Annotated in this window: 57 protein-coding genes (2 of these 57 running past the window's edge); 28 read left to right on the top strand and 29 right to left on the bottom strand. The window is 71.3% G+C overall.

Annotated elements, in window-relative coordinates:
• The 3 genes in view from CRP56_RS03595 to CRP56_RS03585 are tightly spaced (at most 59 nt apart) and all read left to right on the top strand, a layout consistent with a single transcriptional unit that may run on beyond the window.
• Nucleotides 1-952, top strand: partial view of an SfnB family sulfur acquisition oxidoreductase gene (locus CRP56_RS03595; protein ID WP_097260109.1) — the 3' portion only. 233 nt of this gene lie to the left of the window's left edge; the window shows 952 of its 1,185 coding nt (coding positions 234-1,185); its start codon lies off the left edge, out of view; it ends in the stop codon at nt 950-952.
• A gap of 59 nt (nt 953-1,011) precedes the next feature.
• Nucleotides 1,012-2,157 carry an LLM class flavin-dependent oxidoreductase gene (locus tag CRP56_RS03590; protein ID WP_097260106.1) on the top strand — a complete coding sequence of 382 codons (1,146 nt, stop codon included), beginning with the start codon at nt 1,012-1,014 and terminating at the stop codon, nt 2,155-2,157.
• A 31-nt stretch (nt 2,158-2,188) separates the two neighbouring features.
• On the top strand, nt 2,189-3,013 hold the full coding sequence (locus CRP56_RS03585) for an alpha/beta fold hydrolase (RefSeq protein ID WP_097260104.1): 825 nt from the start codon (nt 2,189-2,191) through the stop codon (nt 3,011-3,013).
• On the opposite strand, the gene CRP56_RS03580 is transcribed toward CRP56_RS03585, so the two are convergent.
• The gene (locus tag CRP56_RS03580) at nt 3,010-4,050 is read right to left on the bottom strand and encodes an acyl-CoA dehydrogenase family protein (protein WP_097260102.1); all 1,041 of its coding nucleotides are present in this window, start codon (nt 4,048-4,050) and stop codon (nt 3,010-3,012) included. The genes CRP56_RS03585 and CRP56_RS03580 overlap by 4 nt on opposite strands.
• 98 nt (nt 4,051-4,148) lie before the next feature.
• Between CRP56_RS03580 and CRP56_RS03575 the strand changes: the two genes are divergently transcribed.
• A complete protein-coding gene (locus CRP56_RS03575; protein ID WP_059197049.1) occupies nt 4,149-4,505 on the top strand; it encodes a YciI family protein in 357 nt (118 codons plus the stop codon).
• Nucleotides 4,502-5,668, top strand: coding sequence for an RNA polymerase sigma factor (locus CRP56_RS03570; protein WP_097260099.1), 1,167 nt, complete (start codon nt 4,502-4,504; stop codon nt 5,666-5,668). The genes CRP56_RS03575 and CRP56_RS03570 overlap by 4 nt, the downstream gene beginning before the upstream one ends.
• Nucleotides 5,669-5,748: 80 nt before the next feature.
• On the opposite strand, the gene urtE is transcribed toward CRP56_RS03570, so the two are convergent.
• From urtE to CRP56_RS03540, 6 genes are all read right to left on the bottom strand, one after another.
• Nucleotides 5,749-6,441, bottom strand: coding sequence for an urea ABC transporter ATP-binding subunit UrtE (gene urtE / locus CRP56_RS03565; protein ID WP_097260097.1), 693 nt, complete (start codon nt 6,439-6,441; stop codon nt 5,749-5,751).
• Nucleotides 6,441-7,193: an urea ABC transporter ATP-binding protein UrtD gene (urtD, locus tag CRP56_RS03560; protein ID WP_097260095.1), complete on the bottom strand. Its 753-nt coding sequence runs from the start codon at nt 7,191-7,193 to the stop codon at nt 6,441-6,443. The genes urtE and urtD overlap by 1 nt, the downstream gene beginning before the upstream one ends.
• A complete protein-coding gene (gene urtC, locus CRP56_RS03555) occupies nt 7,190-8,278 on the bottom strand; it encodes an urea ABC transporter permease subunit UrtC (protein ID WP_097260093.1) in 1,089 nt (362 codons plus the stop codon). The genes urtD and urtC overlap by 4 nt, the downstream gene beginning before the upstream one ends.
• The gene (gene urtB, locus CRP56_RS03550; RefSeq protein WP_097260091.1) at nt 8,275-9,171 is read right to left on the bottom strand and encodes an urea ABC transporter permease subunit UrtB; all 897 of its coding nucleotides are present in this window, start codon (nt 9,169-9,171) and stop codon (nt 8,275-8,277) included. Before urtB ends, urtC begins: the two co-directional genes overlap by 4 nt.
• Nucleotides 9,172-9,234: 63 nt before the next feature.
• Nucleotides 9,235-10,503, bottom strand: coding sequence for an urea ABC transporter substrate-binding protein (urtA, locus tag CRP56_RS03545; RefSeq protein ID WP_097260089.1), 1,269 nt, complete (start codon nt 10,501-10,503; stop codon nt 9,235-9,237).
• Between the two features lie 207 nt (nt 10,504-10,710).
• Complete coding sequence (locus CRP56_RS03540) at nt 10,711-11,823, bottom strand: substrate-binding domain-containing protein (protein WP_097260087.1); 1,113 nt, start codon at nt 11,821-11,823, stop codon at nt 10,711-10,713.
• A 78-nt stretch (nt 11,824-11,901) separates the two neighbouring features.
• Between CRP56_RS03540 and CRP56_RS03535 the strand changes: the two genes are divergently transcribed.
• Both CRP56_RS03535 and CRP56_RS03530 read left to right on the top strand, forming a co-directional pair.
• Nucleotides 11,902-12,339 carry a MarR family winged helix-turn-helix transcriptional regulator gene (locus CRP56_RS03535; protein ID WP_097260084.1) on the top strand — a complete coding sequence of 146 codons (438 nt, stop codon included), beginning with the start codon at nt 11,902-11,904 and terminating at the stop codon, nt 12,337-12,339.
• Nucleotides 12,340-12,461: 122 nt separating this feature from the next.
• Entirely contained in the window at nt 12,462-13,787 is a 1,326-nt protein-coding gene (locus tag CRP56_RS03530) for an aldehyde dehydrogenase family protein (RefSeq protein WP_097260082.1), read from the top strand.
• Between the two features lie 143 nt (nt 13,788-13,930).
• Here the strand turns inward: CRP56_RS03530 and CRP56_RS03525 are convergent, their stop codons facing one another.
• On the bottom strand, nt 13,931-14,290 hold the full coding sequence (locus CRP56_RS03525; protein WP_218877954.1) for a hypothetical protein: 360 nt from the start codon (nt 14,288-14,290) through the stop codon (nt 13,931-13,933).
• Between the two features lie 563 nt (nt 14,291-14,853).
• Here CRP56_RS03525 and CRP56_RS03520 point away from each other — a divergent pair.
• The 3 genes from CRP56_RS03520 to CRP56_RS03510 all read left to right on the top strand — a co-directional run bounded on the left by CRP56_RS03520 (nt 14,854) and on the right by CRP56_RS03510 (nt 18,843).
• Nucleotides 14,854-17,238: a phosphoketolase family protein gene (locus CRP56_RS03520; RefSeq protein ID WP_097260080.1), complete on the top strand. Its 2,385-nt coding sequence runs from the start codon at nt 14,854-14,856 to the stop codon at nt 17,236-17,238.
• Nucleotides 17,239-17,310: 72 nt separating this feature from the next.
• Complete coding sequence (locus CRP56_RS03515; RefSeq protein WP_179850940.1) at nt 17,311-18,204, top strand: aldo/keto reductase; 894 nt, start codon at nt 17,311-17,313, stop codon at nt 18,202-18,204.
• A 129-nt stretch (nt 18,205-18,333) separates the two neighbouring features.
• Complete coding sequence (locus CRP56_RS03510; RefSeq protein WP_097260076.1) at nt 18,334-18,843, top strand: hypothetical protein; 510 nt, start codon at nt 18,334-18,336, stop codon at nt 18,841-18,843.
• A gap of 89 nt (nt 18,844-18,932) precedes the next feature.
• On the opposite strand, the gene CRP56_RS03505 is transcribed toward CRP56_RS03510, so the two are convergent.
• A complete protein-coding gene (locus CRP56_RS03505; protein WP_097260073.1) occupies nt 18,933-19,391 on the bottom strand; it encodes a pyridoxamine 5'-phosphate oxidase family protein in 459 nt (152 codons plus the stop codon).
• 130 nt (nt 19,392-19,521) lie between these two features.
• Here CRP56_RS03505 and CRP56_RS03500 point away from each other — a divergent pair, with 130 nt between their 5' ends.
• Both CRP56_RS03500 and CRP56_RS03495 read left to right on the top strand, forming a co-directional pair.
• Nucleotides 19,522-19,914 (top strand): VOC family protein, encoded by a 393-nt coding sequence (locus tag CRP56_RS03500; protein ID WP_097260071.1) that lies wholly within the window; start codon nt 19,522-19,524, stop codon nt 19,912-19,914.
• Nucleotides 19,915-19,971: 57 nt separating this feature from the next.
• The gene (locus tag CRP56_RS03495) at nt 19,972-21,036 is read left to right on the top strand and encodes an adenosine deaminase (RefSeq protein ID WP_097260069.1); all 1,065 of its coding nucleotides are present in this window, start codon (nt 19,972-19,974) and stop codon (nt 21,034-21,036) included.
• Here the strand turns inward: CRP56_RS03495 and CRP56_RS03490 are convergent.
• The 3 genes from CRP56_RS03490 to CRP56_RS03480 form a co-directional block, all read right to left on the bottom strand.
• Complete coding sequence (locus CRP56_RS03490; RefSeq protein ID WP_143664890.1) at nt 21,024-21,533, bottom strand: mycothiol transferase; 510 nt, start codon at nt 21,531-21,533, stop codon at nt 21,024-21,026. The two genes, CRP56_RS03495 and CRP56_RS03490, sit on opposite strands and share 13 nt — an antisense overlap.
• Before the next feature lie 28 nt (nt 21,534-21,561).
• Complete coding sequence (locus tag CRP56_RS03485; protein WP_097260065.1) at nt 21,562-23,049, bottom strand: carotenoid oxygenase family protein; 1,488 nt, start codon at nt 23,047-23,049, stop codon at nt 21,562-21,564.
• Nucleotides 23,050-23,117: 68 nt separating this feature from the next.
• Nucleotides 23,118-24,035 carry a LysR family transcriptional regulator gene (locus CRP56_RS03480; protein ID WP_097260062.1) on the bottom strand — a complete coding sequence of 306 codons (918 nt, stop codon included), beginning with the start codon at nt 24,033-24,035 and terminating at the stop codon, nt 23,118-23,120.
• Between the two features lie 153 nt (nt 24,036-24,188).
• On the opposite strand from CRP56_RS03480, the gene mgrA reads away from it, so the two are divergent.
• Entirely contained in the window at nt 24,189-25,184 is a 996-nt protein-coding gene (gene mgrA / locus CRP56_RS03475; protein WP_097260060.1) for an L-glyceraldehyde 3-phosphate reductase, read from the top strand.
• Nucleotides 25,185-25,190: 6 nt separating this feature from the next.
• On the opposite strand, the gene CRP56_RS03470 is transcribed toward mgrA, so the two are convergent.
• Both CRP56_RS03470 and CRP56_RS03465 read right to left on the bottom strand, forming a co-directional pair.
• Nucleotides 25,191-25,472 (bottom strand): DUF1905 domain-containing protein, encoded by a 282-nt coding sequence (locus CRP56_RS03470; RefSeq protein WP_097260058.1) that lies wholly within the window; start codon nt 25,470-25,472, stop codon nt 25,191-25,193.
• A gap of 63 nt (nt 25,473-25,535) precedes the next feature.
• Entirely contained in the window at nt 25,536-25,919 is a 384-nt protein-coding gene (locus tag CRP56_RS03465; RefSeq protein WP_097260056.1) for a nuclear transport factor 2 family protein, read from the bottom strand.
• A gap of 345 nt (nt 25,920-26,264) precedes the next feature.
• Here CRP56_RS03465 and CRP56_RS03460 point away from each other — a divergent pair, with 345 nt between their 5' ends.
• From CRP56_RS03460 to CRP56_RS03445, 4 genes are read left to right on the top strand one after another with little or no spacing between them, the layout of a single operon-like run.
• Entirely contained in the window at nt 26,265-26,675 is a 411-nt protein-coding gene (locus CRP56_RS03460; protein ID WP_097260054.1) for a hypothetical protein, read from the top strand.
• A 50-nt stretch (nt 26,676-26,725) separates the two neighbouring features.
• Entirely contained in the window at nt 26,726-29,062 is a 2,337-nt protein-coding gene (locus CRP56_RS03455) for an ABC transporter ATP-binding protein/permease (RefSeq protein WP_097260052.1), read from the top strand.
• A complete protein-coding gene (locus CRP56_RS03450; protein WP_097260049.1) occupies nt 29,062-29,607 on the top strand; it encodes a hypothetical protein in 546 nt (181 codons plus the stop codon). The genes CRP56_RS03455 and CRP56_RS03450 overlap by 1 nt, the downstream gene beginning before the upstream one ends.
• A complete protein-coding gene (locus CRP56_RS03445; RefSeq protein WP_097260047.1) occupies nt 29,597-30,586 on the top strand; it encodes a serine/threonine-protein kinase in 990 nt (329 codons plus the stop codon). Before CRP56_RS03450 ends, CRP56_RS03445 begins: the two co-directional genes overlap by 11 nt.
• Before the next feature lie 48 nt (nt 30,587-30,634).
• On the opposite strand, the gene CRP56_RS03440 is transcribed toward CRP56_RS03445, so the two are convergent.
• Nucleotides 30,635-30,952, bottom strand: a complete 318-nt coding sequence (locus tag CRP56_RS03440) for a hypothetical protein (protein WP_097260045.1) — start codon at nt 30,950-30,952, stop codon at nt 30,635-30,637.
• 38 nt (nt 30,953-30,990) lie between these two features.
• Nucleotides 30,991-32,268, bottom strand: a complete 1,278-nt coding sequence (locus CRP56_RS03435; protein WP_097260043.1) for a streptophobe family protein — start codon at nt 32,266-32,268, stop codon at nt 30,991-30,993.
• Between the two features lie 160 nt (nt 32,269-32,428).
• Here CRP56_RS03435 and CRP56_RS03430 point away from each other — a divergent pair, with 160 nt between their 5' ends.
• A complete protein-coding gene (locus CRP56_RS03430) occupies nt 32,429-33,673 on the top strand; it encodes a DUF6777 domain-containing protein (protein ID WP_097260040.1) in 1,245 nt (414 codons plus the stop codon).
• A gap of 96 nt (nt 33,674-33,769) precedes the next feature.
• On the top strand, nt 33,770-34,225 hold the full coding sequence (locus CRP56_RS03425) for an ATP-binding protein (RefSeq protein ID WP_097260038.1): 456 nt from the start codon (nt 33,770-33,772) through the stop codon (nt 34,223-34,225).
• 40 nt (nt 34,226-34,265) lie between these two features.
• Here the strand turns inward: CRP56_RS03425 and CRP56_RS03420 are convergent, their stop codons facing one another.
• Together CRP56_RS03420 and CRP56_RS03415 are read right to left on the bottom strand one after the other, a co-directional pair.
• Entirely contained in the window at nt 34,266-35,153 is an 888-nt protein-coding gene (locus CRP56_RS03420; RefSeq protein ID WP_097273679.1) for an RNA polymerase sigma factor SigF, read from the bottom strand.
• Nucleotides 35,154-35,321: 168 nt separating this feature from the next.
• Entirely contained in the window at nt 35,322-36,119 is a 798-nt protein-coding gene (locus CRP56_RS03415) for a class I SAM-dependent methyltransferase (protein ID WP_097260036.1), read from the bottom strand.
• A gap of 86 nt (nt 36,120-36,205) precedes the next feature.
• Here CRP56_RS03415 and CRP56_RS49035 point away from each other — a divergent pair, with 86 nt between their 5' ends.
• Nucleotides 36,206-36,667 (top strand): helix-turn-helix domain-containing protein, encoded by a 462-nt coding sequence (locus CRP56_RS49035; RefSeq protein WP_097260034.1) that lies wholly within the window; start codon nt 36,206-36,208, stop codon nt 36,665-36,667.
• 15 nt (nt 36,668-36,682) lie between these two features.
• Here CRP56_RS49035 and CRP56_RS03405 read toward each other — a convergent pair whose 3' ends face one another.
• The 3 genes from CRP56_RS03405 to CRP56_RS03395 form a co-directional block, all read right to left on the bottom strand.
• The gene (locus CRP56_RS03405) at nt 36,683-37,285 is read right to left on the bottom strand and encodes a ClpP family protease (protein WP_097260032.1); all 603 of its coding nucleotides are present in this window, start codon (nt 37,283-37,285) and stop codon (nt 36,683-36,685) included.
• A 1-nt stretch (nt 37,286) separates the two neighbouring features.
• Nucleotides 37,287-37,925, bottom strand: coding sequence for a ClpP family protease (locus CRP56_RS03400; protein WP_097260029.1), 639 nt, complete (start codon nt 37,923-37,925; stop codon nt 37,287-37,289).
• 132 nt (nt 37,926-38,057) lie between these two features.
• Nucleotides 38,058-39,272, bottom strand: coding sequence for an epoxide hydrolase family protein (locus tag CRP56_RS03395; protein WP_097260027.1), 1,215 nt, complete (start codon nt 39,270-39,272; stop codon nt 38,058-38,060).
• A 107-nt stretch (nt 39,273-39,379) separates the two neighbouring features.
• On the opposite strand from CRP56_RS03395, the gene CRP56_RS03390 reads away from it, so the two are divergent.
• A complete protein-coding gene (locus CRP56_RS03390) occupies nt 39,380-39,862 on the top strand; it encodes a VOC family protein (protein ID WP_097260025.1) in 483 nt (160 codons plus the stop codon).
• A gap of 3 nt (nt 39,863-39,865) precedes the next feature.
• On the opposite strand, the gene CRP56_RS03385 is transcribed toward CRP56_RS03390, so the two are convergent.
• The 3 genes from CRP56_RS03385 to CRP56_RS03375 form a co-directional block, all read right to left on the bottom strand.
• A complete protein-coding gene (locus CRP56_RS03385; protein ID WP_097260023.1) occupies nt 39,866-40,759 on the bottom strand; it encodes a hypothetical protein in 894 nt (297 codons plus the stop codon).
• A 90-nt stretch (nt 40,760-40,849) separates the two neighbouring features.
• Nucleotides 40,850-42,511 carry a hybrid sensor histidine kinase/response regulator gene (locus tag CRP56_RS03380; protein ID WP_097260021.1) on the bottom strand — a complete coding sequence of 554 codons (1,662 nt, stop codon included), beginning with the start codon at nt 42,509-42,511 and terminating at the stop codon, nt 40,850-40,852.
• Nucleotides 42,512-42,532: 21 nt separating this feature from the next.
• Complete coding sequence (locus CRP56_RS03375; RefSeq protein WP_097260019.1) at nt 42,533-43,207, bottom strand: response regulator transcription factor; 675 nt, start codon at nt 43,205-43,207, stop codon at nt 42,533-42,535.
• A gap of 235 nt (nt 43,208-43,442) precedes the next feature.
• On the opposite strand from CRP56_RS03375, the gene CRP56_RS03370 reads away from it, so the two are divergent.
• On the top strand, nt 43,443-43,883 hold the full coding sequence (locus CRP56_RS03370) for an STAS domain-containing protein (RefSeq protein ID WP_097260017.1): 441 nt from the start codon (nt 43,443-43,445) through the stop codon (nt 43,881-43,883).
• Here the strand turns inward: CRP56_RS03370 and CRP56_RS03365 are convergent.
• Together CRP56_RS03365 and CRP56_RS03360 are read right to left on the bottom strand one after the other, a co-directional pair.
• A complete protein-coding gene (locus tag CRP56_RS03365; RefSeq protein ID WP_097260015.1) occupies nt 43,834-44,847 on the bottom strand; it encodes a LacI family DNA-binding transcriptional regulator in 1,014 nt (337 codons plus the stop codon). The genes CRP56_RS03370 and CRP56_RS03365 overlap by 50 nt on opposite strands.
• Nucleotides 44,848-44,935: 88 nt before the next feature.
• Nucleotides 44,936-46,432, bottom strand: a complete 1,497-nt coding sequence (locus CRP56_RS03360; protein ID WP_097260013.1) for an alpha-N-arabinofuranosidase — start codon at nt 46,430-46,432, stop codon at nt 44,936-44,938.
• A gap of 185 nt (nt 46,433-46,617) precedes the next feature.
• On the opposite strand from CRP56_RS03360, the gene CRP56_RS03355 reads away from it, so the two are divergent.
• Nucleotides 46,618-47,412: a VOC family protein gene (locus CRP56_RS03355; RefSeq protein WP_097260010.1), complete on the top strand. Its 795-nt coding sequence runs from the start codon at nt 46,618-46,620 to the stop codon at nt 47,410-47,412.
• A gap of 25 nt (nt 47,413-47,437) precedes the next feature.
• Nucleotides 47,438-48,136, top strand: coding sequence for a ribonuclease H family protein (locus tag CRP56_RS03350; protein ID WP_097260008.1), 699 nt, complete (start codon nt 47,438-47,440; stop codon nt 48,134-48,136).
• Nucleotides 48,137-48,146: 10 nt separating this feature from the next.
• Here the strand turns inward: CRP56_RS03350 and melC2 are convergent, their stop codons facing one another.
• Together melC2 and melC1 are read right to left on the bottom strand one after the other, a co-directional pair.
• A complete protein-coding gene (gene melC2 / locus CRP56_RS03345; protein ID WP_097260006.1) occupies nt 48,147-48,971 on the bottom strand; it encodes a tyrosinase MelC2 in 825 nt (274 codons plus the stop codon).
• Nucleotides 48,972-49,002: 31 nt separating this feature from the next.
• Nucleotides 49,003-49,353 carry an apotyrosinase chaperone MelC1 gene (gene melC1 / locus CRP56_RS03340; protein ID WP_097260004.1) on the bottom strand — a complete coding sequence of 117 codons (351 nt, stop codon included), beginning with the start codon at nt 49,351-49,353 and terminating at the stop codon, nt 49,003-49,005.
• Nucleotides 49,354-49,666: 313 nt separating this feature from the next.
• Between melC1 and CRP56_RS03335 the strand changes: the two genes are divergently transcribed.
• From CRP56_RS03335 to CRP56_RS03325, 3 genes are all read left to right on the top strand, one after another.
• Nucleotides 49,667-50,881 carry an FAD-dependent monooxygenase gene (locus CRP56_RS03335; RefSeq protein WP_097260002.1) on the top strand — a complete coding sequence of 405 codons (1,215 nt, stop codon included), beginning with the start codon at nt 49,667-49,669 and terminating at the stop codon, nt 50,879-50,881.
• A gap of 90 nt (nt 50,882-50,971) precedes the next feature.
• Complete coding sequence (locus CRP56_RS03330) at nt 50,972-52,426, top strand: MFS transporter (protein WP_097260001.1); 1,455 nt, start codon at nt 50,972-50,974, stop codon at nt 52,424-52,426.
• Nucleotides 52,423-53,022, top strand: coding sequence for a TetR/AcrR family transcriptional regulator (locus CRP56_RS03325; RefSeq protein WP_097259999.1), 600 nt, complete (start codon nt 52,423-52,425; stop codon nt 53,020-53,022). Before CRP56_RS03330 ends, CRP56_RS03325 begins: the two co-directional genes overlap by 4 nt.
• On the opposite strand, the gene CRP56_RS03320 is transcribed toward CRP56_RS03325, so the two are convergent.
• Nucleotides 53,019-54,698: a cholesterol oxidase substrate-binding domain-containing protein gene (locus CRP56_RS03320; protein ID WP_097259996.1), complete on the bottom strand. Its 1,680-nt coding sequence runs from the start codon at nt 54,696-54,698 to the stop codon at nt 53,019-53,021. The genes CRP56_RS03325 and CRP56_RS03320 overlap by 4 nt on opposite strands.
• Before the next feature lie 137 nt (nt 54,699-54,835).
• Between CRP56_RS03320 and CRP56_RS03315 the strand changes: the two genes are divergently transcribed.
• Nucleotides 54,836-55,118, top strand: the start of a protein-coding gene (locus tag CRP56_RS03315) for an aldo/keto reductase (RefSeq protein WP_097259994.1). Its footprint extends 701 nt past the window's final position; 283 of the gene's 984 nt are visible here — the first part of the coding sequence; the start codon lies at nt 54,836-54,838; the stop codon falls past the right edge of the window.

The following is a 55,118-nucleotide window of genomic DNA, read 5'->3' as shown; positions in this document are numbered from 1 at the left end:
CGACGGAAGCCTCGCGCAGATCCCGCAGAGCCACTTCGCCTACGTCAATGTGATCCGCCGACAGGGAACCGAGGAGCAGCGGAAGTTCTTCTTCGCCGAACTCCTCGCCGGGCGGCGCTTCGGCAACGCCCAGTCCGAGGCGGGCACCAAGCACGTCCAGGACATCCGCACCCGCCTGACGCTGCAGCCGGACGGCTCGTACGTCCTCGACGGCGTCAAGCACTACTCCACCGGCGCCCTGTTCGCCGACTGGATCCCGGTGCTGGCCCGCGCGGAGGAGGACAAGCTCCACGTGGCGTACGTGCCGTCCGACGCGCCGGGCGTCACGGTGGTCGACGACTGGGACGGCCTCGGCCAGCGGACGACCGCCAGCGGCACCGTCCGCCTGGCGGGCGTGCCGGTCCCGGCCGACCGGGTCCTGCCGCACCACCTCACCTTCGAGGGCCCGCAACTCCACGGCGCCGTAGCGCAGTTGCTGCACGCCGCCATCGACGCCGGGATAGCCGGGGGAGCGCTGACGGAGGCGGCGGAGTTCGTCCGGACGAAGAGCAGGCCGTGGTTCGAGAGCGGCGCCGAGACGGCCGCCGAGGACCCGCTGCTGATCCAGCGGTTCGGCGAACTCTCCCTCCAAGTGCGCGCGGCCGAAGCGCTGTTGCGGGAAGCGGGACGCGTCGTGCAGGCGGCGCAGGCCGAGCTCACCGACGACTCGGCGGCCGAGGCGTCCATCGCCGTGGCCGCCGCCAAGGTGCAGGCAGCGCAGGCCGCCGTGGAGGTCGGGAGCGCGCTGTTCGAGGTGGCCGGCACCCGCTCCGCCCTCAACTCCCTCAACCTCCACCGGCATTGGCGCGACGCCCGCACCCACACCCTGCACGACCCGACCCGCTGGAAGATCCAGCACATCGGCCGGTACGTACTCAACGGCACCCGGCCACCCCGGCACGGACTGCTCTAGGCCTGTCCGGTGACCTGATCCGCCCGACAGGCATCAGCCCCACGAACGGAGACCCCCACGTGTCCCTCACCTTCCACTGGTTCCTGCCCACCAACGGCGACAGCCGGCATGTCGTCGGCGGCGGCCACGGCACCCCGGCCACCGTCTCCGGACGGGACCGGCCGCCGACGGTGGCCTACCTGAGCCAGATCGCCCGGGCCGCCGAGGACCTCGGCTTCGTCGGCGCGCTCACGCCGACCGGCGCCTGGTGCGAGGACGCGTGGCTGACGACCGCGATGGTCAGCCAGAACACCGAGCGCCTGAAGTTCCTGGTCGCTTTCCGACCCGGCTTCGTCTCGCCCACGCTGGCCGCGCAGATGGCGTCCACCTTCCAGCGCCAGTCCGGCGGACGGCTCCTGCTCAACGTCGTCACCGGCGGCGAGAGCCATGAGCAGCGGGCCTACGGCGACTTCCTCGACAAGGACGGCCGCTATCGCCGTACCGACGAATTCCTGGAAGTCGTACGGGGGTTGTGGGACGGCAAGACGGTCGACCTGAAGGGCGAGCACCTGCGGGTCGAGGACGCGAAGCTGGCCCGGTTGCCCGACCCGGTCCCCGAGGTGTACTTCGGCGGCTCGTCGCCCATCGCCGGCGAGGTCGCGGCCAAGCACGTGGACGTGTACCTCACCTGGGGCGAGCCGCCCGCCCAGGTCGCGGAGAAGATCGCGTGGGTGCGCGGGCTGGCGGCGCGGCAGGGCCGCACCCTGCGCTTCGGCATCCGGCTGCACGTCATCACCCGCGACACCTCGGAACAGGCGTGGGCCGAGGCGAACCGGCTCCTCGACGGCTTCGACCCGGAGACCGTGAAGTCCGTGCAGGCCGGGCTCGCCCGCAGCGAGTCCGAGGGACAGCGGCGCATGCTCGCCCTGCACGGCGGCGGCAACCGGGACGGCCTGGAGATCCACCCCAACCTCTGGGCCGGCATCGGCCTGGTGCGCGGCGGCGCGGGCACCGCCCTGGTCGGCAGCCACGACGAGGTCGCCGAGCGGATCAAGGAGTACCACGCCCTCGGCATCGACGAGTTCGTCCTCTCCGGCTACCCGCACCTGGAGGAGGCCTACTGGTTCGGTGAGGGAGTGCTCCCGCGGCTGGCCGCGCAGGGTTTGTGGCAGCACCCGGCCGGGAAGGCGATCACCTCTTCGGCACAGGTGCCGTTCGCGAGTTGAAGCCGTCAGGCTGACGGAGAGGAGCGAGTCCGTGGGTGAGTGGCAGCTGACCAGGAGCTACCGCAGCACGTCCGGGGAGGTCCGCTGGGACCGCCTCGGTGAACCCGGTCGCCCGCCGGTCGTCCTCAACCACGGCACGCCGTTCTCCTCGTACGTGTGGCGTGCCGTGGCCCGCGCGCTCGCCCGCCGCCACCAGGTGTTCGTGTGGGACATGCCCGGCTACGGGACCTCGCGGATGTCCGCGGGCCAGGACGTCTCCCTGGCCGCCCAGGGGAGGGTCTTCACCGAACTCCTGGCGCACTGGGAACTGGACCAACCCCGGGTGGTGGCCCACGACTTCGGCGGCGCGGTGGCGCTGCGCGCCCATCTGCTGCACGGCGCCCGCTACCACGCGCTCGCGTTGGTCGACCCGGTGGCGCTGGCCCCCTGGGGCTCGCCCTTCTTTCGCCTCGTCGGCAAGTCCTCGGACGTCTTCGAGCAACTCCCGCCCGCCCTGCACCGGGCCCTGGTCCGCGAGTACGTCACCTCGGCCAGCAGCCCCGGCCTGCACCCCGCGGTCCTCGACCGGCTCGTCCAGCCCTGGCTCGGCGACGAGGGACAGGCCGCCTTCTACCGTCAGATCGCCCAGGCGGACCAGGCCTACACCGACGAGATCGAGGACCGGTACGGAGAGATCGCGATCCCGACCCTGATCTGCTGGGGCGAGGACGACACCTGGATCCCCGTCACCAAGGGCCACGAACTCGCCGCCCGCATCCCCGGCGCCCGTCTCGAACTCATCCCCGGCGCCGGCCACCTCGTACAGGAAGACGCACCGGCACAACTGACCGCCGCCCTGCTCGATTTCCTGAATTAGGGCCTGCCCAGCGCGTCCAGATGCGCCCGCCGCACGACCGACGTCTGGCCCTGGATCAGCAGGAACATCCCCTCGCGGGCCAGCCGTTGGGCCGGGTTGCGCAGGTCCATGGTGCGGCCGCCGCCGGACACGACCGCCGCTGTCGTGGCCGCCCGCATCAGGTCGTACGCGCGTGTCCGCAGGGCGAGCCGCTCCTCGACGTGCTCGTGCGCGACGGGGTGGTCGGCCAGCGCGTAGGCCTCCCGGCGGACCTCGTCGACGCCCCCGCGCAGCGCCTCGGCCGTCTCCGGCTCGCCGCTCTCCGCCACGATCCGCAGCGCGGCGTACGCCAGCCCGAAGACGGCCGGGGAGGCGTTGGTGCTGCGCGGGATGTCGAGGAGGGCGAACTTCTCCTGCGGGGTGCGCAGCAGCACGGACGACTCCGGCAGCCACAGCCCGTCCAGCTCCAGGGAGACCGTACGGGCAGCCGTCAGCGCGGCCAGCCGCATCGGCGCCGAGGGCCGCAGCCCCGGCTGCTCGCGGGCGTCGGCGAACGCGAACACGATCTCGTCCGCGTCGGTGATCCCCGCCAGCAGCATGACATCGTTCAGCCCCCAGCCCGTGTACCAGGGCACGGTCCCGTCGAACCGCCAGCCGTCGCGCTCCGCCGTGGCCCGTACGACGACGCGCGGGAAGGCCCGGACATGGGCGTACGCGATCCCGGCCAGCAGCTCGCCGGTCGCGAGCGGCCGCAACAGGCTTTCGCGCAGCGGGAGTTCGGACTTCGCCAGCATCCGAACCGGCGTGTGGTGCTGGGTCTGCACGAACCAGGTCGAGCAGCACGCCCCGGCCAGGATCTCCTGGACCTCCCGCGCCACGGAGTCGGGGGCGCCGGCCCCGCCGTACGCCTCCGGCGCGCTCACCCCGAGCAGGCCCGAGCGCCGGATCGCGTCGAGGTGGCTCGCGGGCACCTCCGCCTGATCGACTCGCTCCGCGTTCGGGACGAGGAGGGTGTCGGCGAGCTGCCGGGCGCGGGCGATCAGTGGCGAGGTGGTCATGGGAAGGATTCTCCCGATCTCGTCGTGCGCGGTGTCGATCCGGGGGTGTGCCGTTCGTGTAGGAGGTGAGAGAAGGACACGACGCCAAGGAGGACGTCATGCAGTACTACCTGCTCAGTGTGATCACCCCGACCGACGGGACGCCGCCCGGGCCCGAGGCCATGGCGGAGATCGTCCGCAACCTCGACACCTTCCACGACGAGCTGCGCGCGGCGGACGCCTGGGTCTTCGCGGGCGGGCTGCACGGCCCCGAGACGGCCACCGTGCTGCGCCCGAGCGACGGCGACGTCCTGATCACCGACGGGCCGTACGCCGAGGGCAAGGAGTACCTCGGCGGCATCTGCCTGATCAAGGCCCCCGACCTGGACGCGGCCCTGGAGTGGGGCAGGAAGGCGACCTGGGCCACCACGCTGCCCATCGAGGTGCGCCCGTTCATGCACCAGGCGGAGGAGTGACAGGGCAGCCCGTCGACGTCGAGGCCGTCTTCCGCGCGGAGTACGGCCGCGCCGTCGCCGTCCTCGTCCGCTTCCTCGGCGACATCGACCTCGCCGAGGAAGCGGTCCAGGACGCCTTCACCACGGCCGTACGGCGCTGGCCGGAGACCGGCGTACCGCCGAGCCCGGCCGGCTGGATCATCACCACCGCCCGCAACCGGGCGATCGACCGGCTGCGCCGCGAGTCCTCACGCGAGGCCCGGCACGCCGAGGCCGCTCTGCTGCACACCCCCGACGCACCGGCCGAGGAGGGCCCCGTGCGCGACGACCGGCTCCGTCTGATCTTCACCTGCTGCCACCCCGCGCTCGCCCCTCAGGCCCAGGTCGCCCTGACCCTGCGCCTCCTCGGCGGACTCACCACACCCCAGATCGCCCGCGCCTTCCTGGTGCCCGAGCCGACCATGGCCCAGCGCCTGGTCCGCGCCAAGGCGAAGATCCGCGACGCCCGCATCCCGTACCGGGTGCCCCGTGACGCCGACCTCCCGGACCGGCTCAAAGGGGTCCTCGCGGTCATCTACCTGATCTTCAACGAGGGCTCGGCCGACCTGTGCGCGGAGGCGATCCGCCTCGGCCGGCTGCTGACCGAGCTGATGCCGGACGAGCCCGAGGCCACGGGCCTGCTCGCGCTGATGCTGCTGGTCGAGTCCCGCAGGGCGGCCCGGGAGGACGCCGACGGGGTCCTCGTCCCGCTGCCCGAGCAGGACCGCGACCGCTGGGACCGCGCGCTCGTGGCCGAGGGGCATGCTCTCGTACGACGGTGTCTGCGCCGCAACCAGCCGGGGCCGTACCAGATCCAGGCCGCCATCCAGGCCGTCCACAGCGACGCGCCGCCCACCGACTGGGGGCAGATCCTCCAGCTGTACGACCAGCTGATGGCGCTGGCCCCCAGCCCGGTCGTGGCGTTGAACCGGGCGGTCGCCGTGGCCGAGGTCGAGGGCCCGGAACCGGCCCTCGACCTCGTCGACGCCCTCGACCTCGACCGCTACCACGTCCTGCACGCCGTCCGTGCGGACCTGCTGCGCCGGCTGGGCCGGGACGTGGAGGCCCGACAGGAGTACGAGGCTGCCGTCGCCTTGAGCGGCAGTCCGGCCGAGCGCGCCTATCTGGAGCGCTTCACACGCTGAGCCCGCCTGCATGGAGTGCTCACACGCTGAGCCGCCTACATGGAGTGCGCCACACGCCTAGCGCGCCTGCATGGAGTGCCTCACACGCTGAGCGCCTCCCGCACCGCCCCCTCCGACTCCTTGCCGCCCTCGCCGGAGGAGGTCACCCGGCCCGCCTCCAGGACGTAGTAGCGCTCGGCGGCCCGCATCGCGAAGCCGACGTGCTGCTCGACCAGCAGCACCGACAGCCCGCCCCGGGCCGCGAGGGCGAGGATCGTCTCCTCGATCTCGGCGACCACCGACGGCTGGATGCCCTCGGTCGGCTCGTCGAGGAGCAGGATCCGAGGCTCCGTCACCAGGGCGCGGGCGATGGCGAGTTGCTGCCGCTGGCCGCCCGAGAGCAGCCCGGCGCGACGGTTCGACAGCGTCCTGAGGGCGGGGAAGAGGTCCAGCGCCTCCGCCACCGCCGCCCTGCCGCGTTTGCGGCCGTCGGCGACGAGTTGGAGGTTCTCGGCGGTGGTGAGGTGCGGGAACGACTGCTGGCCCTGCGGGACGTACGCCATCCCGCGCGCGACCCGCTCGTGCGGCTTGCGGCGGGTGATGTCCTCGCCGTCCAGCCGGATCGTCCCGCCGACCGGCGTGAGCAGGCCCACGGCCGCACGCAGCAGCGTGCTCTTGCCCGCGCCGTTGTGGCCCAGCACGGCCGCCACGCCGTCCTTCGGGACGGTCACGGACACTCCGTGCAGGACCGTGCTGCGGTGGTAGCCGACCCGGACGTCGTCGATCTCGAGCATCACGCCTCCTGAACCACGGCGGTGTCCTCCACGTGCCCGAGGTACACCTCCTGCACCTTCGGGTCCGCCTGCACCTGCGCCACCGTCCCCTCGCTGAGCACCTTGCCGGCGTGCAGCACGCTGACGCTGCGCGCGAAGGACCGCATGAAGTCCATGTCGTGCTCGATGACGACGACCGTGCGCTCCTCGCTGATGCGCTGCAACAGCTCGCCGGTCGCCTGCCGTTCGTCGTGGCTCATGCCGGCCACCGGCTCGTCGAGCAGCAGCAGCTTCACGTCCTGCACCAGCAGCATGCCGATCTCCAGCCACTGCTTCTGCCCGTGGGCGAGGGTGCCGGCGGGGGAGTCGGCGAGCTCGGTGAGGCCGACCGTCTCCATGGCCCGCGCGACCGCTTCCGGGACGTCCTTGCGGCGTCGCAGCATGGTCCACATGCTCCGGCCCGCGCCCGCCGCGATGTCCAGGTTCTGAAGGACCGTCAACTCCTCGAAGACGGTGGCGGTCTGGAAGGTCCGACCGATGCCGGACCGGGCGATCCGGTGCACGGGCCGCCCGAGCAGTTCCGCGCCGCCGAACTTGGCCGAGCCCTCCGCCTTCACCAGCCCGGTGACCGCGTCGACGAGGGTCGTCTTGCCCGCGCCGTTGGGCCCGATCAGGAACCGCAGATCGCCCGGGGCGACGTCGAGGTCCACCCCGTCGACGGCGGTGAACCCGTCGAAGGTCACCCGCAGCCCGCGTATCTCCAACTCGCTCATGCTGCTTCTCCCAACGGGACGGCCGCCGTCTTCTTCGCCGGGGATGCCTTGCGCCGGCGTACGAGCACCGCCAGCGAGGCCAGCCCGCCCGGCAGGAAGGCCAGCGCCACGATGAACAGCAGCCCCTGGAAGTACGTCCAGGCGGCGGGGAACTCCTCCGACAGCGCGGTCTTGGCCCAGGCGACCGCGACCGCGCCGAGCACCGCGCCGACCAGGCTGGCCCGGCCGCCCACCGCGGCGCCGATGACGAACTCGATGGACGGGACGATGCCGATCAGCGCGGGCGAGATGATGCCGACCGCCGGCACGAACAGCGCGCCCGCCAGCCCCGCCATGCCGGCGGCGACGACGTACGCGACGAGCTTGACGTTCGCCGGGTCGTACCCGAGGAAGCGCACCCGCTCCTCCGAGTCCCGTACGGCCACCAGGAGTTCGCCGTACCGGCTGTTGATCAGCTGCCGGGCGATCGCCATGAGCAGCAGCAGGGCGGCGGCGATGACGAAGTACACCAACCGCTGGTTGACCGGGTCGTCGAGGGAGTACCCGAAGAAGCCCTGGATGTCGGTGAGTCCGTTGGTGCCGCCGGTCGTGGCCTGCTGGCCGACCAGCCAGATGGCCAGCGCGGCGGCGAGGGCCTGGCTGAGGATCGCGAAGTACGCGCCCTTGACCCGGCGCCGGAAGATGAACAGCCCGAGCAGCGCGGCCACCGCCATCGGCAGCAGCACGGTCGCCGCCAGCGCGAAGGCCGGGTTCTCGAACGGCTTCCACCACCAAGGGAGTTCGGTGGCGGTGCCGTACAGCTGCATGAAGTCGGGCAGGTTGCCTGGCCCGGCGTCGGCGATCTTCAGATGCATCGCCATGGCGTAGCCGCCGAGCCCGAAGAACACGCCCTGACCCAGCGTCAGCAGTCCGCCGCGGCCCCAGGCCAGACAGATGCCGACGGCGACCATGGCCGTGCACAGGTACTTGGCGAGCAGTCCGAGCCGGAAGTCCGACAGGGCGAGCGGGGCGATCGCGAAGAGGACGACCGCGGCACCGGCGAACCCCGCCCACGCACGTGCCGAGCGGCCTGTGAGGACGTTCATACGAGACTCCTCGTGCGCAGCGTGTACAGCCCCTGGGGCCGCCACTGGAGGAACGCGACGATCGCGACGAGCACCAGCACCTTGGCGACGCTGACGGTCGTGGAGTACTCCAGGACCGACTGGAGCACGCCCAGCACGAACGCCACGATGACCGTGCCCTTGAGCTGTCCGATGCCGCCGACCACGATCACCAGGAAGGCGTCGATGATGACGTTGGTGCCCATCGTCGGCCCGATCGGCCCGACCAGCGTCAGCGCGACCCCGGCGACGCCCGCGAGCCCGGAGCCGAGGAAGAACGCCGTCCGGTCCACGGTGGAGGTCGAGATGCCGGACACCTCGGCGAGGTCCCGGTTCTGCACCACGGCCCGGATGCGCCTGCCCAGCGGCGTGAGCCGCAGGGTCAGCGACAGCGCGACGACCGCCGCGACCGCCAGCCCCAGGATGAACAGCCGGCTGTTGGCGAAGGTGAGCGGGTCGTCGCCGCCGATGACCGTGATGTTGCCGGTCAGCCAGTCGGGCGCGCGGGTCTGCACATTCGGGGCGCCGAAAATGTCCCGGGCGAGTTGCTGGAGCATCAATGAGACGCCCCAGGTGACGAGAAGGGTGTCGAGTGGCCGCAGATACAGGCGGCGAATCAGCAGCCATTCCAGCAACGCGCCGAGCGCGCCCGAGACGAGAAATGCGACGGGCAGAGCGACCAGCAGCGAAATTCCCGCACTCGAAATGGACTTCTGCAGGACGTACGTCGTGTAGGCGCCCGCCATGATGAACTCGCCGTGGGCCATGTTGATGACGTTCATCTGGCCGAAGGTGAGCGAGAGGCCGAGCGCGATGAGCAGCAGGACGGCACCGATGCTGATGCCGGTGAAGGTCTGACCGAGGATCACGGTCATGAGGCGGCTCCGGGGGACGGCCGCCGCGGGGCCCCTGAGGACCCCGCGGGGGATGACGGTCGGTCAGGACAGGCCGGAGGCCCAGGAGTAGCCCTTGAGGAACGGGTCCGGCTTGACGGGCTTGCCGGAGTTCCAGACCTCCTTGATCTGGCCGTCGGTCCCGATCTCGCCGATGCGGGCGGTCTTGTAGACGTGCTGCGTGGCGCCGTCGACGGTGACCTTGCCCTCGGGGGCGTCGAAGGTGATGCCGTCGGAGGCGGCCTTCACCTTCTCCGGGTCGAAGGACTTCGCCTTCTCGACCATGGCCTTCCACAGGTAGACCGAGGTGTAGGCGGCCTCCATCGGGTCACTGGTCGGCTTGTCCTGGCCGTACTTGGCCTTGTACGCCTTCACGAACTTCGCGTTCGCCGCGCCCGTGGTGGTCTGGTAGTAGTTCCAGGCCGTCAACTGGCCCGCCAGGTACTGCGTGCCGATCGACTTGACCTCCTCCTCGGCGATCGACACCGAGACGACCGGCATCGACTTGGCGGTCAGACCGGCCGACTTGTACTCCTTGAAGAAGGCCACGTTGGAGTCGCCGTTGAGGGTGTTGAAGACGGCGTCCGCCTTCGACGCCTTCACCTTGTTGGCGATCGTGGAGAACTCCGTGGACCCCAGCGGCGCGTAGTCCTCGCCGAGGATCGTCATGCCGTTGGCCTTCGCGTACGCCTTGATCTCCTTGTTGGCGGTGCGCGGGAAGACGTAGTCGCTGCCGACCAGGTACAGCTTCTTGAGGCCCTTGCTCTTGAGGTAGTCGAGGGCCGGGACGATCTGCTGGTTGGTGGTGGCGCCGGTGTAGAAGATGTACGGCGACTGCTCCAACCCCTCGTACTGCACCGGGTAGAACAGCAGCGACTTGTTCTTCTCGAAGACGGGCTTGACGGCCTTGCGGCTGGCGGAGGTCCAGCAGCCGAAGGTGGCCGCGACCCCGTCCTCCTTGATGAGCTTCTGCGCCTTCTCGGCGAAGGTCGGCCAGTCGGAGGCGCCGTCCTCGCTGATCGGCTTGATCTTCTTGCCCAGCACGCCGCCGGAGGCGTTGATCTCGTCGATGGCGAGCTTCAGCGAGTCGCGGACGGTCACCTCGCTGATCGCCATCGTGCCGGACAGCGAGTTGAGCAGACCGACCTTGACGGTGTCACCGCTGACGTCGATCTTCGCCGCCTTGTCGGACGACGAGCCGGCCGCGTCGGTCTTGGCGCCACACGCGGACAGCGTCACGACCGCCGTGAGGGCGGCGCCGACGGCGAGGAAGCCACGGCGAGGAACACGGGAACTGCGGGAACCGCTGGACAAACCAACCCCCTAGGGTGAACGGCCTGCTGAAGTGCGGTCCACAGACTCAAGTCCCCCTGTTTCCAGGGTGTTTCGCTCGACTTTCCCGGAGGCAACAAAAAACGCCCCGGACAGCGTGTGATCTGCATTCGGAAACAGAAATCACAATTCGCCCGAGGCATTCTAATTACTTTCTGTGGGAAGTATCTTGGCGGCGCCGGGCGCCTGTCAAGGGCGGGTGCTGTGCAGATCGAGCTCCGTCAGGACATCGAAGTCCAGCCCGTCCGCGCGCGCCAGATAGATCCGCTGCCGCACATGCCGGTCCCGCAGATGCATCAGGCCGCGCGGACCCTCGTACGACACCGTCCCGGCCGCCGCCCCGATCGCCGTCACGTCGAGCGTCCCGGCCCGCTTGAGCAGCGCGGCGAGCAACAGCACGCCCTCGTAACAGGATTCGCCGAGACTGCCGAGCGCGGGCGCCTCGATGCCGTACCGGTCGGCGTACTGGCCGTGGAGGTCGAGGGTGTCCTGGTTGGCGAGCGAGGCGAAGAAGCCTGCGGTGCTGTAGAGGTCCTCGGTGGCCGAAGGGCCGCTCGCCATCAGCATGTTCTCGTCCATGAGCGTGCTGAGCCGCAGACAGCGCGCGGGCAACCCGTAGGCGGCGAACGCCCGGTTGAAGCGCACGGCGTCACTGCCGACCAGCAGCATCAGCACCCCGTCCGCGTCCGAGCGCTCGATGCGCCGCAGGACGGGCTCGAAGTCATGGGTGCCGAGCGGGAGATAGACCTCGCCGCCGATCACCCCGCCGGACTCGCGGGCGTACGCGTGCGCCGCCCGTGCCGTGCGCCGCGGCCACACATAGTCGTTGCCGACGACGAACCAGCGCCGCACCCCGCGCTCATGTGCCAACAGTCCCATCGCGGGACGCAGTTGGTCGCGCGGTGTCTCGCTCGTCAGGAACACCCCGGCGGTGTGCTCGCCGCCCTCGTACAGCGCGGTGTAGACGTACGGCACCCGATGGGCGATCCTCGGCGCCAGCGCCTGCCGCACCGAGGAGATGTGCCAGCCCGTGACCCCCTGCACGACCCCCAGGTCCACCAGCGCCTCGACATGGTCGGCGATCTCCCGCGGCGGGGCGCCCCCGTCGACGGGCAGCAGCTTCACCTCCCGCCCGAGGACCCCGCCCGCCCGGTTGACCTCCTCGGCCGCGAGCTGCGCGCACAACTCGCAGGTCGGCCCGAAGATCCCGGCGGGCCCCTGCAACGGGAAGACCAGGGCCACGCCGAGCACGGAGGCGTCGGCGGTGAACCAGTCGGGGGCGGGTGGACGAGGCCGGAACATGCCGTCATGATTTCGGGTCCGCCCGGTGAACTCCAGCCTGTCTCATACGATGTACGCACCCCGTGACCTAGGAGCGCGATGCCCCCCTCATCACCGCGTCAGCCACGCGACCTGGTGCAGCTTCTGACCCGGGCCGAGCGGCTGGCGGCGCGACGCCTCCAGGCGGTGCTGGACGAGGAGGGCTGCTCGCTCGACGCCTGGCGGGTGCTCGGGCTGCTCTCCGACGGGCAGGGGCACCACATGACGGCGATCGCCGAGGCCGCCTTCCTGCCGCCGCCGACGCTGACCAAGCTCGTGGACCACCTCGTCGACCAGAACCTCGTCCACCGCCGGGTGGACCCGCTGGACCGGCGGCGCATCCTCGCCCACCTCACCCCGCGCGGCCAGGAGTACTGGCGGCGCGTCGACCGCGCGGTCCGCGCCGACTGGCCCGCGCTGAGCGACGGGGACGAGGAGCTGCTGCGGGGGCTGCTGGAGCGGTTGGCGGGCACGCTCGACGCGACCAGCAGAGTGTGATCAACCCGTAGCGCAAAGTTATGTACGTGGTGAGGGAATGTATTTCGGTGTAGAAAAGGTTGGCATTTGCATCTAACCGTCGAGGCCGTGCCCAGCGGCCCGTGCAGCACCAGTGAGGCACCGTGAACCAGCAGCCGACCCCCGAGCAGCCCGCCGACGTCGTGGCCCGACTGCGCGCCGCCTTCCGCACCGGCCGCACCAAGCCCCTCGCCTGGCGCACCACGCAGCTGCGCCGGCTCCGCGAACTGCTCACGGAACGCGGCGCGGAGCTCGCCGCCGCCCTCCACGCCGACCTGGGCAAGAGCTCCACCGAGGCCTACCGCACCGAGATCGACTTCACGATCCGCGAGATCGACCACACCCTCGACCACCTCGAGGAGTGGCTGCGCCCCGAGTCCGCGCCGGTCCCCGCGCACCTCGGCACCGACGCGACCGCCTGGACGCAGTACGACCCGCTCGGCGTCGTCCTCGTCATCGCGCCCTGGAACTACCCCGCCCAGCTGCTGCTCGCGCCGGTCGTGGGCGCCCTGGCCGCGGGCAACGCCGTGGTCGTGAAGCCGAGCGAGCTGGCCCCCGCGACGTCGGCCGCGCTGGCCCGGCTGCTGCCCGAGTACCTCGACACCGAGACGTTCGCGGTCGTCGAGGGCGGTGTCCCGGAGACGACGGCGCTGCTGGCGGAGCGGTTCGACCACATCTTCTACACCGGTAACGGCACCGTCGGCCGCATCGTCATGCGCGCCGCCGCCGAGCACCTCACCCCGGTCACCCTCGAACTCGGCGGCAAGTCCCCGGCGTTCGTCGCCCCCGACGCGGACCTCGCCGTCGTCGCCGACCGTCTCGCCCGCGGCAAGTTCCTCAACGCCGGCCAGACCTGCGTGGCCCCCGACTACGTCCTGACCGACCCGGAGACGGCGGCGGCCCTGGAGCCCCTGCTGGCGAAGGCGGTCGAGGCGGTGTACGGCACCGACGCGGCCGCCTCCGGCGAGTACGGCCGGATCGTCAACGAACGCCACTTCGACCGGCTCAGCGGGCTGCTCGACTCGGGCCGCGTGGTCGTGGGCGGCGACACCGACCGCGCCCAGAAGTACATCGCCCCGACCGTCCTCGCGGACGTCGACCCCGCGTCGCCCGTCATGCAGGAGGAGATCTTCGGCCCGATCCTCCCGATCGTCACCGTGCCGGACCTCGACCAGGCGATCGACTTCATCAACGACCGCGACAAGCCGCTCGCCCTGTACGTCTTCGCCGAGTCCGAGGACACCCGCGCCCGCCTCGCCGCGGAAACCTCCTCCGGCGGCCTCGGCTACGGCCTCCCCCTCGCCCACCTCACCGTCTCCGACCTCCCCTTCGGCGGCGTCGGCGAGAGCGGCATGGGCAACTACCACGGCCGCTACTCGATCGAGACGTTCAGCCACCGCAAGGCGATCCTGAACAAGCCGTTGGGCTGAGGCCGGGACGCCCTGAAAGCCCGACAGGCCAATGACTCGCTGCCAACCCGTGACCCGACCAGCCTTCGAGCCGGGCCGGCCTCAGCCCGGCTAGGCTCACCCCGGTCGGGTAGCAGCCTGTGTCGGCCTCACCCTGGCTCGGCTCACCCTGACCGGGCCGAGATCCAGTCGTCGGTGTGGCGGTGGCGGTCCAGGCCGACGGCCGAGAACTCGTCCTCCCCGAGGCTTCGGCGCGCGCCGAGGCGGCGTAGGGCCTGAGAGACCGGGCTGACGGTGCGAAGTCCGCGCCGGGTGGCCTTTCCCAGCGGCCCGAGAGCCAGGGTCCCGCCGTCCCAGGCGGCGGCACGCTGCCCGCCGACGCCCCCGAAATACTCGGCCTCGACGTAGGCGATGGGCCCGGCCGCGGACCACTGGGCGAGCAGCCCCCTCGAAGCCGCCGGGGAGCTTCCAGAACCCGAGGGGACCCGCGGGGCTGCCGTCCGTGACCGCGTCGAAGAGCTCATCGGTCATCGGCAGCAGCGACAGGCCCTGGAGCAGAGGTACCGCGTGCGCGCCGGGGATGTCCCGCGCCGCCGCCCGCAGCAGCCCGTCTCCCGCGACCGCGGCCTGCAACTCGTACCCCATCCGAAGCCTCCGCCGCCCCTGTCCGATCGAAGGACTCATCATCCCGCGGGCGTCTACCGGACCGGACCGCTCCCACCGGCCGCATCGCGCACGCCGGCTCGGAGTGTCGTCGTCACCGGGCACGCCGCCGTCGTCAGCGACCGGCCCGCACACACCAACGCCTGTCCCGCTCCGGCCCGCTCACCTGCGCCTCCACCCCCGGGAGGCCTTCGCCCGCATCGAGTACGACCTGGTCACCGGACGCGCTCTCGTCGGCGGACACAGCAGGTACGGCAACCCACGCGCCTCCCCACCGGGCCCCATCTACCCCCTTCATGTAGCCCGGTCGGCCCTGTCGGGTACCCGGCGCGGCGGGTCAGGGTGGATCTGGGCACCGCCACTCGCACGCGCCCACCGAACCCCGACGCCCGCCGTACCCCGACACCGACCGGAAGGGGAACCCATGTCCGCCGCCACCCAGCGACAGCCCGGCGTACTCACGGACGAGGAGCTGACCTCCCTGGACGCCCACTGGCGCGCGGCGAACTACCTCGCCGTCGGCCAGATCTACCTCATGGCCAACCCCCTGCTGACCGAGCCGCTGCGCCCGGAGCACGTCAAGCCGCGGCTCCTCGGCCACTGGGGCACCTCGCCCGGCCTCAACCTCGTCCACACCCACCTCAACCGGGTGATCAAGGCCCGTGACCTGGACGCCCTGTGCGTCTGGGGCCCCGGACACGGCGGCCCCGCCGTCCTCGCCAACGCCTGGCTGGAGGGCTCGTACAGCGAGACGTACCCGGACGTCACCCGGGACGCGCAGGGCATGGCCCGGCTGTTCAAACAGTTCTCGTTCCCCGGCGGCGTCCCCAGCCACGTCGCCCCCGAGACCCCCGGCTCGATCCACGAGGGCGGCGAACTCGGCTACTCCCTCTCGCACGCCTACGGCGCCGCACTCGACAACCCCGGCCTCCTCGTCGCCTGCGTCATCGGCGACGGCGAGGCCGAGACCGGCCCGCTGGCCGCGTCCTGGCACTCCAACAAGTTCCTCGACCCCGTCCACGACGGCGCCGTCCTCCCGATCCTCCACCTCAACGGCTACAAGATCGCCAACCCGACCGTCCTCGCCCGCATCCCCGAGGACGAACTCGACGCCCTGCTCAGGGGATACGGCCACGACCCGCTCCACGTCACCGGCGACGACCCGGCCACCGTCCACCGCGCCATGGCCGAGGCCCTCGACACCGCCCTCGACCGCATCGCCGCGATCCAGCACGCCGCCCGCGAGCAGGACGCCGGCGAACGCCCCCGCTGGCCGGTGATCGTGCTGCGCACCCCGAAGGGCTGGACCGGCCCCGCCGAGGTCGACGGCCTGCCCGTCGCCGGCACCTGGCGTGCCCACCAGGTCCCGCTGTCCGCCGTACGCGACAACCCCGACCACCTACGGCAGTTGGAGGCCTGGCTGCGCTCCTACCGGCCCGAGGAACTCTTCGACGAGCAGGGCCGCCCGCGCCCCCACCTCCTCACCCACGTCCCCGACGGACCGCACCGGCTCGGCGCCACCCCGCACGCCAACGGAGGCCTCCTCCTGCGGTCGTTGCCCCTGCCGCCACTGGAGCGGTTCGCCGTCCCCGTCGACAAGCCCGGCGCCACCCTCCACGAACCCACCCGCGTCCTGGGCGACTTGCTCGAACACGTCATGCGGGCCACCGCCGACCACCGCGACTTCCGCCTCGTCGGCCCCGACGAGACCGCCTCCAACCGCCTCCAGGCCGTCTACTCCGCCAGCGGCAAGGCATGGCAGGCCGACACCTACGAGGTCGACGAACACCTCGACCGGCACGGCCGGGTGATGGAGATCCTCTCCGAACACACCTGCCAGGGCTGGCTGGAGGGCTACCTCCTCACCGGCCGCCACGGCCTGTTCTCCTGCTACGAGGCCTTCGTCCACATCGTCGACTCGATGGTCAACCAGCACATCAAGTGGCTGCGCACCACCCGCCGGCTGCCCTGGCGTGCCCCCATCGCCTCCCTCAACTACCTGCTCACCTCGCACGTCTGGCGCCAGGACCACAACGGCTTCTCCCACCAGGACCCCGGTTTCGTCGACCACATCCTCAACAAGAGCCCGGAGGTGGTACGGGTCTACCTCCCGCCGGACGCCAACACCCTGCTGTCCGTCGCCGACCACGTGCTGCGCAGTCGCGACTACGTGAACGTCGTCGTCGCCGGCAAACAGCCCTGCTACGACTGGCTGTCCATGGACCAGGCCCGCCTCCACTGCGCCCGCGGACTCGGCGCCTGGGACTGGGCGGGCACCGAGGACGGCACACGCGAACCCGACGTGGTGCTGGCCTGCGCGGGCGACGTCCCCACCCTGGAAGTGCTGGCCGCGGCCCAGTTGCTCCGCCGCCACATCCCCGACCTCGCCGTGCGCGTCGTCAACGTCGTCGACATCGCCCGCCTGCTGCCGAGCGAGGAACACCCGCACGGGATGAGCGACTTCGAGTACGACGGCCTCTTCACCCCGGACAAGCCGGTGATCTTCGCCTACCACGGCTACCCCTGGCTGATCCACCGCCTCGCCTACCGCCGCACCGGCCACGCCCATCTGCACGTCCGCGGCTACAAGGAGAACGGCACCACGACCACCCCCTTCGACATGGTCGTCCGCAACGACCTCGACCGCTACCGCCTCGTCATGGACGTCATCGACCGCGTCCCCGGCCTCGCCGTCCGCGCCACCGCCGTACGCCAGGAGATGGAGGACACCCGGCTGCGCCACCACGACTGGATCCGCGAGCACGGCACGGACCTGCCGGAGGTGGCGGACTGGTCCTGGGACGGCTGAACTATGGCGACGGCTGAACCATGAGTCCGTAAAGGGTTCGTCCACCACCGAACCCTGTGTGACACTCCGCTGATGACCTCCGAAACGATCACCGCGGACGCCGCGGGAACCTGGAAACTCGGCGACCTGCCCGTCAACCGCCTCGGCTACGGCGCGATGCGGGTGACGGGCAGCGCCGCCTTCCATCACGGGACACCGAGCGACCGGCGCCAGGCGATCACCGTGCTGCGCAGGGCGATCGAACTCGGCGTCAACCACATCGACACCGCCGCCTTCTACTTCTCCGCCCTGCGCTCCGCCAACGAACTGATCAACACCGCGCTCGCGCCGTATGCCGACGATCTCGTCATCGCCACCAAGGTCGGCCCCTTCCGTGACTGGACGGGGGAGTGGGGCACCTTCACCCGCCCCGAGGACCTGCGTGGCCATGTCGAGGAGAACCTACGGCAGTTGGGCCGCGACCACCTCGACCTGGTCTACCTGCGGCGCATGCGGCAGGACTCGATCGCCGAGCACTTCGGCGCCCTGGCCGACCTGCGCGAGGCCGGCTTGATCCGCCACCTCGGCCTCTCCGCCGTCAAACCCCACCATCTCGCCGAGGCCCAGGCCATCGCCCCTGTGGTCAGCGTCCAGAACCGCTACGCCCTGGACCACCCCGACGAACTGCTCGGCATCTGCGGCGAACAGGGCATCGCCTACGTCCCGTTCTACGCGGTGGCCGGGAACGCCGGCGAACACGGCGCCACCGCGGACCACGACGCCGAAGTGCTGGCCATCGCCCAGGCGCACGGCGCCAGCCCCGCCCAGATCCGTATCGCCTGGACCCTGCACCAGGGCCCGCACCTGCTCGCCATCCCCGGCACCGGCAACCCCGACCACCTGACCGAGAACGTGGCGGCGGGCGCCATCCGCCTCACCGAGAACGAACTGGCCCGCCTCAACTCCCTGCACGCACCGCAAGACTGAGCAGCCCAGCCGCTCATACGGAAAGCCCGCCCACACCGTCCTGCTCACAGCACGGCAGTTGCGGTAGACGGGCGCGACGGCGAAGAGCCGATCTGTGGGGACCGTCGCCGGTTCGAGCAGGGAGAAGACATGAACACACTCCGCCGCGTCACTGGCATGACGACGGCCGCCCTCGTCCTCGGGGCAGGGCTCCTGGCCGGTTCCTCCGGTACGGCTCAGGCGGCACCGGAGGACTGCACCGCGGGGGCCAACGGTTTCACCGACATCCCCGACAGCCTCAGCGGCCGCGGGGTGGGAGGGGCCGGAGCGATGGTGCTCAGCAATCCCCACGCCGTCGCCTCGTACGCGATGGAGAGCGGCACCGTCGGCGGCAGGCAAATGGGATGGGGCGTGCTGACCACCGGAAGCCCCAGCAACTGGGGGCCCGGCGTCAGGGCCGCCGTCTGGATGTACGTCACCAACGACAACAAGATCTCGACGATCACGTGCGGCGCCTTCGAGGTGAAGTCGGCCGGTATCCGGATCACCACCCCGGCCTACCCCACCAGCAGCTCGGCTAGCCATGCCTTCCAGGTCTGCGCCCTGCTGTGGAGCCCGTCGGAAAACCCCGACGCTGCCTCCTGCACTTCCTGGTGGTAGGGCGCCCATAGGCGCCCATAGGCACCCATAGGAAACGGCCTGTTCGGTAGCCGCGCCGCCCGCCACGGCTACCGAACAGGCCGTATGCCTCACACGAGCCAGATGCCGTCCCGCATCAGATACCGGCCCCGCATCTCGTGCTCGCCGTCCCGTGCCTGCACCGTGTGCGGAAGCATCCGGAACCAGACGTACGGCAGACTGTCCGCGCGCGGGTCCCAGCCGGTCTTCGCGAGGAATCCCTCCGCGGCGGCCGAGGGCACGGTGTCCGACGCGAACATCTCCACCTCGCCGTCGACGATCACGACGTCCTGGGTGTCCCCGAGCGCCAGCCGTGCCCGCCCGGCGTCCCGCAGATTGCGGCCGGTCGGCGTCGACAGACGCGTCGCCAGCCACAGGGCCTCGCCGTCCCAGCGGAACCAGAGGGGGACCAGACAGGGCACCCCGGCGGCGTCCGCCGTGGCCACCCAGACGTCCATCTCCCGCTCCAGCCGGGCGAGGGCGTCCTGCTTGCGCTGTGCGGGGTCGCGGGGCTGCTTGTCGATCTTCATTCCGGGACGCTATCCGGCCGACGGGCGCCGTCGCATCGGGCCACGGACCTAAGACCCGCGGAAGGTGACTGGCGCGCGGAGAGTTTTACGTATAACCTCTCCGGCTAACCCCGCGCCCCGAAAGGCCCCGATGAGACGCATCGCCCTGGTCACCCTCGTCGTCGACGACTACGACGAGGCGATCCGCTTCTACACCGAGGCCCTCGGCTTCCGGCTCGTCGAGGACGTCCCGCGGCCCGACGGCTCCCGCTGGGTCGTCGTGGCGCCCGGCGCGGACGCGGGCGGCACCGGCCTGCTGCTGGCCCGCGCCAAGGGCGACGCCCAGCGCGCCCGCGTCGGCGACCAGACCGGTGGGCGCGTCGGACTCTTCCTGCACACCGACGACTTCGCCCGCGACCACGCCCGGATGCTGGCCGCCGGCGTGACCTTCCTGGAAGAGCCCCGCCACGAGCCCTACGGCTCGGTCGCCGTCTTCCAGGACCTGTACGGCAATCGCTGGGACCTGCTCCAGCCCGCCGCCTGACGCCGCCTGACACCTTCTCCCGCCGCACTGCCCCCGCTCCCCAGGAAAGACCCCGCCATGACTGCTACGCGCGTAGACGCCGATGTGATCCGCCGCCTCCCCAAGGCCGTCCTGCACGACCACCTCGACGGCGGCCTGCGCCCCGCCACCGTGATCGAGCTCGCGGCGGAGGTGGGCCACACCCTGCCCACCACCGACCCGGACGAGCTCGCCGCCTGGTACTACGACGCCGCGAACTCCGGCGACCTGGTCCGCTACATCGCCACCTTCGAGCACACCCTCGCCGTGATGCAGACCCGTGAGGGCCTGCTGCGCACCGCCGAGGAGTACGTCCTCGACCTGGCGGCGGACGGCGTGGTGTACGGCGAGGTGCGTTACGCCCCCGAGCTGAACACCCGGGGCGGGCTCGCCATGAGCGAGGTCGTGGAGACCGTTCAGGAGGGTCTCGCCGCCGGTATGGCCAAGGCGGCCGCCGCCGGGACGCCGGTCCGTGTCGGCACCCTGCTCTGCGGCATGCGCATGTTCGACCGCGTCGCCGAGGCGGCCGACGTGGCCGTGGCGTTCCGCGACGCCGGCGTCGTCGGTTTCGACATCGCCGGCGCCGAGGACGGCTTCCCGCCCGCCGACCACCTCGCCGCCTTCGAGCACCTGCGCCGCGAGAGCGTGCCGTTCACCATTCACGCCGGTGAGGCCCACGGCCTGCCCAGCATCCACCAGGCCGTCCAGGTGTGCGGCGCCCAGCGCATCGGCCACGGCGTCCGCCTCACCGAGGACATCGTCGACGGCAAGCTCGGCCGCCTCGCGAGCTGGGTGCGCGACCGCCGGATCGCCCTGGAGATGTGCCCGACCTCCAACCTCCAGACCGGCGCCGCCACGTCGATCGCCGAACACCCGATCACGGCCCTGAAGGACCTCGGTTTCCGCGTCACGCTCAACACCGACAACCGGCTGGTGTCGGGCACGACCATGACCCGCGAGATGTCCCTCCTGGTCGAGGAGGCGGGCTGGACGGTCGAGGACCTGCGCACGGTCACGGTCAACGCCCTCAAGAGCGCCTTCATCCCGTTCGACGAGCGCAAGGCCCTCATCGAGGACGTCGTCCTGCCGGGCTACGCGCTCTGACGCAGGCCCCGGAGGTAGGCGGCCTGTCCGACGTGCTGGAGATCGTCGGACAGGACGCTGACCAGCCGTACGCCGAGCGTGACCGGCGGATCCCAGCGCGTGTCCACGATCCGTTCCAGGTCCGCCGCGCTCACCCCGCGCAGCGCCTCCAGGCTCTGCGCGTGCACGGCGTCGTAGTAGCCGGTCAGCAGCTCGGCGGAGTCGACCCGCACCTTCGCGACCTGCGCGGAGGTGTGGCCGTACCCGTGGTCGCGGGGCGGCAGGTCGAGGCCGAAGCGCTTCTCCCAGTCCTGGGTCAGCCACACCTGGTCGAGCCCGAAGGCATCGGCCACGTGGTCGTCCTGGACCCGGGTGAGGTGCCAGACGAGCCAGGTGACGGAGTTGGCGTCAGGGGTCGGACGATGGTTGAGGTCGTCGGGGGTCAGGCCCTCGACGGCGGCGTGGACTTCTTCCTGGATACGGCTGAAACCGTCGATGAGGATGTCCTTTGCATGCATGCCCCCCACCATCGCGCACCCGGGCCGCTCATGCGTCCGGAATCCAGCTCCCGTGGAAACCGAGCGGCACCCGCCCCGGCAGATGGATGCGGGCCACCGGCTCGCCGGTGAAGTCCTGGGCGGCGAGGATCACCAGGTCGGACGCCCCGCGATCAGGGTTGTGCACGTACGCGATCGCGTACCCGTCGTCCTCGGCCTTGCTGTGCTCGCGCGGCACGAACACGGCCTCGCTCGCCGCCGCGCCGCGCGGCAGCCGGTGCACCTGGGTCGTGCCGCGCAGCAGGTCCTGCTTGATGAGCGCGTTGCTGAACGCCCGGTCGGGCGGGTTGCCGTCGACCGCCATATAGGCCTGCGCCATCTCGGCGGACGCCGCCGAGTAGCCGTAACGGTGCCGACGGGACACCAACGCCTCGTTCACGCGCGGGAACTCCTGCGGCCGGTCGTCGAGGGTGCGGGTGCGTACCCGGCCGTGCCGCAGGTCGATCGTCCAGCGGTCGAGCCGGGGTGTGCTCGCCCCGTACGGTCCGCCCGAGCCGTTGCCGGCGACGAAGAACGGCGCGTCGAAGTTCGTCATGTCGACGACGATCTCCGAGCCCTCCTCGTAGGCGTTGAGGGTGTGCGAGTAGTAGACCGGGTCGACCTCGAACCAGCGCACCGCGCCGCCCTTGCGCGGCAGCACCCCCACCCGTGCCGGGTGCTTGTCGTTCCAGACGTACGGGACGATGTCGCCGCGCTCGGCGCCCGCCGGGTCGAAGGTGACCGGCATGTCGAGGATGACCACGTGGTGCTCGGTGAGGGCGAAGTCGTGGATCATCGGCGCGTCCGTCACGGGGATCTTGGTGGTGCGTGACACCCGGCCCGTCGGGTCGATGACCAGGTGCCGTACGTGGTCCCAGGTCGGGTAGTAGGCGATGGCGTGCAGTTCGCCGGCGTGGACGTCGAACTTGGTGTGCGCGGTGAGCGGACCCTTCAGGGTGCCCCGGAAGTCGTACGTCCCGACCGTGTTGAGCTCGTCGTCGAGTTCGTACGGCAGCGGCCCGCTCTCCTGGAGCGTCAGGACGCGCCCCCGGTACGGGATCACATGGGTGTTGCAGGGGAAGTCGTCCGGCGGCACCGGGCCCGGATAGGGCTCGCCCAGCTTCTTCGCCACCTGGGAGGAGCGCACCCAGCGGTTGCGGTACCACTCGGCGCGGCCGTCGCGCAGCCGGACGCCGTGCACCATGCCGTCGCCGAGCATCCAGTGGTGGGCGCGCGGGTCCTCGAGTCCCAGGACGTTGGGGCCGTTGCGCAGACAGCGGCCGTTGAGCTCCCGCGGGATGCGTCCGGTCACCGGCAGGTCGAAGGCCGTCAGTTCCTCCGTGACCGGCTTGAACGCGCCCTCCAGGAAGGGGAATCGGTGTGTCGTGGGCGTCTGGGGAGCGGCGACCGCCGCCCGGGTGCCCGTGCCGAGCAGCCCGCCCGCCGCCGCGACGGCCGCCGCCCCGCGCAGTACGTTCCGTCGTGTGTGGTCCGTCATCTCCCGTGCTCCTGACCGCAGTTGTCGTGAGTGGACGCTCATGAGTCTGCGGTGGGAAACGGGCCCGGTCAGGAGGGGTGGGCCCCCTCCTGGGGTGTACCTACACCCCCTGTTTCCAGCAGCGCCATCAGGGCCCGGGCCGCCGGGCTGGTGGCCTGTTCGGGCGGCAGCAGCGCGACCGTCTCGTACACGGCCTCCCCGGTGCCCTTCATCGGCAGCGCGGTCAGCGACGGGCGCTTGTGCCGGAAGTGGCGCGGTACGACGGCCACGCCGAGGTTCTCGTCCACCAGGTCCAGCAGGCTGTGCACGTCGTTCACCTCCAACGCGACCGCCCGCCGTACGCCCGCGGCGGCGAAGGCGGCGTCGGTGGTGCGGCGCGGGCCCCAGTCCGGGTGGAAGTCGACGAACACCTCGCCGCCCAGGTCCTCCGGGGTCACGGCGGCCCCGGCCCGCGCGAGCCGGTGGTCGGGATGGCACAGGACGGTCATCGGCTCGGCGGCCAGCGGTACGACACGCAGCTGGTCGGTGTCCTCCTGCGCGGTCCGCACCGCGAAGGCCAGGTCCAGGCGGCCGGCCGCGACCTCCTCCGCGAGCGCGCCGGAACCGGCCTGCCGCAGACAGATCTCGACGTCCGGGTGCCTGCGCCGGAACGAGGCGAGCAGCCCCGCCACGTACACCCCGGCGATGCACTGCTCGGAGCCGAGCGCGAGCATCCCCCGCAGCACCCCCTGCACCGCGGCCACCGCCTCGTGGGCCGACCGGACCTGCGCCAGGATGCGCTCCGCCTCACCGAGCAGCGCCCGCCCGGCCGGGGTGAGCGTCACCCGCCGGGTCGTGCGCACGAACAGCGGGGTCTGCAGCTCCCGCTCCAGCGCCCGGATCGAGGCCGACAGCCCGGACTGGGACACCAGCAGCCGCTCGGCGGCCCGGGTGAAGTGCTGGTCCTCGGCGACCGCGACGAAGTGCTGGAGATGGCGGAGTTCCATGACGTGGAAGCCTACTCAGAAACCCGTCCGCTGAATTCCATCGGATTCTTCTGTTGGACCAATGCACCCAGGTCACGAAAGAGTGGATACCGGCTCTCGGGCATCTGCTCTGAGAGCCTCTCGGGAAACCGTGCCAACCCCTCTGGAGTCGCGTTGTACACCGCACACCCCGACCGCTACGCGGAGATGCCCTACCGGCGCACCGGACGCAGCGGCCTGAAGCTTCCCGCGATCTCGCTCGGCCTGTGGCACAACTTCGGCCCGGCGGACCGCACCGTCGAGACCCAGCGTGCCATCCTGCGCCGCGCCTTCGACCTCGGCGTCACCCACTTCGACCTGGCCAACAACTACGGCCCGCCGCCCGGCGCCGCCGAGTCCGCCTTCGGCGAGGCCCTGAAGTCCGACCTCGCGGCGTACCGCGACGAGCTGATCATCTCCACCAAGGCGGGCTATCTGATGTGGCCCGGCCCGTACGGCGAGTGGGGCTCGCGCAAGTACCTGCTGTCCTCGCTGGACCAGAGCCTCACGCGGATGGGCCTGGACTACGTCGACATCTTCTACTCGCACCGCCCCGACCCGGAGACTCCGCTGGAGGAGACGATGGGCGCCCTGCACTCCGCTGTGCAGCAGGGCAAGGCGCTGTACGTCGGCATCTCCAACTACTCCGCGGAGCAGACCCGCGAGGCCGCCCGCATCCTGGGCGAGCTGGGCACCCCGCTCCTCATCCACCAGCCGCGCTACTCGATGCTCGACCGGCGCCCCGAGGACGAGGGTCTGCTGGACGCCCTGGACGAGCTCCAGGTCGGTTCGATCGTGTTCTCCCCGCTGGAGCAGGGCGTGCTCACCGGCCGCTACCTCGACGGCATCCCCGAGGACTCGCGGGCGGCGAGCGACAGCCCGTTCCTGAGCTCCGACGCCCTCACCGAGGACCTGGTCGCCCAGCTGCGCGAGCTGAACGACATCGCCAAGTCCCGCGGCCAGACCCTGGCGCAGCTGGCGCTGGCCTGGGTGCTGCGCGGCGGCCGGGTCACCTCCGCCCTCGTCGGCGCGAGCAGCCCGCAGCAGATCGAGGACAGCGTCGGCACGATCGCCAACCTGGACTTCGACGCGGAGGAACTGGCCCGCATCGACGCGGTGATCAAGAAGTAGGGCCGTTCACGAAGTGAGGCGCTCCTGGAGGCGGACGGTCACGGTGTCGCCCGCCTCCTTCCCGATGGCCCTGCGCACCTCGGCCTTCACCGGCAGCTTGTGCCGTCCGTCGCCCAGGGCCATGAAGGAACTGCGGAACGGATGCCCGTCGATCGTCCCGCTGACCTTGACCAGGCCGCGGGTGCCGAAGAACGCGACGGACTCAGGCCAGACCAGATAGGTCCAGCCACCCTCGTTCGGGCTCTTGACCAGCTCCGCGGTGAACTGCTGGTCGATCTTCGCGGTCATGACGTCCGCCTCTCGCTCGTGGTGGCCTCTTCTTCAAGAGACCACCACGAGCGCCGAAACTCATCACGCCCCGGCCGGCACCCGGTCCAGGAACCCCAGCACCGACCGGATGCGGCCCTGCTCGTCCAGCGTGATCACGTCGGATCCGGCCACCGGCGCGGAACCGTCGGCCTCGTTCACCAGCTCCCAGGAGAAGCGCGCGGTGTCATGGTGGCCGTCCACGACCCCGGTCTGCCGGAAGACGAACCCCGGGAACTGCTCGTGTGCCCCCGAGATCACCGCGGCGATCTGCTCGTGGCCGCGGACGTCGGCCAGCGGGTCGGTGTAGCTGCCGTCCGTGGCCCAGGCGGCCGCCACCGCCTTCGTCAGGGTCTCCTGATCGACGGCGTTCCAGGCCTCGAAGTAACGTGCGACGGCACTGTCGTGACGTTCGGTGTTCGCGGACATGCGGCATCAGCCTCCGTTGAGGTCGTCTCTGCTGGTCAGGGCCCGAGTCCCGCTCGCGGTGACCCGGTACCGCAACCCTGCCCGCCGTGCCGCGGCCCGTCGATTACTCCTCGGGTAATCGACGGGCGGCCAGGTTTCGGCCACGTCCCCCGGTGAATATGCCAAGAGAGTGGCCAAAAAGTCGTGGTGACAGTGTTTCAGTAGTGAACATACTCAACTGAAAGGGCATTCACATCCAGCGAGGGTGCCATCACACACCGCACATGAGCCGCGGTGACCGCAAGTCCGGAGCCGCATCGAAAGCGAGGCCAGCCGACAGGCGCACTACGCACCGGGGGAGTGAACGTGCACGACGAATTCCTGTGCCATGTCACCGCGTACGGAACCTGCGGAGGGCAGCGCATCGGCGTACCGCTGGGCAGCTACCGGGCCCCCACCCTCGCCCTGGCCCTGTGGTGGTTACGGGACCGGGCGTCATGGATCGCCGAGCGCCTCGACCCGCAGCCCGAGATCAGCCGTGTCCCGCCGAGCGCGCTCGTCCCGGTCGGCCCCTCCGTGCCCGACGTGCCCGCCGTGCTCCGCGCCTGGTGCGCGGACGCCGCCCAACAGGAGCTGGTCGCCGAGGAGTTGGCGGCCGGACGGCTGATCCGCATCGCCACCAGCGACGACACCACCGAGTACGAGCTGCTCGCCGAGTCGGTCGACGCCCTGCGGATGCAGCGGACGATCCCGGCCCTGGTCGTCTCCGTCGGCTGAGGCGCCTCGCAGAAAAGGCGCACACCGGGACGAATCGATAGAATCTCGGCATGGCAGAGCGGCCGAGCGCGCCGACTGCGCCCGAACTCGTCCTGGAGACCGAGGCGGGCTCCACCGTGATGAGCCCGGGCCACGACTACCACGTCGGACGCGACCCCCTGAGCGACATCGTCATCGAGGACGCCCGGGTCTCGTGGCACCACGCGGTGCTGCGGCCCGAGGCCGACCACTGGACGCTGGCGGACGAGCAGAGCACCAACGGCACCTACGCCGACGGCCTGCGCATCCAGCAGCGGGACGTCGGCCCCGGCTGCGTGATCCGCTTCGGCAGCCCCTCCGACGGGCCGCGGGCGGTCCTCGTCGCCCCCGAGCGCCCCTCGGCGGTCGCGGCCGTGTCGATGCCCGGCCTCACCGGCACCTTCCGGCAGCCCACCACCGTCCGCCCGCTGCCCACCCGCACGGTCCGCATCGGCCGCGCCGACGACAACGACCTGGTCATCGACGACCTGGTCGTCTCCCGCCGGCACGCCGAACTGCGCGCCCTGGCCGACGGCAGCTACGAGATCGTCGACCTCGGCAGCCACAACGGCACCTACCTCAACGGCAGCGCCGTCACCCGCGCCCAGCTCGGGCCCGGTGACGTCGTCGGCATCGGCCACTCGGCGTTCTGCCTGGTCGGCGACCAGTTGCAGGAGTACGTCGACACCGGCGAGGTCTCCCTCGACGTCCAGGACCTGACCGTCGCCGTCGACCGCGGCCGCAAGACGCTCCTCGACCACGTGTCGTTCCCGGTGGGGGAGAAGTGCCTGCTCGCGGTGGTCGGCCCGAGCGGCGCCGGCAAGTCCACCCTCCTCGGCGCCCTCACCGGCCAGCGCCCCGCCGACCACGGCACGGTCCTGTACGACGGCCGCGACCTCTACCGCGACTACGCTGAGCTGCGCCAGCGCATCGGCCTGGTCCCGCAGGACGACATCCTGCACGCCCAGCTCACCGTCCGCGCCGCCCTCACCTACGCCGCCGAACTGCGCTTCCCGCAGGACACCGCCAAGGCCGAGCGGCAGGCACGGGTCGAGGAGGTCATCGACGAACTCGGCCTGCGCCAGCGCGCCGACCAGCCCGTGCACAGCCTCTCCGGCGGCCAGCGCAAGCGCGTCAGCGTCGCCCTGGAACTGCTCACCAAGCCCTCGCTGCTCTTTCTCGACGAGCCGACCTCGGGCCTCGACCCCGGCATGGACCGCTCGGTGATGCACATGCTGCGCGGCCTCGCGGACGACGGCCGGACCGTCATCGTCGTCACCCACAGCGTCCTCAGCCTAGACGTCTGCGACCGGCTCCTCGTCCTCGCGCCCGGCGGCCGGATCGCCTACTACGGGCCGCCCGAGGACACCCTCGCCTACTTCGGCTACGAGCAGTGGCCCGAGGCCTTCGAGGCCTTCGAGCGGGACCAGGACCGGGACTGGGCGGGAGAGTTCCGTACCTCGCCCTTCCAGCGGCAGTACGTCACCGAGGCCTCCGGCCAGCCCCGGGTGCCGCGCTCCGGGCCCGTCGTGATCACCCCGCCGCCCAGGCCCCGCAGCCGCGGCGCCCAGCTCGGCACCCTGGTCCGCCGCTACGCCACCGCCCTCAGCGCCGACCGCACCTTCCTCGCCATCATGATCGCGCTGCCGTTCGTGATGGGTGCCATGGCCCGCGCCCTGGCCGGCAGCAAGCTGACCCAGGAGACGGCGATGAACGCGCTGCTGATCCTGTGCGTCGGCGGCGTGCTGACCGGGGCCGCCAACGCGGTGCGCGAACTCGTCAAGGAACGCACCATCTACCAGCGCGAGCGAGCCGTGGGCCTGTCCAGATCGGCGTACCTGATGTCGAAGATCGTCGTCCTGGGCACCATCACCGTCCTGCAGGCCGTGGTCCTGACCCTGGTCGCCCTGCTCGGCGTCGACCTCAACGCGCCCGGCGGCGAAGGCGTGTTGATGTCGCCCCTTGTCGAAATCACCGTCGCCGTCGCCCTGCTGGCGTTCACCGCGATGATGCTCGGCCTGCTGATCTCCGCGCTGGTCCGCAAGGAGGAGGTGACGATGCCGCTGCTGGTGCTGCTCGCCATCGTCCAAGTCGTCTTCTGCGGAGCCCTGCTGAAGCTCGACGGCGTGCCGGGCCTGGAGCAGCTGTCCTGGCTGGTGCCCTCGCGCTGGGCTCTGGGCGCGATGGCCGGCACGGTGGGCCTCGCCCGCATCGTGCCCGGCGAACTGACCGCCGATCCGCTGTTCCGGCACTCGGCGAAGGTGTGGCTGCTCAACGTCGGGATGCTCGTCGTCCTGTCCGCGCTCTTCGGATTCGTCGTCTCCCGCCTGCTGCGCCGCCACGAACCGGCCGTCCTGCGGAAGTCGTGATGACCACCCCCGGCTTCCGGCCCACCCACGTCGTCCCCCAGCACGGCATGCCCGCCTGGGAGGAACCCGACCCCGCCCGGCCCACCGTGCCCCTCGACCCGCTGCTGCCGGTCCAGCTCCTGGAGCGGCGCGGCGACTGGGGACACGTCCTGTGCGCCAACGGCTGGTCGGCCTGGGTCGACGGCCGCTTCCTGGTCGCCGTACCCAAGGACCCGCCCGTCGCGGACGCCCCGCTCGCCCGCACCGCCGACCCGCGCCCGCTGCTCGCCCGCGCCGAGGAGACGCTCACGCGCTACCGGTCCGCGGTCGAGGAACTGGCCGGCGGCGGCCTGGACAGCGAGGCCTTCCAGAGCCGCACCCGGGGCCTGCGGATCGGCGTCGTCGTCGACGGCGAGTCGGTCTGGCTGTACGACGCCCAGCACGGCCGCTGGGTCTACGCCGACGGTACCCGGCTGAGCACCTACGCCGCCGAGGAAGGGCCCGTCGCCGCCGCCGGGGACCCCGGGCACGCCGCCACCCAGGTCGTGACGCCCGATGGCCCGTGACACCAGCCTCTTCTCCGGCCGGCCCTCCGAGCTGATCGGCCGGCAGATCGCCGGCTACCGCATCGAGCGCGAGATCGGCCGCGGTGGCATGGCCGTCGTCTACCGCGCCCACGACCTGCGCCTGGACCGCACGGTCGCCCTCAAGCTCCTCGCCCCCGAACTCGCCCGCAACGACACCTTCCGCCGCCGCTTCACCCACGAGTCACGGGCCGCCGCCGCGATCGACCACCCGCACATCGTCCCCGTCTTCGAGGCGGGCGAGACGGACGGCGTGCTGTACATCGCCATGCGCTACGTCGAGGGCAGCGACCTGCGCCATCTCCTGGACCGCCGGGGCCCGTTGGCGCCCGAGCCCGCGCTGCGGATCGCCGCCCAGATCGCCTCCGCGCTGGACGAGGCCCACGACCACGGGCTGGTCCACCGGGACGTGAAACCCGGCAACATCCTGATCGCCCGCGGCACCGACAGCGACCACCCCGAGCACGCCTACCTCACCGACTTCGGTCTGACGAAGAAGTCCCTGTCCCTGACCGGCTTCACCACGGTCGGCCAGTTCGTCGGCACACTCGACTACGTGGCCCCCGAGCAGATCTCCGGCAAGCCCGTCGACGGCCGCTGCGACGTCTACGGCTTCGCCTGCGTCGTCTACGAGACCCTCGCGGGCCGCCCGCCGTTCCGTCGCGACGACGACATGGCCCTGCTCTGGGCCCACCAGTACGACGAACCGCCCCCGCTGACCGAGTCCCGCCCGGACCTCCCGCCGCACGCCGACACCGTCCTCGCCAAGTCCCTCGCGAAGAGCCCCGACGACCGCTACGGCACCTGCCTCACCTTCGTCTCCGCCCTGCGCACGGCCATGACCGGCGACCGCCCGGCCGGCCACGCCCCGACGCAGGTCGCCGTGCGCGTCGCGACCTCCGCGGTGACCGCCCCGAAACAGCCACCGCCGTGGGCGCAACCGGTCTTCAGAGGTGGCTAGAGCTCCGACCGCCAGGGCTCACCTGATTCGCTGCGCTCCTGGCGGGGGCTACTTCCTGCGCCGGCTCTCGATCTCGGCGGACAGCACGACCATGTTGTGCAGTTGCGTGTAGTAATGGGCCGCGTACTCGTCCTCGATCGTCGGAAGGACCTTCTCGAACGCCGACGTCAGCCGCGTCAGTTGCGCGTGGGCCGTCTGCTCGTCGAACAGGTCGTCGTGGACGGAGGCGGCGTAGGCATAGGCGTCCGAGTCGAGCATCACCATGTCCCGGCCCTCGATGTCCAGGCCGCGAAACCCCGGTGGGAACGGCCTGTCCATGTGCTCTGCCATCATCTGCGCAAGGGCGTCGAGCTTCTCGTCAAGCATGGGGAGATCCTGCCAGGCAACCCGGGAAACCTTTCCGGTCACACCGGGCCGTCCGCGTTCATTTCGCCCCGTCGCCGCACCGGCCGCGCCAGCACCCCGCCCAGGAAGCCCGCGGCCAGACCCCACAGCGCTCCGAGTCCGACGGCGGACCACACCTCGGGTTCGAGGAACAGCTCCCCGCCCAGGTCGCCGCCGAGGTCGCCGATGCCGAGGACCGACAGGCCGTAGTGGGCGGTGATGCGGCCGATCAGGCAGATCATCAGGACCGTGAGCGCGAGCGCCACCGCCAGGTGCAGGGCGTGCTGCCAGGCGCGCGTCCGGGACGGGGAGCGGGCCGCCATCACGAACGCGGCGGCGAGCAGCAGGACCGCGTCGACGACCAGCAGCCACCACACCCGGCCGTCGTGCTCGGCGAGGGTCGACAGGTTCAGCGTGGCGGTGTCCTTCGAGCGCAGCACCTCGTCGAGGACGTGCGGCATCGGCAGCCCGAACGGGCCCTCCACCCGGCCGTTCCAGGTGGCGCCGAGGCCCAGCGTCAACGCCAGCCAGACCAGGTTCGGCAGGCCGAGAAGGACCACGGCCAGGGTCTCCGCCGCGTGACCGCGCGTCACCGCCACGACCAGGGCGACGACGATGCCCAGGGCCACATAGGCGAGCAGGAGCACGACCATCGCGTACGCCGCCGGCCGCACCGACGCCTGGAAGCGCAGCAGCCGGCCCGGCAGCGGCGCCCCGCGCGACACCAGCAGCGCCAGCGCCAGCACCCCGGCCAGCCAGAGCAGGCCGAACAGCAGCGTCAGCGGGACGTCCGTCTCGAAGCCGACTTTCGGGGTCACCCCGAACACGTCGCCGAGGTCGGAGAGCGCGCTGTCGCCGAGGGAGAGCGTGAAGGTCTGGCGAGCCCCCAGGGCGAGGGCGATCAGGCCGAGGAGCCACAGCACGGCGACCCGCGCCGCCCAGCCCGCCAGCTCCGTGGCGCTCGCGACCGCGCGGTGCCGCAACGGCCGTAGAAAACCCCAGGCGATCACGAGGGCACCGGTCAGCGTGACCGACAGCGGGATGACCGTCAGGCCCGCCTGGGTGTCGGCGAGGCTCCCGGCGTTGCCGGAGAGCTTGATCGTGCCGCCCACCGCGGTGACGACGGTCGCCGCGACGACCCGGGGGAACGCCCCGTCGGGCAGATCCGCCGCCCCGGCCGCCCACAGCCCCAGGGCCGCGGTCACGCCCATGACGAGCAGTCCGGACAGCACGGTGACGGCGGCCTGTACCCAGCCGTGCGGGGCAACGGCCTGGTCGGAGCGGGTTCGCGGGCTCACCCTGACCACGCTAAGCAGCGCCCGGGGACCCCGCCCGCCGGGAGGGCCGTCCGCGTCGGCTTGCGAGCGGCACCGGACCGGAGCACACAATGGAAACGTCGTGGTAAAAGCGGCGTAAGGGTAGAAAAGCCGCAGGTTCCCACGTCGGGAAGAAGGGCTCGTGAGCGCCGAACCTCCGTCCTCCGGCCGGCCCACCGGACCGCCCTCAGGTCCGTTGTCCGGTCCCTCGCAGCCACCCTCGGGGCCGCCTTCGCAGCCACCGGGCAGCAGCGGCGGGACGCCCTCGCCGGAACCGCACCGCCCCTGGTGGCGGTCCGTGCCGAGGGTCGCCGTGCTCGCCACCGCGGTGGTGGCCGCCGTGGTGCTGGCGCTCGTCCTCAGCCGCTCCGACGGCGGCGGGGGCGGCGGCACCGCGAAGGGCGGCGAGGTCTTCCTCCAGGCCGCCTCCAAGACCGGCCCCGAGCCCTTCACCGAGTCCACCGCGAAGGACAGCTCCGCCCCGCCCGTCTCCCCCTCCCCGGCGACCGAATCGGCCGCGACCAACGCGGTACGGGGCGTCGACGGCGGCGCTCCGGGCCTCTACGGCGGCACCCGCAACGTCTCCAGCTGTGATGTGGAGGCCCAGATCAAGGCCCTCCAGGCGGCCCCCGCGAAGAACACCGCCTTCGCCTCCGTCGCCGGCGTCCAGCCGTCCCACGTGCCCGTCTACCTGCGCGCCCTCACCCCCGTGCAGCTGCGCATGGACACCCGCGTCACCAACCACGGCTACCGCGACGGCGCCGCCACCAGCTACCAGGCCGTCCTCCAGGCCGGCACCGCCGTCCTCGTCGACAGCCACGGCGTGCCCCGCGTCCGCTGCGCCTGCGGCAACCCGCTCACCCCGCCGGTCGCCCAGCAGACCACACCGAGGCAGACCGGCGACCGATGGGCGTCGTACCGGCCCTCGAACGTGGTCGTGGTCGCGCCGTCGATCACGGTCGTCAACGTCTTCGTGATCTACGACCCCGACGAGAACGAGTGGATCGCCCGTCACCGGGGCGACACGGGTCACAAGGACCAGCACACCGTCCCACCGGTGAAGCCCTCGCCGTCCGTGACCGTGACGACGCCGACGGCCCCCACGACACCGACGTCGCCGCCGACCTCGCCGCCGACCTCGCCGCCCACCGGCCCGTCCTCCCCGGCACCGTGTGTCTCCACGGCCACCGGAACGCCCACCGGAACACCCACGGGTTCGGCGACCCCGTGTCCGCCGACGTCCGCCAGCCCGTCCTCGCCCACGCCGAGCTCCGCGCCGGTGGTCCCCGAACCGGAGACCACCGAACCAGGGACGACCCCGGAAGATCAGTCCTCACTCGGCACCCCCGCACCCGATGCCCCGGACGTGACGTCACCGTCGGTGTGACCGACACGACCCGTTATGGGGACTGCGGTGCTTCACTCTGGGTACGAGCACTGGTGCAGCAGCGTCCGGCCAGTCCGGCTTCCGAGAGAGAAACGCATGACCGAGCACCTGGACGGGGCAGTGATACCGACCGGTTTCGACGTGCCCGTCGACCCACTCCGGCGGGCGGCCCACTACACGGGCGAACCGGGCAGTATCGCCGAGGCCCGGCACTTCGCCGCGCAGTTCCTCGACCGGCTCAGGACCGAGTGGTGCGCCGAGGTCGGCGCCCGGGCCGACGACGAGGTGCTCCTGGTGGTGAGCGAGCTGGTCACCAACGCCGACCGGCACAGCAACGGGCCGTACATCCTGGACCTGGAGGGCACGGACGCCGCCGTGACCGTGTCCGTCTACGACAGCAGTGCCGCGCTGCCCCTGCGGTTCCCGAAGGACCCGGAGCGGGTGGGCCGGCACGGCCTGGAGATCGTCCACGCGCTGGCGGCCGAGGTCGCCGTCGAGCGGGTACCGGTCGGCAAGCGGGTCAGCGCCACCGTCAGACTCGGCGAGAGGTGACCGCCGCGGCCGTCCCGCGGGGCCACCTCTCGCCCGGTCCTCAGGCGCAGCCCAGCTCGCCCAGCATGCCCTGGCGCAACCGCGCGATGATCCGCTTGATCAGCCGTGACACATGCATCTGTGAACAGCCCAGCTGTTCGCCGATCTCCGCCTGGGTGGCCTCCTCCACGAACCGCAGATGGATGATCTGCCGGTCGCGGTCGCTGAGCTCGGCCATCAGCGGCGCGAGCGACTGAAAGTCCTCGACCAGCCGCAGCCCGTCCTCCTCGACGCCGATGAAGTCGGCGAGCACCGACTCGCCGTGCTCGGGCCCGTCGCCGGTGAGGGCGGCGTCCAGCGAGGCGGAGTTGTAGCCGTTGGAGGCGATCTGGCCCTCGATGACCTCGTTCTCGGAGATGTTCATCAAGGTGGCGAGCTCGGCCACCGTGGGCTCCCGGTCCAGCCGACTGGCCAGCTCCTCGCGCGCCTTGGCCAGCTCCACCCGCAGCTCCTGCAGCCGCCGCGGCACGTGCACCGCCCAGGTGGTGTCCCGGAAGAACCGCTTGATCTCGCCGACTATGTACGGCAGCGCGAAGGAGGTGAACTCGACCTCGCGCGTGAGTTCGAACCGGTCGATGGCCTTGATCAGGCCGATCATGCCGGTCTGGACGATGTCCTCCATGTCGTCGCCGCGCCCGCGGAAGCGGCCGGCGGCGAACCGCACGAGGGACATGTTCATCTCGATCAGCGTGTTGCGCGCGTACTGGTACTCGTGTGTGCCTTCCTCGACCTCGGTCAGGCGCTGGAAGAACTGGCGGGACAGCTCCCGCGCGTCACGCGGAGCGACGCTCCGCGGGTCCACGACTCCCGGCAGCGATCCGTCACCCGTGCTGGTCCCGGCGCTCCTCTGGACGAGCTGTGCCTCCGACCCGGTCACGGCGGTGTCCATGTCCTCTCCCACGTCCATGTCATCGCTTCACCAGCGGGTGACCCGCCGGTCCTCACCCAGCGCGTACCCGGGGTAGCGCATACCATGCCCCCGGCGCGGGGCCGGGATGTGAGAAGCCGGTGGACGGCGCGTGTGGCGTGCGGCTCCAGCGTGCGAGTATGACGGACGTCACAGATCCGCTCGTGAAGATTCGGTGCGGGTGGCCGTGATCAGCTCGTGAAGATAGCGCTTGGTGACACGGCCGTCGTAGCCGGAGTCGATCAGCTCCCGGATGCAGCCCAGCAGGCCCTCGCGGCGCCCCGCGTCCAGCGCGCGGTGGTTCGAGTACGTGAGCAGCACGTCCAGGTACGCGTCGGTGGTGTACGTGATCTCCTGGAAGTACCGGGTCACCGTGACGTTCTCGAAGCGCGGGCAGCGCTCGAACTCCTCGGCCCGCGTGGGGATCTCGGCCGCCTCCTTCAGCAGCAGACCGGGCGGCGTGGCGGGGTCCCAGCGCTGATAGCACTCCTGGGACCGGTGGAAGAACTCCGTGGTGCCGCCCGCCACATGATCCGTGACGACGACGCCGAGCAGGCCGCCGGGCGCCAGCGCGTCCGCGGCCCTCTCCACCCGCGTGTCCGGGGCGAACCAGTGCCAGGCGGTCGCGCACACCATGAGATCGAAGGGCTCGGCCGGCAAGGGCCACTCCTCGAAGTCGGCCACCTCCACGGACACATGAGGGAACCCCCGCAGCCGCCGGCGGGCCACTCGGGCCATCTCGGCACCCAGCTCCACCGCCGTGACCCGACCCCCGAACTCCGCCAGCGGCAGCGTGAGTTGACCGGTACCGGGCGCCACCTCCAGGACCCGGCTCCCGGGGCCGAGCCCGGCCGCACGGCCCAACTCGGCGACCAGATCGGGCGGATACGTGGGCCGCGCCCGGTCGTACAGTTCCGCGTCCTCGTTGAACGTCTCCCGCAGCGCCATGCCCGTCACCCTTCGCCCTCCGCGATTCCACCCAGGGCAGAATGCTGATCCCTTCCCAAGCCGTCCAACGCTTTTAGGCTGGGAAGGTGAGCGAACAAGCGCCGAACCAAGCCCGGGTCATCCCCCTGCGCCCGATCCCGGCCCGCGCCGCGGGCGACCGCCCGTCCGCCGCCCGCCCGGGGATCACCACCCCGCCGGCCGTCCGCCCCGTCGCCGATCGCCCCGCCGGGTCGCCGCCCCCCAAGGAACCCCTGTGGCGGGACCTCGTAGGTGACGTGCTGCGGCGTGAACGGCTCGCCCAGGAGCGGACGTTGAAGGACGTCGCCGACGCCGCGCGGATCTCCATGCCCTACCTCTCCGAGGTGGAGCGGGGCCGCAAGGAAGCCTCCTCGGAGGTCCTCGCGGCCGCCGCCCAGGCCCTCGGCCTCGGACTCGGCGACCTGCTCGCGCGGGCCCAGGGCGAGCTGGTGCGGCTCACCAGCCGGACGTCCGCCGCAACCCGCCGGGCGACGTCCTCGTCGTACGACGGCCTCTGCCTGGCGGCCTGACGCCCACCCGGCGCCTCACACCCTCACGAGGCGCCGGCTCAGTACCTCGTCGGCCAGCCCGTACGCCACCGCCTCCTGCGCGGTGAAGACCTTGTCGCGGTCCATGTCGGCGCGCAGGGTGGCGATGTCGTGACGGGTGTGCCGGGCGAGCACCTCCTCCACCTGCGCACGGATCCGGATCATCTCCTTGGCCTGGAGCGCGAGGTCGGAGATGCTGCCCCGGCTGCCGCCGCTGGCCGGCTGGCCGAGCAGCACGCGCGCGTGCTCCAGCACGATCCGCCGCCCCGGATCCCCGCCCGCGAGCAGCACGGCCGCCGTGGAGGCCGCCTGGCCGACGCAGACCGTCGAGATCGGCGTCTGGACGTACGTCATCGCGTCGTAGATCGCCATGAGGGAAGTGAACGAGCCGCCGGGGGAGTTGATGTAGATCGAGATCTCGTGGTCCGGCGCCGAGGACTCCAGATGGAGGAGTTGCGCGATGACGACGTTGGCCACGCCGTCGTCGATCTCGGTGCCGAGGAAGATGATCCGCTCCGACAGCAGCCTGCTGAACACGTCGGAGCTGCGCTCACCGTGCGCGGTGCGCTCGACGACGTACGGAATCGTGTAGTTCGCCATGTCACAGCCCCATCCGTCGCTTCGAGGCGGCCGGGCGGACGTCCGCGAGGGACTCCAGGACCCGGTCCACCATGCCGTACTCCCTGGCCTCCTCGGCCGTGAACCAGCGGTCCCGGTCGCCGTCGCGGGCGATGGTCTCCGGTGTCTGGCCGGTGTTCTCGGCCAGCAGCCGCTCCATGGTCCGCTTGCTGTGGTCCAGGTTCTCCGCCTGGATCTCGATGTCGGCGGTGGTGCCGCCGATGCCCGCCGAGCCCTGGTGCATCATGATCCGCGCGTTGGGCAGGGCGTACCGCTTGCCGGGCGCGCCGGCGCAGAGCAGGAACTGCCCCATGCTGGCCGCGAACCCCATGGCGAGCGTGGACACGTCGTTCGGGATGAGCCGCATCGTGTCGTAGATGGCGAGGCCCGCGTACACCGAGCCGCCCGGGCTGTTGATGTACAGGCTGATGTCGGTGCGCGGGTCCTCCGCGGAGAGGATCAGCAGCTGCGAGCAGACGCGGTTCGCGGAGACCTCGTCGACCTGCGTGCCCAGCAGCACGATCCGCTGCCCGAGCAACTGGGCGGCCAGGTCGTCGTCGAACCGGGAGGGCGGGGTGTCGCCCTCTTCGGCCCGTGGCAGGAGCGGGGTGAGTGGAGTCATCGGTGTGCCTCCGTGCGGAGTGGTGGTCGGGATGCCGTCGACTTCACTCTCGGCCCGACCGGCCGCCGGTAGCCGGTTTCTCTGCCCGTGGCAGATTCGCCACGGGCAGAGAAACCGGCGCAGGGCCTCTGATCAGGCCTTTTCGCGCAGCTGCCGGAAGAACGCCCGCACGTCCTCGACCAGCAGATCCGGCTCCTCCATCGCCGCGAAGTGCCCGCCGCGGTCGAGCTCCGTCCAGCGCACGATCGTGTCGGTGCGCTCCGCGTTGCGCCGCAGCGGGAGCGAGATCTCGGCCGGGAAGATGGCCACCGCGGTGGGCGCGGTCGACGGCTCGGTGGGCCGGGTCGGCTGCTCGCCCCGGGGGTGGGCCTGCTCGTAGTAGAGGCGGGCGGCCGAACCGGCCGTCCCGGTCAGCCAGTACAGCATCACGTTGGTCAGCAGCCGGTCCCGGTCGACGGCTTCCTCCGGATACCGCTCCGAGTCCGTCCACTCCTGGAACTTCTCGACGATCCAGGCGAGTTGGCCGACCGGCGAGTCCGTCAGACCGTAGGCGAGGGTCTGCGGCCGCGTTGATTGCTGGGCCATGTACCCCGTCCCCTCGCGCGACCGGGCGCTCCACCGGCGCCACGACTTGAGGGTGTACTCCCGTTCGTCGGGAGGGAGCGCGGCGAGTTCGTCCGCGGTCGGCTCCTGGGTGGCCTGCGCGCCGATCACCAGGTTGACGTGGACGCCGACGACCCGCTCGGGGCACACCCGGCCCAGCGCACGGGAGATCGCCGAGCCCCAGTCGCCGCCCTGCGCGCCGAACCGCTCGTAGCCCAGCCGCCGCATCAGCTCGGCCCAGGCCCGGGCGATCCGCCCGACGTCCCAGCCGGTGTCCGGGGGCGGCCCGGACAGCCCGTAGCCGGGAATGCTCGGTACGACGACATGGAAGGCGTCGGCCGGATCGCCGCCGTGGGCCACCGGATCGGTCAACGGGCCGACCACGTCGAGGAATTCGACGATCGAACCCGGCCAGCCGTGGGTGACGATCAGCGGGGTGGCGTTCGGTTCGGGGGAGCGGATGTGGGCGAAGTGCACGGTCGTGCCGTCGATGACCGTCGTGAACTGGGGCCACTCGTTGAGCTCGGCCTCGGCGGCGCGCCAGTCGTAGGAGTGCCGCCAGTGGTGGACGAGGTCGCGCAGATAGTCCGCCGGAACCCCGTAGGCCCAGCCGGTCGCCGACAGGTCGTCGGGCCAGCGGGTGCGGTCGAGGCGGGCGTGGAGGTCGTCGAGGTCGCTCTGCGGGATGTCGATGCGGTAGGGGCGGATCGGGTCCGCGCTGCTTTCCGTGGGAGCTGACGTCATGATGCGGATGGTAGGCCGGACGGGGCAATCAGATGCGCGGCCGATGAGTTTCGCGGCATGGATGAGTCCACACCCACGACAGCGATTCCACGCCCCAGGAGGACCCCATGGCGACCGACGGTTTCACCACGTGTCTCTGGTTCGACGGCAACGCAGAGGACGCAGCCCACTACTACGTCTCGATCTTCAAGAACTCCAGCATCGGCTCGATCGCCCGGGTCAACGAAGGCGGCATGGGCGAGCCCGGCTCGGTGATGGCCGTGGACTTCACGGCCAACGGGCACAAGTTCGTCGCCCTGAACGGCGGACCGCAGTTCCAGTTCACCGAGGCGATCTCCTTCCAGCTCTTCTGCGAGAGCCAGGAGGAGATCGACTACTACTGGGCCAAGCTCACCGAGAACGGCGGCGAGCCCGGCCCCTGTGGCTGGCTCAAGGACAAGTACGGCGTGTCCTGGCAGGTCATCCCGGACAACCTGATCGCCATGGTCAGCGACCCGGACCCGGAGAAGGCGGTCCGGGTGACGAAGGCGTTCATGGCGATGAGCAAGTTCGACAAGGCCGAGCTGGAGCGGGTCTACGCCGGCGAGTGAGCGTCACCCGGCGGCGGCCCGGCCGATCACGCCGGTGATCTCCCGGGCGATCCGCAGGATGCCGGGCGAGCGGACCGGACAGGGCTTCGGCGTGGACGTCGTGGGCGCCAGGCAGAAGTGCAGGTAGTCCTTGTCGAGGTGCAAGGCGGTCCGGTCCCGGCCCGGCTGGGTGCAGTAGGCGGGGTGCTCGTGCTCGTAGGCGTCGCAGGGCAGGTACTGCGCCCAGGTGTAGCGGGCCCCGGGCGCGCTCACCCAGGCCCCGGCGTCCGCGACGAGGTCTCCGGAGGCGGCGGCCTGCTTCTCGTACAGCTCGTTGACGCGCCGGACCCGGTCGGGGGTGATCGGGTCCGGGCCCTGCGCCACCCACACGATCCGCGGCCGCGCGGCGCCGCCCGCGGCGGCGATCTGCTCGGTCAGCCGGGCCATGTCGGCCCGGTACCGCTTGAAGTACGTCGTCGGGTCGTCGGCGTGGGTGATGCCGTCCATGCACCACGTGTAACCCCACGCGTTGCCCCAGAACTGCAGCACCACGAAGTCCGGGTGCAGCGACCGCACGAGCGCGGCCGCCTTGTCGCCGTCCGGTACGAGGGACTTCGCGCCGGTGCCCTCCAGGTAGTCGCAGACCGTCGTGCCCGAGTACGGCCTGCTGGTGTATTCGGCGCGCAGATCGCGGCGCAGCTCCTGGCCGAGCACCTTCTGCGCCTCCATCGCCAGGGAGTCCCCGAGGTAGAGCACCTTCGGTGCCTTGGCCGGGGCGCTCGGGCTGGCGGCGGCACGCTGGTGCGTGGTGCCGACGGCCGGCGACGGCGGAGCCGCCTCCGGCCCGGACTCCGGGTCCGAGCACGCGCCGAGCAGCACTCCGGCCAGCACCAATCCCACGATCCACGGCTTGCGCATGCGGCAACTCCCGCCCCGGACACCGAAATCGGCTCCCCAGGCAAGCACAGCCGGGCACCAGGCGGAAGACGTACGCCGGTCACCGCCGCATCAGGCCCGGTCGGGGCGCTCCAGCAGGTCGACGAGGTCGTTGAGCGGCAGCGGCTTGGCCAGGTGCGCGTCGAAGCCCGCCGTCCGGGACCGGGCGCGGTCGGTGCCCCGGCTGAATCCGGACACCGCGATCAGCCGCACCCGGTCGCCGTGCGACCGGGCCCGGATCGTGCGGGCGACCGTGTAGCCGTCGACGTCGGGCAGCCCCAGGTCGCACAGGACGACGTCGAAGAGATCGTCCTCGGTGGCGGTGAGCGCGTCGGCGCCCGTGTGCACGGCGGTGACATGGTGGCCCTGCCGCTGGAGCAGGGTGCGGTAGGTCAGGGCGAGGTCGGCGTTGTCCTCGACGATCAGGATGGACAGCTGACGCCGGGCCGGGCGCACGGCCACCGGCCGGGGCGGCTCCGGTGCCGTCGGGTCGGCGACGGGCAGCAGCACCGTGAACGCCGCGCCGCGGCCCGGGCCCTCGCTGTGCGCGCTGATCCGGCCCCCGTGCAGCTCGACGACCGTCCGTGCGACGGCCAGGCCGAGGCCCAGGCCTTCCGGGGTGTCGGGGCCAGCCGGGGCCGCCCGCATGAACACGCCGAACAGGTCCTCGGCCTGGGCGGGGTCGAAACCGATGCCGTCGTCCCGCACGGTCAGCCGGGCCCGGCCGTCGTCGGTGCGCAGCGCGACCTGGGTGCGGCCGCCCGGCGGCGTGTACTTGAGCGCGTTCGACAGCAGGTTCGTCAGCACCTGCGCCAGCCGCAGCCGGTCACCGTCCACCACCACCGGCGCCGCCGGGAGCCCCACGTCCAGTTTGCGGCCCTCGTGCCCGAACAGGCCCCGGATGTCGGCGCACGCGCTCTCCACCACCGACCGCACGTCGACCCGCTCACGCACCAGCTCCAGCCGCCCGGTGAGCGCCCGGGTGCCGTCGAGGAGGTCGTTGCTCATGCGCACCAGCGTGCCCAGCTGCCGCTCCAGCACGGACAGCGCCGGATGGCCGTCGGGCATGTCGAGCGCCAGCAGTTCCGTGGCCGCGGTCGCCGCGGCGAGCGGGTTGCGCAGCTCGTGCGAGAGCGTGGCGATGAACCGGTCCTTGGCCTGCTGCTCCTCCCGCAGCCGCCGCCCCGCCGCGTCCAGCTCCGCGTTGACGCGGCGCAGCTGCTCGTTGACCTCGCGGATCTCCCGGGCGCGCACGAACAGGTCGATCTCCATGCCCTCGGCCCGCATCTGCGCCTCGGCGGCCACCCGCTGCTGCTCCCGCCCCACCCGGCGCACATGCACGAACTCCGTGACGTCCTCGACCCGGTGGATGACGTGCGTGACCCGCCCGTCCGCGTCCAGGACCGGGGCGTTGACCGGGCTCCAGTACTTCTCGTCGAAGCCACCCGCCTCGCCGGTGGGGATGTCGTAGCGCTGGAGCGGCATGGTGTCGGTACGGCCCGTAGCCACCACCGCCTCCAGCGAGCGCCGCAGATTGGCGACGCCGTCGGCCGTCGGGTCGTCCGGGTTGTCGGGGAACACCTCGAAGATGCGCTTCCCGACGATCGAGCGCTCGGTCCGGGTGGCCGTGAGGTAGGCGCGGTTGACCTCGACGATCGTGAAGTCGGGGGTGAGGACCAGCAGCGGGGACAGGGTGGCGTCGAAGAGGCGCCGGAAGTCCAGGGTCTCGGGCATGGCGGCCCTCTCCGGGGCAGGTCAGGGGTCCAGTCGGTAGCCGTAGCCGCGGACGGTCGTGATCCGCGGGGCGGGCGCGGGCAGCCGGGCGAGCTTGCCGCGCAGCCGGTAGACGTGCTCGATGACGGTGGCGGGCTGCTGCCAGGACGCTCCCCAGATGCGCTCCAGGAGCTGCTCCGCCGAGAACACCCGGCCGGGCGCGGCGGCCAGCATCTCCAGCAGCGCGTACTCCTTGGGCCGCAGCGCCAGCAGGAACCCTTCGCAGGAGGCCTGGCGGGCGGCGGTGTCGATGCGCAGCGGGCCGATCTGGAACACGGTCGGGATGTCCGGCGGCTGCGCGCGGCGCAGCACGGCGTGGATACGGGCCACCAGCTCCCGCTGCGAGAACGGCTTGACCAGGTAGTCGTCCGCCCCGATCTCCAGACCGGCCACCCGGTCGGCCTCCGCACCCCGGCCGGTGATCACGATGACGGGGAGCCGGCTGGTGGAGCGCAGTGCCCGCAGCAGCTCCGGGCCACTGCCGTCGGGCAGGCCCAGATCGAGGACGGCCAGGTCGATGCCGCCCTCGTGCAGCGCGGCCTTGCCGGCGCGGGCGTCCATGGCCCAGGTGACGGTGAAACCGGCCCGCTCCAGATAGGAACGGCACATCAGTGCGAAATCGGGGTCGTCCTCGATCAAGGCGAGGTGCGGACGCATGTCACATCACCTGGCCCAACTGCTGTCCGCTCGTTGTGGCACCGGTGAGCGGGCGTTGATGCCCCGACCATGTGGCGAAGGTAGAACAGTGCATGCCCACGGTTCAAGGGGGAGCCGCCCAGGGGGAGTTCCGGAGCGGGTGCGCGCGGTGCGGGGATGACGAAGTCACCGCCCGTGTCCGCTCCGGAACACGGCATCCGGGGTGCACGGTGGGCAGGGCACAGGGACGGACGGCTTGTACGAGAACACGCTGGAGCCGGTCGGCCCTGCCCACTGGGCCCCGGCCGGGGAACACCGGCTCCTGAAAGACGCGAACGGCCTGCTCATCGCCGAACTCCACGGTGACATCGATCTGGCCACGGCCGTCGGGCTACGGCTGTGGCTGGACTCCCTGCTGCGCCTGGACACCCCCGGCCATGTCGTCGACCTGCGCCCGGTCGCCTTCATCGACTCCACCGGTCTCAGCGTGCTGCTGCGCTTCCGCCGCCGGGCCCTCGCCGCGGAGCGCGGGTTCGCCCTGCTGTGTGACGCCGGTCAACGCAGATTGCTGCACGCGCACGGCACACTCGACGTACTCGAACCCACGGCCACGCTCGCCGACGCCCTGACGAGGGCGGTCGACGGCGTCAGGCGGGGCCGCCCGTGGACTCCCGCGCCACCACGGAGAAACGGCTGACGAACTCCTCCGGCTCCGGCCGGGCGCCGGGCCGCTCGATCCGGCGGACCAGGAGACGGACGGCGCGCTCGGCCATCGTGTCGTGGTCGGGGTCGACGGTGGACAGCGAGGGCACCAGGAACGCGCTCTCGGGGACGTCGTCGAAGCCCATCACCTTGACCTGCTCCGGCACCCGGACCCCGGCGTCGGCCAGGCCGCGCAGCACCCCCATGGCCACGGTGTCGGTCACGCAGAAGACCCCGTCGAAGTCGAGCCCGCGCTCCACCATGTCCCGGGCGCAGCGCGCCCCCTCGGCCCGGGAGAAGGCCGCCAGGCGTCGGTGCAGCTCCGGGTCCAGGGGCAGGCCGGCCTCCGCCAGGGCCTGCCGGTAGCCGGTGTGGCGCAGGCTCGACACGTCGACCTCCTCGCCGACCGTGCCGCTCACGAACGCGATGCGCCGGCAGCCCCGTTCCACGAGGTGACGGGTGGCCGCCCGGGAGGCCTCGACGTTGGGCATGGCGACGTGGTCCACCGGGCCGCCGAAGATCCGCTCGCCCAGGATGACCACCGGATGGTCCATGGTCAGCCACTCGGTGTCCTGCGGCCCCATGCCCACCGTGCTGAGGATGAGCCCGTCGTAGAGGCGGTTGCGGGACAGGGCCAGTGCCTCGAGTTCGCTGTCCCGCAGGGCGTAGGTCTGCTCGATGGCGACCCGCAGGCCGAGCGGCGCGGCAGCGGCGATGATGGCCGAGGCCAGCCGCCCGTAGTAGGGGCTGTCCACCTCCGGTACGGCCAGGCCGATGGTGCCGGTACGGCCCTTGCGGAGGTTGCGGGCGGAGACGTTGACGCGGTAGTCGAGGCGGGCCATGGCCTCGAGGACCTTCTCCCGGGTCGCCTCGCTCACCTTGGGGTGACCGTTGATGACGTTGGACACCGTCATCGCCGAGACACCGGCCTCACGGGCGACGTCCTGCATGGTCGCCATGGCCACCCCCTGTTCTGTGCTGCCGACGTCCGCCGGACCATTACATCCCGGCCCCGCCCCCTCGCGAGCGGCAGGGCCGGGGCGCGGGTCAGGCCAGCGGGGCCCGGAGGGTGACGAAGGAGTGGGGCGGCAGGGTCACTTCGAGCCCCCGGTCGGTGGTCTTGAGATCGTCGAAGGCGCGCGGCGCGACCGTCTCCGCCGCGCCCGGGGCGTTGTGGTCCTGGAGCCGGTCGGCGGTGAGGATGCGGGCGGTCGTCGCCCCCAGGCTGCCGCCGCGCAGGTCGAGCGTCACCCGGGCCGGCTCCGCAGCGTCGAGGTTGGACAGCGAGATGAGCACGGTGCCGTCCTTGACGCTGGCGGAGGCGGACAGGCGCTCCGGTTCCGGGTCCTCGCCCCGCAGGTGGACGGTGAGCGAACTGGCGTCCTGGTGGCCCTTGTTCATCTCGAAGACGTGGTAGGTCGGGGTCAGCACCAGGTTGTCGCCGTCGGTGAGGACCATCGCCTGGAGGACGTTGACGGTCTGCGCGATGTTGGCCATGTGCAACCGCGCCGCGTGCTTGTGGAAGATGTCGAAGTGGACGCTCGCGACCAGCGCGTCCCGCAGGGTGTTCTGCTGGAACAGGAACCCGGGGTTGGTGCCCGGCTCCACGTCCCACCAGGTGCCCCACTCGTCCAGCACCAGCCCCACCGTGCGGCCCGGATCGTAGACGTCCATGACGGTGGAGTGGCCGGTGAGGATCCGGTCGATCTTCCGGGCCGCCGCCATCGTGCGGTAGTAGTCGTCGGTGTCGAAGTCGGTGGCGCTGCCCTTGGCCTCCCAGGGGCCCGCGAGCGTGTAGTAGTGCACCGACAGGGCCTGGAAGAAGTTCTTCGGGGTGGCCTCGCAGCCGAAGCAGCTGATCTGCTGCATCAGCGTCTCGGTCCACTGGTAGTCGGCGTCCGCGGCTCCCGAGGCGATCCGGTACAGCTTGTTGTCGCCGTGGTCTCGGCAGTACGTGGCGTACTGGCGGGCCAGGTCGGCGTAGTACTCGGCGCGCATGTTGCCGCCGCAGCCCCAGGTCTCGTTGCCGATGCCCCAGAACTTCACCCGCCACGGTTCCTCCCGCCCGTTGGCCTTGCGCTGCCGCACCATGGGGCTGTCGCCGTCGCGGGTGAGGTACTCCACCCACTCGCTCATCTCCTGCACGGTGCCGGAGCCGACGTTGCCGCTGATGTACGGCTCGGCGCCCAGTAGTTCGCACAGGGCCATGAACTCGTGGGTGCCGAAGTGGTTGTTCTCCTCGACGTTGCCCCAGTGCGTGTTGACCATCCGGGGCCGCTGCTCGCGCGGGCCGATGCCGTCCTTCCAGTGGTACTCGTCGGCGAAACAGCCGCCCGGCCAGCGCAGGTTGGGGATGTTGAGGGCGCGCAGGGCCTCGACGACGTCGAGACGGATACCGCCCTCGTTGGGGATCGGGGAGTCCTCGCCGACCCAGAAGCCGCCGTAGACGCAGCGGCCGAGGTGCTCGGCGAAGTGGCCGTAGAGATGCCGGCTGATCGTCGGACCCGTGAGGTCGAGGTTGATGACGGCAGTGGTGTCTGACACGAGATGCCCTCCAGGGCGAGGCCGTGTTTATCGTTAAACCGCGTTTATCGTTAAACTCGCCGATCCGTGCGACTGAGTCAAGAGGGCGGTAAGGAGCTCGTCGTCCCCGGTACGGCGCGCGCCCCGGCGGACACGTGGCTAGCGTGAGAATCCGGACACCCACCGAACCGGAGAGGGCCGCAGTCATGGCCGTACAACCTGAGGGAACCCCCTGTTGGGTCGACGCGATGTTCAGTGACGTGGAGGGAGCGAAGGCCTTCTACGGCGACGTCCTGGGCTGGACCTTCGGCGAAGCTTCGTCGGAGTACGGCAACTACACACAGGCCTATGCGGACGGCAAGGCCGTCGCCGCCGTCGTGCCGCCCATGCCCGGGCAGGAGGGCCAGTCGCAGTGGTGCCTGTACTTCGCGAGCCCGGACGCGGCGGCGACCGCGGCCAAGATCCGTGACCACGGCGGCGAGGTCCTGATGGAGCCCATGGCGGTCGGCGACTTCGGCACGATGTGCCTGGGCCGGGACCCGGGCGGCGCCGCCTTCGGCGTCTGGCAGGCCGGTGTCCACGAGGGCTTCGAGGCCGTCGGCACCCCCGGGGCGTACGCCTGGGCGGAGATCTTCACGCGCGACCCCGAGAAGGTGGACGCGTTCTTCCCGGCCGTCTTCCCGTACTCCAGGAAGCGGATGGAGGACGACTCGATGGACTTCGGCATGTTCGACGTCGGCGAGAACACGGTCCTCGGCCGGATGAGGATGACGGACGAGTTCCCGCCCGAGGTCCCCTCGTACATCAACGTCTACTTCGCCGTCGCCGACTGCGACGACGCCGTCGCCAAGGCCACCAAGCTCGGCGGCACCCTGCGCTTCGGGCCGATGAACAGCCCCTTCGGCCGGTTCGCCGCCCTCAGCGACCCGCAGGGCGCGAACTTCTCGGTGATCGACATGTCGACGACCGAGGGCGAGATGCCGAAGATCAGCGAGGTCTGAGATCAGGCGCTGGTCCAGCCGTGGCATGATCGGTCGCATGCGTGAACGTGTGGTGGCCGCGTGCGACGGTGCATCGAAGGGAAATCCCGGACCGGCCGGCTGGGCCTGGGTCGTCGCCGACGAGACGGAGACCCCGGCCCGCTGGGAGGCGGGGCCGCTCGGCAAGGCCACCAACAACGTCGCGGAACTGACCGCGCTGGAACGCCTGTTGACGGCGGTCGCCCCGGACGTGCCGCTGGAGATCCGGATGGACTCCCAGTACGCCATGAAGGCCGTCACCACCTGGCTGCCCGGCTGGAAGCGCAACGGCTGGAAGACGTCCGCGGGCAAGCCGGTCGCCAACCAGGAGCTGGTCGTCCGCATCGACGAACTCCTCGACGGCCGCACGGTCGACTTCCGCTACGTCCCCGCCCACCAGGTCGACGGCGACCGCCTCAACGACTTCGCGGACCGCGCCGCCAGCCAGGCCGCCACGGTCCAGGAGCCCGCGGGCAGCGACCAGGGTTCCCCCGAGCCGCCGCCCTCCCCGGACACCCCGAAGACCTCCCGCCCCGGCAAGGCCAAGTCGCCCCGGCGAAGCGGCGGTTCGGCCTCCTCGTCCCGCACGATCAAGGCGAAGTTCCCCGGCCGCTGCCTGTGCGGCCGCTCCTACGCGGCGGGCGCGGACATCGCCAAGAACGACCAGGGCTGGGGCCACCCGGAGTGCCGGACGGCAGGGGCCTGATCAGCCTGCCTCAGTCCGTGTCGAAGGTGTAGTACCCCCGGTGGTCCAGCAGATCCGCCGGGCGTACGTCGTTCCACGGCTTCATCGTCTCGCCCAGGTCGACCACGTCCGGCGTCCCGGCGGCCGGCAGATACCCCGAGTCCGGATGCCGCCGCTGCCACTCGGCCCACAGCTTGTCGACGTAGGCGTGGTGCAGCCAGAACACCGGGTCGTTGGGGGAGACCCCGGTCGCCATCTGGCCGCCGACCCAGACATGGACCCGGTTGTGCAGATTGACCCCGAGCCAGCCCTCCAGATGGTTGCGGAAGCCGTCCGACGCGCTGTTCCAGGGCGCCATGTCGTACGTCGCCATCGCCAGCACCGAGTCGACCTCCGCGCGGGTCGGCAGCTCGCGCACGGAGGTGCCGAGCGAGCGGCGCAGGAACGTACGGCCGTCCACCCGCACGGATATGGGCCAGTTGCCCGACGACGCGGCGAACGGCCCGTCCATCACCTGGCCGTCCCGGCTGCGCCCGGTGCCGCCCAGGAAGTCCGGCGCCCACAGCGAGGCGCGCGGGGAGCGGTCGGTCGACCAGTCCCAGTACGGCAGCGCGACGGACGCGTCCACGGACTGCAACGCCCGCTCGAACTCCAGCAGGTATCTGCGGTGCCAGGGCAGGAACGACGGTGAACGGTGGCCCGTGCGCTCGCTGTTGTCGGTGTCGGACATGATGAACGCGTTGTGCGTGGTGACGAAGGTGTCGTAGCGGCCGCTGCGCTTCAGCTCCAGGACGGCGGCGACGAACCGCCGCTTCTCGTCGGCGCTCAGGTTCGCCTGGTTCTTGCGGACGGTCATGTGCGGTGCTCCAAAACGGTTACGGGGAAAGTCAGTTGGCCGGGAAGGGGAGAAGCTGCGCGCCCTGCAGCTCGTCGACCGCGGCGCGGGCGGCGGCCTTCGGGGTCGGCACCGGGTCGTAGTGGCTGACGACGCTGATCCAGCTGCCGTCGGCGTTGCGCATCACGTGCAGTTCCACCCCGTCGATGAACACGGCGTATCCGGTGCCGTGGTGGTGACCGCCTCCCGAGGCCGGCCGGCCCTGTATCCGGCGGCCCTTGTAGACCTCGTCGAAGGTGTCGGGGGAGTGGTGGTCATGGGCGGCGGCCTGCGGGGCGACCGCGACCGTGGCGGCGACGGCGGCCGCGGCGGCGAGGGCGTGACGCCGGGTCAGTTCGGGCACGGGGTCGGTCCTTTCGGGTGGGTTCGTCGGATGACCCCGTATGCCTATCGGTGCCGAAGAGGCGGCTGCGACCGGTTGGCTGCGATCCGGACAATTACCGATATCTGGTGCAAGATTGAACGAAGATGATCTTGCTGTGCGGGGTGAGGTCGGAGGTCCGGAGGGGGAAATTCCGCGGCGCGGGGCCGCCCGCCAAGTGATCTTTCCCGGAGGGGCGCCTCGCCGGTGACCTGCCTCACCCGCGGAAGCTGACGCAAAGCACTGCTACCCTGCGTCGTCAAATGACCGCTCTGAGTGATGACCAGGGGTACGCGTGAAGGTCGCCTGTGTCGGCGGCGGGCCCGCCGGCCTGTATCTGTCGATCCTGCTCAAACTGCAGGACCCGTCCCACGACGTCACCGTCTACGAACGCAACCCCGAGGGTTCGACGTACGGCTGGGGCGTCACCTACTGGCGCGGACTGCTCGACAAGCTGCACGCGCACGACCCCGAGTCGGCCCGTGCCGTCGAGGAGCACTCCGTCCGCTGGAACCACGGCGTCGCCCATGTCCGGGACCTCGCGACCCGCCAGGACGGCGACGAGGGCCACGGCATCGGCCGCCACCGCCTTCTGGAACTCCTCGCCGCCCGCGCCCGCTCGCTCGACGTCCGTCTGGAGTTCGAGCACGGCATCACCCCGGAGAACCTGCCCGACGCCGACCTGGTCGTGGCCGGCGACGGCGTCCACAGCGCGCTGCGGACCGCGCACGCCGCGCACTTCGGCACCGAGGTCAAGGCGGGCCGCAACCACTACATCTGGCTCGGCACCACCAAGGTCTTCGACGCCTTCACCTTCGCCTTCGTCGAGACCGACCACGGCTGGATCTGGTGCTACGGCTACGGCTTCGGCCCCGACCGCAGCACCTGCGTCATCGAGTGCGCCCCCGAGACCTGGACCGGCCTCGGCCTCGACCGGGCCGACGAGGGCGAGGGCCTGGCCCTGCTGGAGAAGCTCTTCGCCGGCATGCTGGACGGGCACGCCCTCATCGGCCGCTCCTCGGCCGACGGCAGCGCCCAGTGGCTGAACTTCCGCACCCTGACCAACCGCACCTGGTCGCACGGCAACCTCGTCCTCATGGGCGACGCCGCCCACACCACCCACTACTCCATCGGCGCCGGGACGACCCTCGCCCTGGAGGACGCCATGGCCCTGGCGGAGGCGCTGCGCGAGCACACCCAGCTTCCCGAGGCGCTCGCCCGCTACGAGCGGCAGCGCAGGGCGGAACTCCTCTCCGTCCAGAGCGCCGCCCGCTACAGCGCCCAGTGGTACGAGAACCTCCCGCGCTACATCGGCCTGCCCCCGCAGCAGATGTTCGCCCTGCTCGGCCAGCGCCACTCCCCGCTGCTGCCGTACGTGCCGCCCCAGCTCTACTACCGGATCGACCGGGCCGCCGGGCAGCTGGAGGTGCTGCGCCGCTTCAAGCGCTGGCTGGGACCGAAGATCGCGCGGAACGTGCACGCACGGGCCCTGGAGTCCCGCAAGGACTGAGCGATCCTCCAGATTCCCACTAGGTGAATGGCTATTCACCCACTATGGTGAATAGCCATTCACCCTCTTTTGTGTCCCGCTGGAGTGCCGATGGACGTACCCGCGCCGATACCCCGCCCGCTCCGCGACCGGCTGACGGTCCCGGTGCTGGCCTACGGCGGCATCCTCATGGCCGTCATGCAGACCGTGGTCGTCCCGCTGCTGCCGGACCTGCCGCGGCTGACCGGCGCCTCGCCCGGCACCGTCTCCTGGATGGTCACCGCGACCCTGCTGTCCGGCGCCGTCCTCACCCCGGTCCTCGGCCGGGCCGGGGACATGTACGGCAAACGCCGGGTCCTCATGGCGGCGCTCGCCCTGATGACCGCCGGCTCGGTGCTGTGCGCCCTGTCCTCCGACATCCGGGTGCTCATCGCCGCCCGCGCCCTGTCCGGCGCCGCCTCCGCCGTCGTCCCGCTGTCCATCAGCATCCTGCGCGACGAGCTCCCGCCGGAGCGCCGGGGGAGCGCCGTCGCGCTGATGAGCTCGACCGTCGGCATCGGCGCGGCGCTGGGGCTGCCGCTCGCGGCGGTGATCGTGCAGTACGCCAACTGGCACGTCATGTTCTGGGTGACCGCGGTCCTCGGTGCCGTGGGCGTCGCAGGGGTGTGGTGGGCGGTGCGGGAGTCGCCGGTGCGCGAGCCCGGCCGGTTCGACGTGCCGGGCACGCTGGGGCTGGCCACCGGCCTGGTGTGTCTGCTGCTCGGGGTGTCGCAGGGCGGGCAGTGGGGGTGGGGGAGCGCGCGGATCGTCGGGCTCTTCGCGGCCGCCGGCGTCGTCCTCGCCCTGTGGTGGTGGCAGCAGCTGCGGGCCGAACGGCCGCTGGTCGACCTGCGGTTGGTGTCCCGGCCGCGCGTCGGGCTGTCGCACGTGGCCGCGCTGCTGACCGGGTTCGCCTTCTACGCCAACTCGCTCGTCACGGCCCAGCTGGTGCAGGCGCCCGAGGCCACCGGGTACGGGCTCGGCCTGTCGATCGTGCAGACCGGTCTGGTGCTGCTGCCGAGCGGCTTCATCATGCTGCTCTTCTCGCCCCTCTCCGCGAGGATCTCGGCGGCCCGCGGCCCGCGCGTCACCCTGGCCCTGGGCGCCGCGGTCATCGCGGCGGGGTACGCGGTGCGGATCGCCGACAGCCGCGACCTGTGGATGATCATGGTGGGCGCGGCGATCGTGGGCACCGGCACCACCCTGGCGTACTCGGCGCTGCCGACGCTGATCCTGCACGCCGTCCCGGCCGGACAGACCGCGTCCGCCAACGGCGTCAACGTCCTCATGCGCACGATCGGCCAGGCCGTGTCGAGCGCCGCCGTCGCCGCGGTGCTGGTCCGGCACACCAGCCCGGTGGGCGGTCTCCCGGTGCCCACCCTGCACGGCTATCTGCTGGCCTTCGGCATCGCGGGCGCGATCGCCCTGGCGGCCAGTGCCGTCGCACTCAGCATCCCCGGCGATCCCGGGACGGGCGGCACCCGGCGAGCCCGCGGACCCCGCAAGGAGGTGCTGGAGGGAGCATGAGAGCCGTGAGCACGCCACCCACCTCCTCCGACGCGGCACCCGCGCGCCGGGACGCCGAGGCCACCAAGGCGGCGATCCTCAAGTCGGCCCGCTTTCTCCTGACCCGGCACGCCCACACCGACATCACCCTCAAGGACGTAGCCGAACGCGCCGGAGTCAGCCCGCCGTTGATCCTCAAGTACTTCGGCAACAAGGACACCCTCTTCGCCCGCGTCATGTCCTTCGAGGCCGACGCGGAGGAGTTGCTCGACGCCCCGCTGCCCGACCTCGGCCGGCACATGGTGCGGCACGTCCTGGAGAGCCAGAGCGAACGCGGCGTCGACCCCCTGCTGCGGATCGCGTTCGCGCCCCTGCACGGCGAGCTGGGCGACACCCTGCGCGCCAACTTCCGCACCCAGGTGACCGAACAGCTCGCCGACCGCCTCACCGGCCCCGACGCCGGCCTGCGCGCCGAACTCGCCGTCGGCACCCTGCTGGGCCTGGGCGCCATGTACGGCGTCGCCCGCGGCCCGCACCTGAGGGCGAGCGCGATCGACGACATCGTCGACCGCTACGCCCCCTTGGTGCAGGCCCAGTTGACGCCTCCGGCCCGCTAGCCGAACAACCGGTCCAGGAAGGCGTTCCCGAACACGCGATGCGGATCGAGCCGGTCCAGGATCCCGGCCGCCTGCCCCCACGTCCCGTCCCCGAGCGAGGCAGGCACCACCGTGCCCAGCACCTCCTCGTCGTCCCACACCGCGTCCTCGGTGTAGGCCCACCCCTTGGACCACTCCATCCGGGTGAGGGAGTCCGTGCCGTCGTGGCTCTCCAGCAGGAACCGCTCGATCTCCCGCAGGAACTTCTCCGCGTACGGCGTCCCCGGCAGCGTCAGGATGTCCAGCCAGACGGCGGTGTCCCACTCCGGATGCCCGGCGTCGGGCCGCAGCGCGGACAGCAACGGAGCCCGGGCGCCCACGAGTTCGGCGTCCGCCGGATCGTCGAGGCCCGTCACCCGGATCTCCACCGAGCCGTTGACCGGGAACCGGCCGAGCGCGGAGTACCCGGCGAGGCGCTCCCGGTAGAAGGCGGTGAACTCGGCGACGACCCGCTGCACCTGGTCCCGCCGGGTGAGCACCGCGTAGCCGTTGGCGTTGACCCGCAGCGTGGTCGGCTTCAGATACAGCAGCGTGTTCTTCGACGGACCCCAGATGTCGGCCGACAGTGTCGCGACCAGCCCGAGCGCGGCCGCGTCGTACTGCGCGTTCCCCAGCACCGGCGCCAGATACCAGGCCGCGTCCGACACCATCCGCCCGGCGATGTCCGCCACCAGCGTAGGGACGTTGTCGGAGAACGGGTAGTTGTACGGCGACGTCACGCGCCGGGAGGTGAGCGGTTTCGTCGCCTCGACGCTCCACACCTTCAGCCACGGGAACTCCGTGAACGCGAACCAGATCGCCTCCACCCGCCCCGCCTTGTCGAGGTAGCTCGCGAGGGTGCGCCCGTCCCCGCCGGGCGCGGCGAAGAGTTCGGCGGCCGGGATGTCCGTACGGCTCACACAGCGCAGGTTGCTGTTCGCGCCGACGCGCAGCACCACCTCGGTGACGAGGGCCCGTCCGAGGTGGGTCAGCAGCGCGGCGGTGTCCGCCTCCGCGCGGTCGTACGTCCGCAGCACATACGCGTCGCTGCCCTCGTCCCACACCACCGCCGTCACGCTCAGCACCCGGTTGCTGAGCGACCCGTACGTCTGCCCCGGCAGCCGCTGCTCGCCCCGCGCCGGTACGGCGGTGCCGTGCGCGTCGATCGCCAGGGCGCCTCCCAGCGTGAGGTCGCCGGGCGCGGGGGCGGCGGTGACCCCGAGGCCGTGCCCCTCCAAGAAGGTCAGCAGGGCCTCCAGCGTGACGCCGGTGCCCGCCCGCACGGTGTGCGACGACTCCAGGGCCAGGCCGGTCAGACGGGTGGCGGTGTCCACGAGGAGGACGGGGGCGTCCGACGGCGTGCCCTCCGTGAGGGTCAGCGGGGACCAGCCGTGCGAGGAACCCCGGCCGCGCACTCTCCAGCCGTGGCGCCAGGCCCAGTTGACGACGGCGACGGTCTGGTTCCCGTCGGCCGGGGCGCAGGCCCACAGGCCGGTCGCGGTGATCTCGCCGGCCCAGTTCCGGTACGCCGTGCGGTAGAGGCCGACGTCGGCGGGGAAGTCCGGGAGTTCCGCCGCGGCGGCCGCCGGATCGGCCGGCAGCAGGGTCAGGGCGGCTGCGCTGAAGAGAAAGCTCCTGCGGGTCCATGAGTCCGTCACGGGCTCAAGCTAGGCACCCACTTGACAGAGAGCGCTTGCCCGTCGAAGCCTTTCACTCATGTGAGTGAATCATTCACAGGGGGCGCACTGGAGGAGCCCGTTCCGCGCACAGCCGTGACGGATGACAGACTGACGCCATGGACGAGCGCACTTTCGGCAGGTTGGGTCAGCGGGCATCCGTCGTCGGTCTCGGTACGTGGCAGTTGGGTGCCGACTGGGGAGACGTCGACGACAAGGAAGCCCTTTCGGTACTGGAGGCGGCGGCGGAGTCGGGAGTCACCTTCTTCGACACCGCCGACGTCTACGGCGACGGCCGCAGCGAGCAGACCATCGCGACGTTCCTGCGCAGCCGCCCCGATCTGCATGTGTTCGTGGCGACGAAGATGGGCCGCCGCGTCGAGCAGATCCCGGAGAACTACG

It is taken from the genome of Streptomyces sp. TLI_55, from assembly GCF_900206255.1.
GTDB lineage: Bacteria > Actinomycetota > Actinomycetes > Streptomycetales > Streptomycetaceae > Streptomyces > Streptomyces aquilus.
The sequence above is the reverse complement of the archived record's forward strand: the minus strand, read 5'-3'. Positions and strand labels throughout refer to the sequence as shown.

What these genes read in the sequence shown, in the direction of transcription:
- CRP56_RS03355 (WP_097260010.1), top strand. Translation starts at nt 46,618, where the DNA reads ATGGCCGTACAACCTGAGGGAACCCCCTGTTGGGTCGACGCGATGTTC.
- melC2 (WP_097260006.1), bottom strand. Translation starts at nt 48,971, where the DNA reads ATGACCGTCCGCAAGAACCAGGCGAACCTGAGCGCCGACGAGAAGCGG.
- CRP56_RS03465 (WP_097260056.1), bottom strand. Translation starts at nt 25,919, where the DNA reads ATGTCCGCGAACACCGAACGTCACGACAGTGCCGTCGCACGTTACTTC.
- CRP56_RS03405 (WP_097260032.1), bottom strand. Translation starts at nt 37,285, where the DNA reads ATGGCGAACTACACGATTCCGTACGTCGTCGAGCGCACCGCGCACGGT.
- CRP56_RS03330 (WP_097260001.1), top strand. Translation starts at nt 50,972, where the DNA reads ATGGACGTACCCGCGCCGATACCCCGCCCGCTCCGCGACCGGCTGACG.
- CRP56_RS03470 (WP_097260058.1), bottom strand. Translation starts at nt 25,472, where the DNA reads ATGACCGCGAAGATCGACCAGCAGTTCACCGCGGAGCTGGTCAAGAGC.
- CRP56_RS03380 (WP_097260021.1), bottom strand. Translation starts at nt 42,511, where the DNA reads ATGCCCGAGACCCTGGACTTCCGGCGCCTCTTCGACGCCACCCTGTCC.
- CRP56_RS03325 (WP_097259999.1), top strand. Translation starts at nt 52,423, where the DNA reads ATGAGAGCCGTGAGCACGCCACCCACCTCCTCCGACGCGGCACCCGCG.
- CRP56_RS03400 (WP_097260029.1), bottom strand. Translation starts at nt 37,925, where the DNA reads ATGACTCCACTCACCCCGCTCCTGCCACGGGCCGAAGAGGGCGACACC.
- CRP56_RS03520 (WP_097260080.1), top strand. Translation starts at nt 14,854, where the DNA reads ATGTCCGCCGCCACCCAGCGACAGCCCGGCGTACTCACGGACGAGGAG.
- CRP56_RS03450 (WP_097260049.1), top strand. Translation starts at nt 29,062, where the DNA reads ATGACCACCCCCGGCTTCCGGCCCACCCACGTCGTCCCCCAGCACGGC.
- CRP56_RS03390 (WP_097260025.1), top strand. Translation starts at nt 39,380, where the DNA reads ATGGCGACCGACGGTTTCACCACGTGTCTCTGGTTCGACGGCAACGCA.
- CRP56_RS03580 (WP_097260102.1), bottom strand. Translation starts at nt 4,050, where the DNA reads ATGACCACCTCGCCACTGATCGCCCGCGCCCGGCAGCTCGCCGACACC.
- CRP56_RS03535 (WP_097260084.1), top strand. Translation starts at nt 11,902, where the DNA reads ATGCCCCCCTCATCACCGCGTCAGCCACGCGACCTGGTGCAGCTTCTG.
- CRP56_RS03525 (WP_218877954.1), bottom strand. Translation starts at nt 14,290, where the DNA reads ATGAGCTCTTCGACGCGGTCACGGACGGCAGCCCCGCGGGTCCCCTCG.
- CRP56_RS03495 (WP_097260069.1), top strand. Translation starts at nt 19,972, where the DNA reads ATGACTGCTACGCGCGTAGACGCCGATGTGATCCGCCGCCTCCCCAAG.
- urtD (WP_097260095.1), bottom strand. Translation starts at nt 7,193, where the DNA reads ATGAGCGAGTTGGAGATACGCGGGCTGCGGGTGACCTTCGACGGGTTC.
- urtC (WP_097260093.1), bottom strand. Translation starts at nt 8,278, where the DNA reads ATGAACGTCCTCACAGGCCGCTCGGCACGTGCGTGGGCGGGGTTCGCC.
- CRP56_RS03420 (WP_097273679.1), bottom strand. Translation starts at nt 35,153, where the DNA reads ATGGACACCGCCGTGACCGGGTCGGAGGCACAGCTCGTCCAGAGGAGC.
- urtB (WP_097260091.1), bottom strand. Translation starts at nt 9,171, where the DNA reads ATGACCGTGATCCTCGGTCAGACCTTCACCGGCATCAGCATCGGTGCC.
- CRP56_RS03515 (WP_179850940.1), top strand. Translation starts at nt 17,311, where the DNA reads ATGACCTCCGAAACGATCACCGCGGACGCCGCGGGAACCTGGAAACTC.
- CRP56_RS03365 (WP_097260015.1), bottom strand. Translation starts at nt 44,847, where the DNA reads ATGGCGACCATGCAGGACGTCGCCCGTGAGGCCGGTGTCTCGGCGATG.
- CRP56_RS03500 (WP_097260071.1), top strand. Translation starts at nt 19,522, where the DNA reads ATGAGACGCATCGCCCTGGTCACCCTCGTCGTCGACGACTACGACGAG.
- CRP56_RS03415 (WP_097260036.1), bottom strand. Translation starts at nt 36,119, where the DNA reads ATGGCGCTGCGGGAGACGTTCAACGAGGACGCGGAACTGTACGACCGG.
- CRP56_RS03445 (WP_097260047.1), top strand. Translation starts at nt 29,597, where the DNA reads ATGGCCCGTGACACCAGCCTCTTCTCCGGCCGGCCCTCCGAGCTGATC.
- CRP56_RS03490 (WP_143664890.1), bottom strand. Translation starts at nt 21,533, where the DNA reads ATGCATGCAAAGGACATCCTCATCGACGGTTTCAGCCGTATCCAGGAA.
- CRP56_RS03375 (WP_097260019.1), bottom strand. Translation starts at nt 43,207, where the DNA reads ATGCGTCCGCACCTCGCCTTGATCGAGGACGACCCCGATTTCGCACTG.
- CRP56_RS03455 (WP_097260052.1), top strand. Translation starts at nt 26,726, where the DNA reads ATGGCAGAGCGGCCGAGCGCGCCGACTGCGCCCGAACTCGTCCTGGAG.
- CRP56_RS03350 (WP_097260008.1), top strand. Translation starts at nt 47,438, where the DNA reads ATGATCGGTCGCATGCGTGAACGTGTGGTGGCCGCGTGCGACGGTGCA.
- CRP56_RS03540 (WP_097260087.1), bottom strand. Translation starts at nt 11,823, where the DNA reads ATGTTCCGGCCTCGTCCACCCGCCCCCGACTGGTTCACCGCCGACGCC.
- CRP56_RS03510 (WP_097260076.1), top strand. Translation starts at nt 18,334, where the DNA reads ATGAACACACTCCGCCGCGTCACTGGCATGACGACGGCCGCCCTCGTC.
- CRP56_RS03395 (WP_097260027.1), bottom strand. Translation starts at nt 39,272, where the DNA reads ATGACGTCAGCTCCCACGGAAAGCAGCGCGGACCCGATCCGCCCCTAC.
- CRP56_RS03425 (WP_097260038.1), top strand. Translation starts at nt 33,770, where the DNA reads ATGACCGAGCACCTGGACGGGGCAGTGATACCGACCGGTTTCGACGTG.
- CRP56_RS03505 (WP_097260073.1), bottom strand. Translation starts at nt 19,391, where the DNA reads ATGAAGATCGACAAGCAGCCCCGCGACCCCGCACAGCGCAAGCAGGAC.
- CRP56_RS03575 (WP_059197049.1), top strand. Translation starts at nt 4,149, where the DNA reads ATGCAGTACTACCTGCTCAGTGTGATCACCCCGACCGACGGGACGCCG.
- CRP56_RS03485 (WP_097260065.1), bottom strand. Translation starts at nt 23,049, where the DNA reads ATGACGGACCACACACGACGGAACGTACTGCGCGGGGCGGCGGCCGTC.
- CRP56_RS03480 (WP_097260062.1), bottom strand. Translation starts at nt 24,035, where the DNA reads ATGGAACTCCGCCATCTCCAGCACTTCGTCGCGGTCGCCGAGGACCAG.
- CRP56_RS03440 (WP_097260045.1), bottom strand. Translation starts at nt 30,952, where the DNA reads ATGCTTGACGAGAAGCTCGACGCCCTTGCGCAGATGATGGCAGAGCAC.
- urtE (WP_097260097.1), bottom strand. Translation starts at nt 6,441, where the DNA reads ATGCTCGAGATCGACGACGTCCGGGTCGGCTACCACCGCAGCACGGTC.
- CRP56_RS03385 (WP_097260023.1), bottom strand. Translation starts at nt 40,759, where the DNA reads ATGCGCAAGCCGTGGATCGTGGGATTGGTGCTGGCCGGAGTGCTGCTC.